General features: G+C 37.4%; 40 protein-coding genes and 2 tRNA genes. 21 read left to right on the top strand and 21 right to left on the bottom strand.

Annotated features, from left to right (window positions below):
- Positions 1–443: 443 nt before the first annotated feature.
- Positions 444–746: a hypothetical protein gene (locus tag ACT29I_RS23495; RefSeq protein WP_444794583.1), complete on the top strand. Its 303-nt coding sequence runs from the start codon at positions 444–446 to the stop codon at positions 744–746.
- 97 nt (positions 747–843) lie between these two features.
- Here ACT29I_RS23495 and ACT29I_RS23500 read toward each other — a convergent pair.
- The 4 genes from ACT29I_RS23500 to ACT29I_RS23515 form a co-directional block, all read right to left on the bottom strand.
- Positions 844–920 (bottom strand) — tRNA-Arg (locus ACT29I_RS23500).
- 42 nt (positions 921–962) lie between these two features.
- Positions 963–1036, bottom strand: a tRNA-Arg gene (locus ACT29I_RS23505).
- 188 nt (positions 1037–1224) lie between these two features.
- Positions 1225–1992: a NigD-like protein gene (locus ACT29I_RS23510; RefSeq protein WP_430934612.1), complete on the bottom strand. Its 768-nt coding sequence runs from the start codon at positions 1990–1992 to the stop codon at positions 1225–1227.
- A gap of 82 nt (positions 1993–2074) precedes the next feature.
- Entirely contained in the window at positions 2075–2749 is a 675-nt protein-coding gene (locus tag ACT29I_RS23515) for a Crp/Fnr family transcriptional regulator (RefSeq protein ID WP_430934611.1), read from the bottom strand.
- A gap of 124 nt (positions 2750–2873) precedes the next feature.
- On the opposite strand from ACT29I_RS23515, the gene ACT29I_RS23520 reads away from it, so the two are divergent.
- The 3 genes from ACT29I_RS23520 to ACT29I_RS23530 all read left to right on the top strand — a co-directional run bounded on the left by ACT29I_RS23520 (position 2874) and on the right by ACT29I_RS23530 (position 6241).
- Positions 2874–3755, top strand: coding sequence for an ATP-binding protein (locus ACT29I_RS23520; RefSeq protein ID WP_444794584.1), 882 nt, complete (start codon positions 2874–2876; stop codon positions 3753–3755).
- Positions 3756–3986: 231 nt separating this feature from the next.
- The gene (hcp, locus tag ACT29I_RS23525; protein WP_430934609.1) at positions 3987–5633 is read left to right on the top strand and encodes a hydroxylamine reductase; all 1647 of its coding nucleotides are present in this window, start codon (positions 3987–3989) and stop codon (positions 5631–5633) included.
- An 86-nt stretch (positions 5634–5719) separates the two neighbouring features.
- Complete coding sequence (locus ACT29I_RS23530) at positions 5720–6241, top strand: GNAT family N-acetyltransferase (protein ID WP_444794585.1); 522 nt, start codon at positions 5720–5722, stop codon at positions 6239–6241.
- 122 nt (positions 6242–6363) lie between these two features.
- On the opposite strand, the gene sucD is transcribed toward ACT29I_RS23530, so the two are convergent.
- Positions 6364–7233 (bottom strand): succinate--CoA ligase subunit alpha, encoded by an 870-nt coding sequence (sucD, locus tag ACT29I_RS23535; protein WP_430934607.1) that lies wholly within the window; start codon positions 7231–7233, stop codon positions 6364–6366.
- A gap of 364 nt (positions 7234–7597) precedes the next feature.
- On the opposite strand from sucD, the gene mnmE reads away from it, so the two are divergent.
- The gene (gene mnmE / locus ACT29I_RS23540) at positions 7598–9013 is read left to right on the top strand and encodes a tRNA uridine-5-carboxymethylaminomethyl(34) synthesis GTPase MnmE (RefSeq protein ID WP_430934606.1); all 1416 of its coding nucleotides are present in this window, start codon (positions 7598–7600) and stop codon (positions 9011–9013) included.
- A 189-nt stretch (positions 9014–9202) separates the two neighbouring features.
- Here mnmE and ACT29I_RS23545 read toward each other — a convergent pair whose 3' ends face one another.
- The 3 genes from ACT29I_RS23545 to ACT29I_RS23555 form a co-directional block, all read right to left on the bottom strand.
- Positions 9203–9862: a nucleotidyl transferase AbiEii/AbiGii toxin family protein gene (locus ACT29I_RS23545; RefSeq protein WP_430934605.1), complete on the bottom strand. Its 660-nt coding sequence runs from the start codon at positions 9860–9862 to the stop codon at positions 9203–9205.
- 2 nt (positions 9863–9864) lie between these two features.
- On the bottom strand, positions 9865–10374 hold the full coding sequence (locus tag ACT29I_RS23550) for a HigA family addiction module antitoxin (protein ID WP_430934604.1): 510 nt from the start codon (positions 10372–10374) through the stop codon (positions 9865–9867).
- 634 nt (positions 10375–11008) lie between these two features.
- The gene (locus ACT29I_RS23555) at positions 11009–11977 is read right to left on the bottom strand and encodes an endonuclease/exonuclease/phosphatase family protein (RefSeq protein ID WP_444794586.1); all 969 of its coding nucleotides are present in this window, start codon (positions 11975–11977) and stop codon (positions 11009–11011) included.
- A 363-nt stretch (positions 11978–12340) separates the two neighbouring features.
- On the opposite strand from ACT29I_RS23555, the gene ACT29I_RS23560 reads away from it, so the two are divergent.
- From ACT29I_RS23560 to ACT29I_RS23580, 5 genes are all read left to right on the top strand, one after another.
- A complete protein-coding gene (locus ACT29I_RS23560) occupies positions 12341–12601 on the top strand; it encodes a transcriptional regulator (RefSeq protein WP_430934602.1) in 261 nt (86 codons plus the stop codon).
- 60 nt (positions 12602–12661) lie between these two features.
- On the top strand, positions 12662–12925 hold the full coding sequence (locus tag ACT29I_RS23565; protein WP_430934601.1) for a thioredoxin family protein: 264 nt from the start codon (positions 12662–12664) through the stop codon (positions 12923–12925).
- 306 nt (positions 12926–13231) lie between these two features.
- Complete coding sequence (locus tag ACT29I_RS23570; protein ID WP_430934600.1) at positions 13232–14308, top strand: hypothetical protein; 1077 nt, start codon at positions 13232–13234, stop codon at positions 14306–14308.
- An 11-nt stretch (positions 14309–14319) separates the two neighbouring features.
- Positions 14320–14682 (top strand): putative zinc-binding protein, encoded by a 363-nt coding sequence (locus tag ACT29I_RS23575; protein WP_430934599.1) that lies wholly within the window; start codon positions 14320–14322, stop codon positions 14680–14682.
- 72 nt (positions 14683–14754) lie between these two features.
- Positions 14755–16251: a potassium/proton antiporter gene (locus tag ACT29I_RS23580; protein WP_430934598.1), complete on the top strand. Its 1497-nt coding sequence runs from the start codon at positions 14755–14757 to the stop codon at positions 16249–16251.
- A gap of 243 nt (positions 16252–16494) precedes the next feature.
- Here the strand turns inward: ACT29I_RS23580 and ACT29I_RS23585 are convergent, their stop codons facing one another.
- On the bottom strand, positions 16495–16680 hold the full coding sequence (locus tag ACT29I_RS23585) for a hypothetical protein (RefSeq protein WP_430934597.1): 186 nt from the start codon (positions 16678–16680) through the stop codon (positions 16495–16497).
- A 124-nt stretch (positions 16681–16804) separates the two neighbouring features.
- Here ACT29I_RS23585 and ACT29I_RS23590 point away from each other — a divergent pair, with 124 nt between their 5' ends.
- Complete coding sequence (locus ACT29I_RS23590) at positions 16805–17284, top strand: hypothetical protein (protein ID WP_430934596.1); 480 nt, start codon at positions 16805–16807, stop codon at positions 17282–17284.
- 270 nt (positions 17285–17554) lie between these two features.
- Here ACT29I_RS23590 and ACT29I_RS23595 read toward each other — a convergent pair whose 3' ends face one another.
- The 4 genes from ACT29I_RS23595 to ACT29I_RS23610 all read right to left on the bottom strand — a co-directional run bounded on the left by ACT29I_RS23595 (position 17555) and on the right by ACT29I_RS23610 (position 21449).
- The gene (locus ACT29I_RS23595; protein ID WP_430934595.1) at positions 17555–17731 is read right to left on the bottom strand and encodes a hypothetical protein; all 177 of its coding nucleotides are present in this window, start codon (positions 17729–17731) and stop codon (positions 17555–17557) included.
- 106 nt (positions 17732–17837) lie between these two features.
- A complete protein-coding gene (locus ACT29I_RS23600; protein ID WP_430934594.1) occupies positions 17838–18974 on the bottom strand; it encodes an alpha-amylase family glycosyl hydrolase in 1137 nt (378 codons plus the stop codon).
- An 8-nt stretch (positions 18975–18982) separates the two neighbouring features.
- On the bottom strand, positions 18983–19588 hold the full coding sequence (locus tag ACT29I_RS23605) for a DUF2270 domain-containing protein (RefSeq protein WP_444794587.1): 606 nt from the start codon (positions 19586–19588) through the stop codon (positions 18983–18985).
- A gap of 853 nt (positions 19589–20441) precedes the next feature.
- Entirely contained in the window at positions 20442–21449 is a 1008-nt protein-coding gene (locus tag ACT29I_RS23610; protein ID WP_444794588.1) for an NAD(P)-dependent alcohol dehydrogenase, read from the bottom strand.
- 482 nt (positions 21450–21931) lie between these two features.
- On the opposite strand from ACT29I_RS23610, the gene mbhE reads away from it, so the two are divergent.
- From mbhE to ACT29I_RS23650, 8 genes are read left to right on the top strand one after another with little or no spacing between them, the layout of a single operon-like run.
- Positions 21932–24235 (top strand): hydrogen gas-evolving membrane-bound hydrogenase subunit E, encoded by a 2304-nt coding sequence (gene mbhE / locus ACT29I_RS23615; RefSeq protein WP_444794589.1) that lies wholly within the window; start codon positions 21932–21934, stop codon positions 24233–24235.
- On the top strand, positions 24232–24648 hold the full coding sequence (locus tag ACT29I_RS23620; protein ID WP_430934590.1) for an MnhB domain-containing protein: 417 nt from the start codon (positions 24232–24234) through the stop codon (positions 24646–24648). The genes mbhE and ACT29I_RS23620 overlap by 4 nt, the downstream gene beginning before the upstream one ends.
- Positions 24648–24992, top strand: coding sequence for an NADH-quinone oxidoreductase subunit K (locus ACT29I_RS23625; RefSeq protein ID WP_430934589.1), 345 nt, complete (start codon positions 24648–24650; stop codon positions 24990–24992). Before ACT29I_RS23620 ends, ACT29I_RS23625 begins: the two co-directional genes overlap by 1 nt.
- Positions 24993–24995: 3 nt before the next feature.
- Positions 24996–26483: a proton-conducting transporter transmembrane domain-containing protein gene (locus ACT29I_RS23630; protein ID WP_444794590.1), complete on the top strand. Its 1488-nt coding sequence runs from the start codon at positions 24996–24998 to the stop codon at positions 26481–26483.
- Positions 26480–26812, top strand: a complete 333-nt coding sequence (locus ACT29I_RS23635; protein WP_430934587.1) for a Na+/H+ antiporter subunit E — start codon at positions 26480–26482, stop codon at positions 26810–26812. Before ACT29I_RS23630 ends, ACT29I_RS23635 begins: the two co-directional genes overlap by 4 nt.
- Positions 26813–26815: 3 nt before the next feature.
- Positions 26816–27097 (top strand): monovalent cation/H+ antiporter complex subunit F, encoded by a 282-nt coding sequence (locus ACT29I_RS23640; protein WP_430934586.1) that lies wholly within the window; start codon positions 26816–26818, stop codon positions 27095–27097.
- On the top strand, positions 27094–27387 hold the full coding sequence (gene mnhG, locus ACT29I_RS23645) for a monovalent cation/H(+) antiporter subunit G (RefSeq protein ID WP_430934585.1): 294 nt from the start codon (positions 27094–27096) through the stop codon (positions 27385–27387). Before ACT29I_RS23640 ends, mnhG begins: the two co-directional genes overlap by 4 nt.
- Before the next feature lie 58 nt (positions 27388–27445).
- Positions 27446–28576, top strand: coding sequence for a universal stress protein (locus ACT29I_RS23650; RefSeq protein WP_430934584.1), 1131 nt, complete (start codon positions 27446–27448; stop codon positions 28574–28576).
- A 61-nt stretch (positions 28577–28637) separates the two neighbouring features.
- Here ACT29I_RS23650 and ACT29I_RS23655 read toward each other — a convergent pair whose 3' ends face one another.
- The 7 genes from ACT29I_RS23655 to ACT29I_RS23685 form a co-directional block, all read right to left on the bottom strand.
- Complete coding sequence (locus tag ACT29I_RS23655; RefSeq protein WP_444794591.1) at positions 28638–29306, bottom strand: CatB-related O-acetyltransferase; 669 nt, start codon at positions 29304–29306, stop codon at positions 28638–28640.
- Positions 29307–29422: 116 nt separating this feature from the next.
- Entirely contained in the window at positions 29423–30976 is a 1554-nt protein-coding gene (locus ACT29I_RS23660; protein WP_444794592.1) for a serine hydrolase, read from the bottom strand.
- A 196-nt stretch (positions 30977–31172) separates the two neighbouring features.
- Positions 31173–32213 carry a serine hydrolase domain-containing protein gene (locus tag ACT29I_RS23665; RefSeq protein ID WP_444794593.1) on the bottom strand — a complete coding sequence of 347 codons (1041 nt, stop codon included), beginning with the start codon at positions 32211–32213 and terminating at the stop codon, positions 31173–31175.
- 159 nt (positions 32214–32372) lie between these two features.
- The gene (locus ACT29I_RS23670; RefSeq protein ID WP_444794594.1) at positions 32373–32735 is read right to left on the bottom strand and encodes a hypothetical protein; all 363 of its coding nucleotides are present in this window, start codon (positions 32733–32735) and stop codon (positions 32373–32375) included.
- Positions 32736–33080: 345 nt separating this feature from the next.
- Positions 33081–33467 carry a hypothetical protein gene (locus ACT29I_RS23675; RefSeq protein ID WP_430934579.1) on the bottom strand — a complete coding sequence of 129 codons (387 nt, stop codon included), beginning with the start codon at positions 33465–33467 and terminating at the stop codon, positions 33081–33083.
- A gap of 1216 nt (positions 33468–34683) precedes the next feature.
- Complete coding sequence (locus tag ACT29I_RS23680; RefSeq protein ID WP_444794595.1) at positions 34684–36516, bottom strand: tetratricopeptide repeat protein; 1833 nt, start codon at positions 36514–36516, stop codon at positions 34684–34686.
- A gap of 80 nt (positions 36517–36596) precedes the next feature.
- Entirely contained in the window at positions 36597–36797 is a 201-nt protein-coding gene (locus tag ACT29I_RS23685) for a hypothetical protein (protein ID WP_430934577.1), read from the bottom strand.
- A 285-nt stretch (positions 36798–37082) separates the two neighbouring features.
- On the opposite strand from ACT29I_RS23685, the gene ACT29I_RS23690 reads away from it, so the two are divergent.
- Complete coding sequence (locus ACT29I_RS23690) at positions 37083–38321, top strand: hypothetical protein (RefSeq protein WP_444794596.1); 1239 nt, start codon at positions 37083–37085, stop codon at positions 38319–38321.
- Positions 38322–38758: 437 nt separating this feature from the next.
- Positions 38759–40267 (top strand): alpha-L-fucosidase, encoded by a 1509-nt coding sequence (locus tag ACT29I_RS23695; RefSeq protein ID WP_444794597.1) that lies wholly within the window; start codon positions 38759–38761, stop codon positions 40265–40267.
- Between the two features lie 324 nt (positions 40268–40591).
- Here the strand turns inward: ACT29I_RS23695 and ACT29I_RS23700 are convergent, their stop codons facing one another.
- Entirely contained in the window at positions 40592–40921 is a 330-nt protein-coding gene (locus ACT29I_RS23700; RefSeq protein ID WP_444794598.1) for a hypothetical protein, read from the bottom strand.
- Between the last annotated feature and the right edge of the window lie 178 nt (positions 40922–41099).

Below are 41099 nucleotides of genomic sequence, written 5' to 3' on the forward strand. Positions count from 1 at the left end.
ACACCCAAGTTAAAAAAGAAAGTCAGCAATAGCAAGGGATACGGAGGGTGTCCCACAAAAAGTGCGGAAGTCAAGAGAGAGACTCAGTAACCCCCATCCCCGCAACTTTGATCGGTACTTCCCCCTAGCATCGTCGCTAAGGGGAAGAGCCATTCGTGCGGCACTTACAAATCGTAAGTTTAAAATTTTCATCAACTTAATTTCGGACACCCGCTTTTTTTGATCAGTATAAAAATATAGGTTTTACGCTTCATATTTCACGCTTCACATTTTATGAATTAAACGTATCCTTGTTAAACAATTACTTCGATGAATCCTTTTTGTACCGTATATAATCCACAATACTTTTGTGACAGAAGAAAAAGCTGATCCTTATAGAGAACAATATCGACAATGGATTAAATTCATGGATACATAGTCCAAGTCGCCAGGGCAAAACCGCCATGATATTTTATTTATTCCACGAATCGGAAAAAAGCGAAAAGGTCGACACACGTTATATTGACCTGTTTGCTTCAGGTTCGATGAAAGATTTAATAAAAATTATAGCTGACAGAATACTTGACAAATTTTACAAGCTCAATATATTGACTGGTTTAAAACCAGTGCTAAAAGGTCACTTTCCTTCTATTTCAACAAATAATGATGGTACTTCTCAACTCAGCTTGAATTTAAACCCGAGCCAATACAAGCAAAGTCTGGAACAACTATTTAATTATCTCGATCGCAAAAAAAGACAGTTTTAAACGCATGGGATGAGTTTCCGGAAGTTCATGACATATCACAAAAAAAGCGCTTAAAACTTTCGTTTTAAGCGCTTTTGATATGATTTAGACTTTCATCTGGTGAACCTGAAGGGATTCGAACCCCTAACCTCTGCGGCCGTAACGCAGTGCACTATCCAGTTATGCTACAGGTCCATTATTAAGCATTAACTCTTCAGAAAATCTTTCAAGTTATTGTGAATCTGAAGGGATTCGAACCCCTAACCTCTGCGGCCGTAACGCAGTGCACTATCCAGTTATGCTACAGATCCATTGTTGTTTTGAGAATCATTTTCCTCAAATGCGGTGCAAATATAAGGAATTTATTCCAATCAAACCAAGGGAAAAAGCTATAAACTTGATATTACCCGAACGCTGGATTGGCAAACACATAATAACAAAAAGGGTATCAGAATATTAAACGCATAAAAAAAAGGAGTTTAAAAACTCCTTTTTTTGGTTATTTAATCGAATTCAAAAAACTCACATTATCTGGCGGGTATTGTTTGTTGCGCAAACCGGATTCCGCATCTATACCATAGGAATAGGTAATTAGCTGGTTGTACTCAAATTCACCATCCTTCCCTTTACTCCTGATAAAAAAATCAACCGATGTTTCACCTTCCTCTTTAAAATTAGAGACATCGAAAGAAGCGATACCCCACTGACGGTAATTATAAGGATCACTATTTGTATTATGCTTGAGTTCCAATATAATCTCACCATTATCAGTGGTGGCATTTTCAGCATCAAAAACCAAGTTAATAAAATGTACCGTTGCACCGCCTCCATACTCAAATTCAACGTTTAAATAATCGTCGGTAAACCAGGTATCCACAATTGTTACGGCATCATTACCAATTGAATCTATAATATCCGAACTTGTTTCGGCAGTAAATTCAAATACCGGCTTGGTTAGAATCTGCGAAATGTCATTTACTCTCACATAATAATCATAAGTGTCGCTATCCGTGGCATCAGCCAAAATAGTATAATTGACCAACACACGCATACCGTCCTCCAACAAACTAATGCTAACATGCGATTTTGACGGCCATAGCACTTTACCTTCATCCGTTGTTACAAAATAAGAACCAACATCCTTAGTTATCGTTCCTGATGAAAGCCAATAATTACCTAAAGAATAATCGTCGTCATCATCAAAGAGGTCACAAGACGTAACCGAGAACATAACCATCACCCCAATAATAAATAATAACTTTTTCATTTTACACTTTAATTTTAATCGTTTGTTATTATGACTGAAAAAGCACGCAACGGTTGCGTTTGGGTTCTAAAAAAAATTCCTACTAAACCAGGCAATCTTTTAATTTATTGATATCCAATATTTTTATTTCCTTGCCTTTGGCCTCAACAATACCATCATTATGCAATTCTCTCATTCCTCTGCCAATTGAAGGTCTGGCAACCCCGAACAACTCGGCCATTTGATTTTGCGACAATGGCAGAGTGATTTGATGGGTGTGCCCTTGGCTTATCTGCAATAGATAATTGGCTATTTTTCCACGTACCGTTTGAAACGAGAGAAATTTTATTTTTTGTGACAAAAACTGGGAACGATCGGATATCGTATTTAAATAATTAAGCAAGATGGTTTCGTTTTTACCGAAAAGTTTAAGTACCGACTCTCTCGGAATAATCAGCAATTCCGAGTCGTTATTGGAAATCACATTTACCGGATATCTGTTATTCTTTCCGAATAAAAAGGCAATCGCCACTGGCTTAGGTGCCTCTATATCCTCAATTTTAATGGTCTTCCCCGAAAAATCCATCATCTCACCTTTTACACTTCCCGATAGTATTATTATTAGTCTGTCGACAACATCGCCACCGCAAGCTACCATTTGTCCTTCTGGATATTTTTTAACCTGATAGTGAACCTGACCAAACAGTTCATTAATCTGACGGAATGTTAGACCACTAAAAACAGGACACTTTTCTATTATGGGATAATCGCTTAACATCGATATAAAAGATTTGAAGGTATAAATTACATGAAAAATACAACTTTTTCTCCAATTGTAACAATTGTTACAAGCTTGGTATTGAAAATCGCCTCATATTTGCAGTAAACAAACAAAAAGAGTAATGGAAAGAGACGTTATTAAAATAGATGAAGAATTATGTAACGGATGTGGTGAATGTGTTCCCGGTTGCCACGAAGGTGCACTGCAAATTATAGATGGAAAGGCCAGGTTAATTAGCGACCTTATGTGCGATGGATTAGGTGCTTGTCTGGGACACTGCCCGCAAGGAGCCATGGAAATTGAGAGAAGGGAAGCCGATCCGTATGACGAGACTAAGGTAATGGAAATAATGGTTGATAAAGGAATCAATACCGTTATCGCCCACCTTAAACACCTAAAAGACCACAACGAAATGGAATTCGTTAAAGAGGCCATGACCTTTTTAAAGAATAATCAAGATAAATACGACTTCGATTTACAAGAAGTAATTGACACTATGCACGGAAAAAAAGAAGCACCAGCGATGGGGCATCAGGGAGGAGGATGTCCGGGCTCGCAAAGCAGGGAAATCGAGCGCCCTGCATTTTCATTGGCAGATACAGCACCTGCAACGCCACAAACCTCCCAATTAAAGCAATGGCCGGTGCAAATGCACTTGATAAACCCTGGCGCCAGTTTTTTTAAGGAGGCAGATATGGTGTTGGCAGCAGACTGTGCTCCATTTGCCATGGGTAACTTCCACCAAAAGTTTCTAAAAAATAAAGTTTTGGGAATTGCATGTCCTAAACTTGATGATGGAATGGATATATATCTTAAAAAGTTAATTTCATTGATTGACGATTCCAGAATTAATTCGTTGACCGTGGTCATTATGCAAGTTCCTTGTTGTGGTGGTTTAATGGGAGTTGCTCAACAGGCACTTCAACTGGCATCTCGCAAAATACCACTAAAAAGAGCTATCATATCAGTAGAGGGTGAAGTACTAAGTGAGGAATGGGTATAAGCTCATTTTAAACAAGGCTACTACAAAAACAGCATTTAATATTTAAGTAATTAGTTTAGGGTTAGGTTTGGTTTGGTCACATAGTTCGCTATGCGACTTTTATAAAAGGGAGTTTGGGATGAGTTTGTGAAGTAAGATAAACTCCCTTTTATTTATCTAAATGACCGATAAGTATTACCCCATATTATAATCAAATAATAAGTATACAAACAATTTAAAAAAATTTATATCATGAGTATGTTTTGTTATCAGTGTCAAGAAGCAGCCAAAGGAACAGGTTGTACAATTAAAGGAGTTTGTGGTAAAACCGACGAAGTGGCCGCTCTTCAAGATGTCCTATTATTTGTGACCAAAGGTGTGGCACATGTAAACACTATTGCTGCTAATAATGATTTAGCAAATGATAAAGCATATAAATACATGATTGATGCTTTATTTATCACCATCACCAACGCCAACTTTGACGGTGGTAAAATTGAAGCTAAAATTAATGAAGGTATTGCGCTTAGAGACGCATTAAAAAAGGAACTAGCGGAAAAAGGAATTGAAGTTTCTAACGATGAGCATTCCGTGAAATATGCAGGTACTACACAAGAGGATTTCTTAAAAGTAGCACCCGCCATTGGAATCTTATCCATTGAAAATGAAGACATCCGTTCTTTAAAAGAACTTCTTATTTATGGAGTAAAAGGTATGGCAGCTTACGCAGAACATGCCATGAACTTAGGATACAATAGCAAAGAAGTTTGCGAATTTGTTCAGAAAGCATTAGTTGCCAGTACTGATAACACATTAGGTGTTGACGAACTAGTAGGTTTGGTATTAGAGTGTGGTAAGTTTGGTGTGGATGTAATGGCATTATTAGACAAAGCCAATACTGAAAGCTTTGGTAATCCTGAAATTACTTCTGTAAACATTGGGGTACGCAACAATCCTGCTATCTTAATTTCAGGTCACGACTTGAAAGACATGGAAGAGTTATTAAAGCAGACAGAAGGAACTGGTGTTGATGTTTATACACACAGTGAAATGTTACCTGCTAACTACTATCCTGCATTTAAAAAGTATGAGCATTTTGTGGGTAACTATGGTAATGCATGGTGGAAGCAAAAAGAAGAATTCGAAAGCTTTAATGGTCCTGTCTTATTTACAACAAACTGTATTGTTCCTCCAAAAGAGAATTATATAGATCGTATCTACACTACCGGAGCCAGTGGTTTTGATGGCTGTACCCACATTGCCGACAGACAAAACGGACAACCTAAAGATTTCAGTGTAATTATTGAGCACGCTAAAAAATGTGCTTCTCCAACAGAAATTGAAACAGGTGAAATCGTAGGTGGATTTGCTCACAACCAGGTTCTTCAGTTAGCAGACAAGGTTGTTGATGCAGTGAAAGGTGGAGCCATTAAGAAATTTGTTGTGATGGCCGGATGTGACGGACGTATGAACGACCGTGATTACTATAGCGAATTTGCAACAGAATTACCTCAGGACACTGTTATTCTAACTGCTGGATGTGCTAAATACCGTTATAACAAATTACCACTAGGAGATATTGGCGGTATCCCAAGAGTATTAGATGCTGGTCAGTGTAACGATTCTTATTCATTGGCGGTAACGGCTCTTAAATTGAAAGAGGTATTTGGTTTAGACGATATCAATGACTTGCCAATTGTATATAACATTGCATGGTACGAGCAAAAAGCAGTAATTGTATTATTAGCCCTATTAAGTCTTGGTGTTAAAAACATCAACCTGGGACCAACATTACCTGCATTCTTATCACCAAATGTAGTGAATGTATTGGTTGAAAACTTTGGAATTGGTGGAATTACCAATGTAAAAGATGATATTGAAAGAATGATTTTGGCGTAAGAATTTTCTTAAATGCCTTTTGTTTGTTCCCTTGTCGTTGTAATTACGGCAGGGGATTTTTATTTTTGCCCCAAACAATTCGAATCATGAATTACACCACTGTACCATCTGAGGTTTATTTTCTGAAAATGGAAGAAAAACCGACTCTCCGGGAAAACAATATTGAAAATACATCGCTTATCGAAATTGCAAAACCAATAGACATTTCCTGGTACAGGGAACTATATTCTGAGGTTGGAAAAAACTTTAATTGGCTGGATCGGTTGTTTATGGATGATGCTGAACTTTATAGTAAAATCAATAGTTCTAAAACGCACATCTACACCTTAAATATCAAACAAAAACATGCGGGATATTGCGAACTTGTTGAAGAAGGAGACCATGTAGAAATCCTTTACTTTGGGTTACTTCCTGATTTTATCGGAAAGGGGTATGGAAGATACTTTTTAAACAAAACCATAGAATTAGCCTGGCGTTTCTCTCCTAAACATATTCAGCTTAACACCTGCGATATGGATCATCCTAATGCAATCCACAATTACAAAAAGGCAGGTTTTGTGCTTTATAAGACAGTGACGGAGATGAAGAAAGTGTTAGTAGGCGAATAACTACCAGCCACGTGCAAAAAGTTAAAATAAAAACCCTCTGGCAGACCTGCCAAAGGGTGAATACTTAGTCAATATTATTTTTTGGGTACCATTGTCCAATGACCATTGATCAATGACTATTTCTACGATAGGGCTTGCTTCATGGTAGCTCCTAATGTAGCCGGCGATTCCACCACGTGAATACCGCATTCTTTCATCACCTTCATTTTGGCCGCAGCAGTGTCCTCTGTCCCACCGATTATGGCACCTGCATGCCCCATCCTACGTCCTTTAGGCGCTGTTTGGCCGGCTATAAATCCTACTACCGGTTTAGTAGCATTCTCTTTGATCCACTGGGCCGCTTCCGTTTCCATGCTTCCGCCAATTTCACCAATCATGATAATGCCTTCGGTTCCCGGATCATCCATTAATAACTTTACGGCTTCTTTGGTTGTGGTTCCGATGATAGGATCACCACCAATTCCAATACACGTACTCTGACCTAAACCTTCTTTGGTCAGCTGATCCACCGCTTCGTAGGTCAACGTACCGGAACGCGACACTACTCCGATTTTTCCTTTAGTATGAATAAAACCCGGCATTATACCCACTTTTGCCATTCCCGGTGATATCACTCCGGGACAATTGGGACCGATTAACCTGGTTTCTTTATCTTGTAAATAATCCTTTACCTTTATCATATCAGCTGTAGGAATACCTTCGGTAATTGCTATGGCCACCTTAATGCCGGCATCGGCGGCTTCCATAATGGCATCCGCAGCAAAAGCCGGAGGCACAAAAATTACAGATACATCAGCATTGGCCTTTTCAACTGCTTCTTTAACTGTATTAAACACCGGCAGATTTAAGTGCGTTGTTCCACCTTTCCCAGGTGTTACGCCACCCACCACGTTGGTTCCGTATTCAATCATCTGAGAAGCGTGAAATGTCCCTTCGCTTCCGGTAAATCCCTGAACTATAACATTCGATTTGTCTGTAACTAATACGCTCATATGTAATATATCTAAATATTTGAATAACAAAGTAGGAATATTTTTGGACAAAGCCAATCGGATATTCTAATTATTTTAATGATGATCAACTATTGCATAACAACAGTACATTTTAAAATATGTTTTCGTTCTTTGGGATCATTATCCAGAAAAGGAAAATTAAAAAGTGACCTTACCCGCTCCTGACATTGGAATAGATCACCATAGCTAAAACAGGTAAACTAATAAAACAGCTATTAACCCCAATAAATACGCTTCTTTTAACCGATGGGAATTAATTACCAAAAATAAAGTGGAAATCATTATGGGTTTCCACTTTTTTTATTGCGCGTATTCCGTAAATTTGCAGGAAATTTGAGATTTCATGATTGATTTAAAGGATACCATTGTTGCTGTTTCCACTGCCCAAGGCGCTGGTGCTATAGCCGTCATCCGATTGACAGGTCCCGAAAGCATTACGATTTGTGATAAGGTATTTAAATCGGTTAAGCCCGGAAAAAAATTGACGGAACAACCTCCTAATACGGTGCACTTTGGTTCATTAATGGACCATGACAAAGAATTGGACGAAGTATTGGTGAGTATCTTTAAAGCCCCAAACTCCTTTACGGGAGAAAACACCGTGGAAGTTTCTTGCCACGGAGCACCCTATATTCAGCAAAAAGTATTGGAACTGTTTATAAAAAACGGCGCCAGCCTGGCTGCGCCCGGCGAGTTTACCCAACGCGCTTTCCTGAACGGGAAAATGGACCTTTCGCAAGCGGAAGCTGTTGCCGACCTGATTGCCTCCAGAAGTGAAGCTGCCAGAAGAGTTGCCCTGCAACAGATGAAAGGCGGCTTTTCCAATGAGTTGATACACCTGCGCGAACGCCTGCTCAATTTTATCTCCCTTATTGAGTTGGAGCTCGATTTTAGCGAAGAGGATGTTGAATTTGCAGACCGCAAGCAATTGATTGATCTGGTAGAAGAGATTGAAAAACTGCTGTCGAAACTGATCAATTCATTCTCACTTGGGAATGCGATCAAAAACGGTATTCCCGTGGCTATCGTCGGCCACACCAATGCAGGCAAGTCTACCCTGCTCAACACCATTTTACAGGAAGACAGGGCTATTGTATCCGACATCCATGGCACTACCCGTGACGTCATTGAGGACACTATAAATATCGAAGGCATTACTTTCCGTTTTATCGACACGGCCGGAATACGGAAAACCACCGATACCATCGAAAGCATCGGTATCGACCGTACCTTCAGTAAAATAGGATCGGCCTCTATCGTCATCCTGATGCTCGACATCAACGACCCCAACGAGAAAATTCATGAAGCCATCGCCGATGTCAAGGAAAAGATGAACGAAGACCAACGATTGGTGGTAGCCATAAATAAAATTGATTTGTTGAACAAGGAAGAAATAAAAGCCCGATTTGACAGGAATAAGTTTATAGAATTATCGGGCTCCGATGCCATTGTCCCTCTTTCGGCCAAGCAACAAACCGGTATCGACCAATTAAACGCCGAACTCATCAAAACTATTAATCTGCAAGCTGTCGACAACGACGAGGTCATCGTTACCAATGCCCGCCACTACGAAGCCCTACAACGTGCTCAAAAATCCATATTCCGCGTGATTGGAGGATTGCACGACGGCATCTCAGGCGATTTTCTGGCCCAGGATATACGCGAAGTATTGGTTTATTTAGGTGAAATCACAGGGGGTGAGATTCAAACCAACGAGGTACTGGGTAATATCTTCAAAAACTTTTGTATCGGAAAATAGTCATGCGACGACAGCGGATAGTTGATTAATAAAACATAAAAAACAAATTCCCGAAGCAAATTAATTATCAACTGATTAAGCTTGCTCAATAGATTTGTTGGGAAATATTTAAAAATAGTTTCTTTTTACAATTTGGTTACTCTTTTATTAAAAACAATAAATGTACCGTTTAAATTGAGCAATAATAATTTATGCATTACTAGCTAAATATTCAGCAACCGATTCTTCTATATCCAGTTTAATTAGTTCCCAATATTTTTCTTTTAAACAAATTGGGTCTAAGTCTGTATCTGCCGTACTAAAATCAGTTAGCTTATTAATAATTTCTTCTTTAGAGTGATTATAAGGATATCTTTTTTCATAAAAACTCAACATTTCCTCCCAAGAAAAAGATTCCATTAACTCATGTATATCCCAAAAGTCTTTTTTTCTACCACTATTGCCAATTACTTCCAGTTTCATCGCAATAATCTCTTCTAGTTGAGATAACCTAATACCACCATAGTCTAGAATTGGATATTGAAACGGATCAGTATAAAACAAATCAACTTTTATGGTTTCTTCTTTTTTATCGCCAATAAGATATGATTTTCCCATGCTATCATTACCACCAAAGCAATAATCGACATACTTAAAGTTTGTTTCAAATAGATTGTCAATCTTATCAAAATCAATTGACTTATACTCCGCATCTGTAAATAAATCAATGTCAACAGAAATTCTATGACCAAGAAGCAAACTTAAAGACGTCCCTCCTACCAACCGGAAAGTATCCAGTTCTTTAAACTGCATTAATTTTTTAAGCGTATCCCAAAGTAAAACTGAAACTGTTTCTTTATGGATGGTCATAACTAATGTAAATATTTTGCAACATTCTTGCTAAATGAATCCAAATAACTGCTTCCTATATTACGTATTTCATTTCTTACTTCTTTAGTGCCATAAAAGTTTAATATTTCATTAATTTCAAGCTCATTTCCCCTTTCGAAAATACGTTTTATAATAGCTCTCTTATTTTTCAACCAATCTATCTTATCAAAATCGGTGTCCCAAAAAATAGCCTTTCTAATTGATTTAGGATTAGGGAATAATTTATTGCTCGTTTCCTGGTAAGCCTTTTTAACATCATAACTGGCTTGTAAAAGCATAAAATAATCTTCTTCCACACCTAGTTGTTTTCCCAACCGTATAGATAGTTTAGGGTTTATACTTCTTTTTTCCTTCAATATGGCACTAATTGTTTGCGCATGCTCATCTACCATAAGAGCCAAGTCCTTATTTTTCAAACCTCGCTTTTTAATCTCTCGCTTTAGTATGGCTCCTGGGTGAATACCTTTTATCTTATTTATATCCGGCAACATAGTCAACTTTTTAATCAGTCAAAATTACTAAATCATTCAATTGTAAACAAATTTGTTTATTTTTTATTAATTACGTTTTACTACTTTTACATTGCTCAAGATTTATTCTTGCGGCGCAATAGTACCCACTGGGAAATAAAAGAAGAATGTATAAGAAAAAAATACTCTTTTTATTAAGGTGTGTATCCTTTGATAAAAAGCTTTATATCAGTTCTTTTATCTAAATCTTAAGAAAGTAATATATTTACAGCATCTATACAATACAAACTCCATATCTATCATATTATCAATACTTAGAAACTTTTGTATCGGAAAATAGTCATGCGACGACAGCGGATAGTTGATTAATAAAACATAAAAAACAAATTCCCGAAGCAAACTAATTATCAACTCATTAAGCTTGCACAATAGATTTGTTGGGAACTATTTATTAATAGTTTCTTTTTACAACGTTTTACAATGAATATTGAATTTTCATTACGCAATTACCCTAATGTATAAAAAGAACCGGCTCCTTTAGTACAAGAAGCTTTAATAATTGGCTCCGGTAAACCAACATTCTTTTGTATAACAAAAAGTCACTTTTATGCCTCTGCGCGGCACTTTTATGGCGCTAAGCAGTGCTTTTGCATGACTAAGACGACCGATTCCGGATAATACTATCCAGTCGCTGCAGCTCGTTATTGGTATATATTTGAATCCACATGGGTAAATGATCGCTGAGTTCGTAGGTCCGTTTGGAAGGCTTTACATCAGGAAACAATTTTTCCAATAGACCGTCCCTGGCAAAATCAATGACACCACCATGATCGGAAAAGGAAAATGAATAGTTGTCGGTGGAACGGTGCAGTATCTGGTCGTAACGTTTGTTGCCTGCACTTACTGCCGTATCCTTAATCGTACTTAAAGACCTGGGCATCTTCAGCCTGCTTTTTTCGGTCAGTGCCTTATAATACTTATCTCCGATACGTGGGGTGTTGAAATCGCCTACCACAATTAAATCGTCATCTATTACCACATCCGATTTATCGTCCCATCGGCTCGAAATCCACTCGCTAAAACCGGCCAGTTCTTTAAGCCGACCATTATTACTTCCCCACCGGGCATGTAAGGCCAGAATAATAAAATCGAAACTACCCGCCCTAAACGAGGCCATATATGGAGACCTCCACCACGATTGTTGACTGATATACTCATCGCCCATCTTTTTGCGGTTGGGCTGGGCCTCTGCGGCCAGACCGGTAAAATGAACCATTCTTTGATCGTACAAAAACAGGGTTCGTTCGTAGTTTCCTCCCCCATCGTTTTGCCAATCGCTAACCACATATTTCCAGTCCCCCCCCAAATACTTTAACACCCGCTTAAAGTCACTTAGATCTTCCCTTACCTCCGTAATGGCAATCAAATCGAACTGATAAAGTATTTGTGCGATAAAAACGATACCATCTTCGCTCCTGGACTTTTTACCAAATTCCCGGATATTCCATGTGGCTACATTAATACTTTCATCCAACATAGAGGACGGTATATGGCATTCTTCGATGCGCTCGATAAGTAGTTTCAGCTTTTTTGCGGTTTCGGGAGTAAGACTGGAATAATGCATATTTTAACGTTAAAATGTATTATGTAATTTCAGGACTTATTTCTTAAATGTCAAGTGCCGGCAGGATGGTTTCTCCATTTCACCGGATTTGTATGAGGAAAACTCAACAATCAACCTCACCGATAGAAGTGCTAAAAAAGCGCAAACTTTTGTATATGTATCATTTTCAATACATTAAATTTAGTTACGGTAAAAATTAAAAAGATGAGATTGGGGAAAGCCAGCGGTTAAACGAACAAATTTCCGACTTTCCGAACCAAATTTTAGAAATTAAAGAACAGAAAATAAAAAATCCATTATCTTTGTTCGTAATTTAACGAACAAATGGATGAATAGCGAATTTTTAACTGATCGGCAAAAAAGATGGACAGGTATGTTAAAGCAATTTGGCACCCCATACATATATACGTGTTGGAATTGCTTTCGAAGCAAAGCTGTTGTTATAGCGGCTACTTAAATGATGAGCTGCCCATTGTAAAGTCAACTTATTCCAGTCATTCAAATGAATTAAAAGCTGCCGGATTAATTCAAGGAGAAATTGAAGCTCCCAAAATTAAATATTGTATTCATAAAGAGAACAGGAAAGAAGTAAAAGCACTATTTAAAGGCTTTTTTCAGTTGTAAAAAAATTTAACCTAATTGTTCGTTATTCCCCGAACTGCGAACAACAAAAATTTAGAAATAATGGATTTAACAAATTTAAAACCAATAAAGATGGAAATAAAAGTGTTAGGTACAGGCTGTGCCAAGTGTAAAACATTAGAGAAAGCAACTATTGAAGCGGTGGAAAAAACAGGAATTGATGCTATCGTAACAAAAGAAGAAGACATTATGAAAATAATGGAGTATGGTGTAATGACTACTCCGGCATTGGTTATTGATGAAAAAGTTGTAGTAAAAGGGAAAGTCCCTTCTGTTGAGGAAATCACAGAACTAATAACTAAGTAAGCGATATAAATCGAAGAATGGCAAGATGACAAAATACCATTTATGGACCGTTTACCGTCTATTATTAAAGATGGATGGGATATCGTTAGAAAGGTTCTTTTATACTTGATGTTAGGCATCGCCATAGGGGCAGCCATGCATGCTTTATGTTCCTGAAAATTTCTTTACAGAGTCTTTATCGGCAGATAAATGATATGCGATACCATTAGCAGTGCTACTTGCAGTACCGAGGAAGCCATTGCCACAGGAATTGTTCCGGTGGTGCATATGATTTTGTATGAAAAAAATAGTATAAAACTTTATATAATGAGAACAATACCAAAATATTTATGTATCCTTTTTTTTATGGGGGTAACCATTGCTGCCGGTCTTGCCCAAGATTCCACCAAGATTCATACCTTCGATTTCAACAAACTGAAACCCATAGTGCAGGTATTTGGTAATGCATCTTATTATTTTGAGGATAATTATTATGCCTACAGTTTTACCCGCGCACATCTGGGACTACAGTACCAGTTTAACAAAGACTGGAGTGCCAAAGTTATCATCGACAGAGGCAGGGCGACTACCACTGGCGAGATTACCGTTACAGATTCTTTGGGAAATCAGTTCAATGTGAGAAATACGTCAAAAGAAGGGGCATATTATACCATGTTTCTAAAGTTTGCCAGCCTTCAATGGAGAGTGAATGATCAACTTACACTCCAGGGAGGAGCCATCCTTCAAAATCATTACATTACCCAGGAACGTTTCTGGGGATTGCGATATGTGGCACAAACTTTTCAGGATTTGTATTGGAAAATACCAAGCAGCGACCTGGGTCTGATCGCCTATTACCAGGTAAATGATGTTATTTCTTTTGATGCAGCTGTTACCAATGGTGAAGGAGTTCGCATTGCACAGGATGAATCGGGTAAGGTAAAATTATCGGGGGGCATCAATATCAATCCTACTAAAAAACTACAGCTTAGGGCTTATTATCACAATCGCCAAGCCCATGATGCGGATTTAGAGACAGAGGAAATGTATGCTGCATTTGTAGGTCTTCAACCATCACCCAAGTTTAAGATTGGTGGCGAATTTAATTACATGAAGCATTTGAGTTATACCGATAATTTAAACAGTTATGGTTATTCGCTCTACTCAACATACAAACCAGGCCCAAAGACTGAGCTATTTACCCGTTACGACAAATTATTATATGATGATCCGGATCATGTGATTGCTGAAAATAATAGTGATGGAAACAAAATAATAGCCGGAGTTTCTCACTCCCCTATTAAAGGGGTGAATATAGCATTGAATTATCAGGGATGGATAGCAGACCATAGATATACCGACTCGGAAAATAACATATTAATAAGTATGGAGTTTAAATTTTAAAAAATACTATAATGGAAAATACAGAAGTAAAATGTGAGTGTAGTAGCACAGGAAGTAAAATAGTGATGGCTTGTTCCGGTGCCGCTGATGTCGGAATGATCTCCGATAAGGTTGCACGAGCTATGCAAATTGCCGGAAAAAGAAAGATGAACTGTCTGGCAGTTGTGGGTGCAGGTATTGAAAAATCAATTGCAGGTTTTAAGCAAAAAGATCTATTGGTTATCGATGGTTGTGCCGTTGCCTGTGGAAAAAGAATACTGGATCAGCACGGCATTACCGATTACAAACATATTATAGTCACAGATTATGGATTAAAAAAAGGTTCATCGCCAGCAACTGCTGACAATGTAACAATGGTACTTAATAAGTTATAGTAGCATATTGGTCAGGTAAAAAAGACAATTGCAGGTTTGTTTATTTATTTAATTTTCCTTTCTTGGGCAATCATGAATATCACTATCGAAAACATTATCCTTATTGGTTCTGTACTGCTTTTTATCAGCATCGTTGCAGGGAAAACAACCTATAAATTCGGGATTCCCACCTTATTGCTGTTCCTTTCCATTGGAATGCTGGCAGGTTCCGAGGGCATTGGCGGGATTTACTTCGACGATCCGGCTATTGCTCAATTTATTGGCGTGGTATCACTCAATTTTATTCTTTTCTCAGGAGGTATGGATACCGATTGGAAACATGTCAAACCCATTCTCAAGGAAGGACTGGTATTATCAACTATTGGCGTATTGCTTACCGCAACTACGTTGGGACTTTTTGTTTGGTGGGTAACCGATTTTAGTCTGTTCGAAAGCTTATTGCTTGGTTCTATTGTTTCTTCTACTGATGCCGCTGCCGTATTCTCCATTCTCAGAGGTAGAAAACTCAGGTTAAAAAACAATATTCGCCCTACTCTGGAACTTGAAAGTGGAAGTAACGACCCTATGGCTTACGTACTGACCATTACGTTTTTATCGTTGGTCATGAACCCTGAAAAAAGTTTTTGGTCCATCCTTTTGCTTTTTTTTCAACAAATGAGTTTAGGTGCATTGGCAGGCTATTTATTTGGCCGCTTGAGCAAATTTACGATAAACCGTATTCACCTTGATTTTGAAGGTTTATATCCTGTTTTGGCGATTGCTTTAATGTTTATCACCTTTGCCGCCACCAACTTTGTTGGGGGAAATGGTTTCTTGGCCATATATATCTGTGCGGTATATTTGGGTAACCACAACCTCATTCACAAAACGAATATCATGCGAATGTTTGATGGTTTAGCATGGTTGATGCAGATTGTACTTTTCCTTACGCTTGGTTTGTTAGTCTTCCCCTCTCGGATCATTCCGCTTTTTGGTATTGGTTTATTGATTGCTGCCGTTCTCATTTTTGTGGCTCGCCCTGTAGCAGTTCTTTTGTCATTAATTCCTTTTAAAACCAGATTTCGCAACAAAGCATTTGTTTCCTGGGTAGGTCTAAGAGGTGCGGTCCCCATAGTTTTTGCAACATATCCGCTGCTCGCAGGTATAGAAAAGGCCCAACTAATTTTTGATATCGTATTTTTTATCTCTGTCACGTCAGTGCTTATTCAAGGTACTTCATTATCCCTTATTGCCAAATGGTTAAAAGTAGGCAAGCCGGATACTAAAAAAATAGAATCTGCTGCTGAAGCATTAAATTATGATCATCCCAATAGCATTCTTAAGAAGATCACGATATCTGACAATGCCGATATCATTGGCAAGAAAATTGTTGACTTGAATTTTCCGCAAAATTCAATTATTGCCATGATAGAGCGCGATAAGCAATATTTTACGCCAAATGGTTCATCGGTTATCGAAGCGAATGATGTTTTAAATGTAATAACCGATAAAAAGGAAAACCTGCTAAAGGTTTGTGAGTGTTTGTGTGTAGAGCAAACGGAAAATAAAACAAGCAATCCAAACCAATAAGCAATAATTGTTTATTATTGTTGCCTTCAAAAAAATAGGAAAAGTTGAGTTTATCATACCATATAACAAACCGGTTTATAAATGTACTGGCAATAGGCTGGCTGGTAGTTCTTGCCTTATCTGCAGATATTCAACCTTCCTATGCATCTATAAAAAAAACGGTTTCAGGTACAACTGAGCAAATTTGCTTCTCTCAAAACGCAATTGTGCCTGTTGCTGAAAGCAGCATATCGCTTTCAAATTTTAGTTTTCAGCAGACTTCGAACAAAGACAACAGCAGCCAATTAAATGCCGCATTACTGGGATATAATCTGCTGGTAGATTGCTGCCTTGCGCAGCAACTTCAATGGTTGGGCAAGGTATGTATAAGATATCGGAAGTTGGTTCTTCTGTTTCCATCCCATTACTTTTGGTAATCCATTTCTTCATTTCAAAGGCATTTATACATGCTTCAACCCGGATTTGCTAATGCATATTGCGGGTTTACCTCATCTAATGTATTGACAGTTATTCAATACTGTCTGATTTTATTCAATAAATAAATAATAAGAAAATGGATATAACAGCAGCCATTACCGGGCTTGTTATGCTTGGAATTTTCATTGTTCCAATTGCAATACTGAGCCTTAGAAATAAAAACAAGGCTTTATTAGCTGAATTAAAAGATTTTGCGACACAAAACAATTGTGAAATTTCAGAATACGATATCAACGCCCAATTTGCTATCGGTATGTCAACACCTGGAAACCAAGTGTTTTTTATACGAAAAGAAGAGGCCAATCAGGACTTGTTCAAAAGTAGTATTCCTTTAAATCACTTAATAGATTGTGGGTTAAAAACTCAAAACAGAACCGTTAATTTGCAGAAATCTACGGAAAAAGTGATTGATAAACTGGAAATCAGTTTTCAAAGCAAATCACAAGAAAAGAACACCCTCAGCTGGGTACTATATGATTCTGAAATGACTACCCAACTTGATAACGAATTCCAGGTTGGTAATAAGTGGGTTTCTATCATAAAGAAAGCTATATAGCCTGATCTTTTCATAAAACCCCAAATTGTCATTTGGCTTCACCTAAATGCCAATACGATGAACAAAATCGAAACGCTACGTAAACCCGGCTTATGCCTACTGTCATGAAGGAATTTCTCAAATTCCTTCATGACAGATCTCGGATGATTATATGCACTTGGTGTTATGTCGGTATCCGGATGAAGAACGTAAGGCGCATAGTAAACTTAACGCTAAGTTCATTAAAACGGTATATTCTCAAAGCCTATGCCGCCCCTGGTCACAACAACTTTATCCCCGGTGATAGCCTTTATACTTTAGATCAGGAACATTCTGACCCAGATCGGAGGTATTATCCCTTAAGTCAGGATCATTCACAGCCGGGTCACGATCATTATCCCCAAGGTCATAAACTCCATGTCTTAGGACATAATCATCATCCAAAAGGTCAGCATGGTTATGACCCAAGTTAGAATCATTATCCCAATGATTATAGCATACCGTTCCTTTTTCTTTGAAAAAAATTATACCCTCACAATAACATCTTTCTCTGTAGCTGATTTATGTGTTTTTGTTAATGGTATCTGTATTTTTTAACCAACTTTTTAAATCCTTCCACAAATTCTACCTTAATATTATCCCAATCAAATGGTCCCCTCACCTGTAAGTCTGATTGAGGGTGAGATGGAGAAACGGGTGTTTTATTGTAAGAACAGTTCTCTGTTCCATTATAGATAACAACCGGATGATCTAAGGAAAAGAGTAATTCAAATGCGTTAAGTAATATTTGAATATTTCCATCGCAGTGTCGCAGAAACCTATCCATATCATGATTATCCAGGAAAGTAAGCATTAAGTAGTCTTTGGGAACCTGACTAAAATGTTTTTCAATCTTAGCTTTTAGTTTTTTATCCGTCAGGATATCTCTCTTTTTCTTTACTGCATCAACAATGATTTTATTGAGCGCAAAATCGAGCACTCCTGACAATTCATTGTGATATTCCAATTGAACCTTCTCCTGCGAAACGCCAAAGCATTTTCTTATCGTCTTGTTTTTTAATCCCAAGGTTTTAAAGTGCGACCATTTTAATCCATCTGCCCATGCCTCTCCTATAAAAATAGCCTCTGGATATTTATCTACAATTTCAATTTTAAATTCCTTCCAAAAATCATGGGAAGGGCCAATCACATGATCTATCCTAAACCCATCAATACCGAAGGACATCCAGTAATGCGCTACCGCTATCATGTATTCTCTGGCTGCCGGATGATCCAGGTTTATTTTAGGCAACACTTTAACATCTAAAAAACACAAATAGTTGTTTGGCCAATCCTTAAATATAAACCAATTCCGGTATTTGCTATTTTCATGGATGATAGCGTCTTGAAAAAATGGATGTTGTGCAGAGCAGTGATTTGGCACAAAATCGACAATAATTTTTAGGTTATGTTTTTTAGCCTTTTTTACCAGCTTTTCAAAATCCTTATGGCTGCCAAAGTGAGGATCCACCTTTTTAAAATCCGTGATGTGGTAACCATGATAAGCAATGGTTTCATAAAAAGGGGAAAGCCATATTGTATTTATGCCCAGGTCTATCAGGTAGTCAAGCTTAGCGCAGATACCACTAAGAGTACCCCCTAAAAAATCGGCGCTGTTGCTCTTTATACTTAATTCATTAAAGCGATCGATGAATATTTGATAGACCAGCATGAATTTATTTAGTTTTTAATTCTTAGTATCCAGTTAAATGCAATACAATAAGTGCATACATAATACAACAAGGAAAGAATTGTCATAGTCACCAGAAACAAATAGAATTTATTGAAACCTATCTTCAGGATTATTTTCCGTTTCACCTTATTCTTGGAAACCTCCCCGCCACATATAAAATTAATTATTTTACTTTTATGCAATTGGTTATATTCTTTTCCCGAATAATAGTAATACCTATAATAATAATCCTGATCCTTTTTTAATGTTTTTTCATGTCCTTCTATTTCATCAAGTTCCCTGCCAAGAATACACCTTTCTGTTAACCTTACCCTTTCTTGAAAAACAAAGAAGTATAACATCCAATTTGATCTTTCCCATATGAATAAACCTAATGTAAAGAGCAATACAATATGCGCAATAATAAAGATTGAATGATCTTCCATTTTCCATGAAAATCCAATGATGGCTGCGGTAATACCTATGGCCCAATTTTGCATTTGAAAACACATGTTTTGCTGAAAATTCATTTTATCCGTATTTACTGCTAATAAGCTTGATAGATTTTCTTCCCACAAAGGTTTTTTTTGATTTGATTGTTTTTTTTTGCCCATAACTAAATAGATTTTGAAGTATCATTGCAATTTCATATACATTCAACCCAATGTCAATACTTTCTTAAAATAAAACAGTTATATATCCCGTCCTAAAAAAGTTGATTTGGCGCAGGAGTATTGCTTTTAACATTTGTGTTATATAGCTTTCCCTCACCCTTAAATTCTTTTATGGATACGATATCATTAACATCGTAAATAAGATTTCTTCCGTCCTCTAGCCGTCTTTCAATTGATTTACCCAGAATACATTATTTTTATCGTTTTATTTCAAAGTTTTATTTAAGCCAGGTATTCAAAACTTGACATTCATTTAAAAAGTTACTATATTTGATTCAACTCATAGTTAATAGTTTAAAGTTAGGTTTAGTTAAAAATCAAAAGCCACTGTATAAATTTTATACGGTGGCTTTTTGATTCGAATTCAACACAGAAGAAGAAATGGTTAACCTTGGATTTCTTTTTTTCAGTTCATTATTCTTTCTCTGTGCACTCCGCGGTTAAAAAAGGGAACCGCCAAGTCGCCAAGGTTGCGCCAAGGTCGCTGTGAAAACATCTTTGCGAACCCTGCGGTTAAACTTTGCGCCCTTTCCTCTGCGGTTAATATCCGAGAGCACATTGATGTTGTCCGAGAGAGGGTATGGGGTGTCCGAGCGGAGTTTTAGGATACCCGAGAGATAGTAACACCCGTCCGAGAGAAGTTTTTGTCATCCGAGATGATTTGTTGAGCGTAAGTGTTTGTATACCTCATTATCAACATTACATAAAAAAGCCATGTAGGATTTTCTAAATAGGGATTACCTCGATACGGCTATGCCTGCTACTATGGCTGCTTTTCCTGACTCTATCATGGCTATTGGCTTTCAAGTTGATGAATAATTACAACGTTTCCTTTTTTATGACCTGTGGCTATGTATTTATGTGCTTCTTCTAATTTTTCGAGCGGAAATTGGCGATCGATTATTGTGGTAATTTTACCTTCTTTGAAAATTTCAACCAATTCTGTTAGTAATTGCCTTAATTCAATAGCAGAGCGCAATCCCGTAGCACCAAATTTTGCCTTTTTTGAACCGTATAATGAAGTCCAAAGCATTTGAAGCAAAAGTGAGAATTTCAAAACGGGAGAAATAAACTGTCCATTCTTAGTCAGTGCTTTTTTGCTTTTGTGGTAGGATAGTTTTCCAACTGTATCATATACAATATCATATTGTTTGTTCTTTAATGTAAAGTCTTCTTTCGTGTAATCAATCACAAAATCAGCTCCCAAAGACTTAACCAAACCAACGTTTCGTTTACTGCAAACTCCGGTTACCTCGGCACCGTAATATTTTGCTAACTGAACCGCGGCACTTCCCAGGCTGCCTGAAGCCCCATTTATCAAAACCTTTTGACCCGGTTTAACAAGTGCAATGTTCATTAAAAAATTAACGGACGTCAGGTGTCCATCGCAAACAGTAGTTGCTTCGGTGAAGCGCAGGGTTTCGGGTAGTGGAAGAATAACTCCGTTTTCGGGGACAGCAATATATTCGGCATTGGTACCGAATCCCAGGGTGGTTTCTCCAAAAACTTTATCTCCGGCATGAAAAGTTGTAACGTTTTCCCCTGTGGTCTCCACAATACCGGCAAAACCGGTTCCCGGAATCGGATGCTTGGGTTTTCTAAGGCCGGTAAACATACGGGCAATAAAAGGTTTTCCGGTTCGCATCATGCCATCTGCCGCAGTTGCGGAAGATGCCAATACTTTTACCAGAACCTCATTTGCTTTAGGAACGGGTTTATCCACTTGCCTTAACTTCAGAACCTCCGGGCTACCGTAACCGGTTGCCACTATTGCTTTCATTTTATTATTTGACTTCATCATATCTGCTATTATGGATTATTAAAAAGTACGATGTAAAGGTATGGAGCGGGAGCAGAAGAAATGTTCCGAATAATGATGTTGTGGTTCTGTATTATAATCCCGAACCTAATAGGACAAGTATCTTTTTACTGATCGCAAAGAAATAATTTAGGAAACAAGAAGTAAACCATCTACTCCTTACTCACCCGGGACAGATAAAACCTAACCGTTCTTTTTTAAGCAAACTCTGCCCCGCACTTGTGAGGCGGATAAGTAAAAGATGAACAAGCTTAGGCACTAAAATTCTCTGACAATCGTAAATACCATTCCTTTTAAAACCGATTTCACCAAAAAAGTAGTGAATAAGATGATTAAAATAAAAAATAGCCTTAAATTAGAAAGTATCAATAAAATAATCACAATATATGTGATGAAAAGAATTTGGTTTTAATCTGAAATGATATCTCTTATTGTTAATACAGATAGCGTTAAAATTATGAAGTATGCTTATCATCCTGATTTTATATTTGGTGTTGGCCTTCGGTTTGTTTTTGATACCTAACAAGCTATCAAAATATAAGCCTCTTTTGATCACATGGGTACAATTGGGTATTTTCGGGTACTTTATATTTCAATTGCCAATTATTTCTGCGGGAAAAATTTTAACCATATCTGTGGAATGGATCTCACACCTGGGGCTGGATCTTGAATTCACTCTTGATGGATTGAGTATGATTTTCACTTTGTTGATTACCTTTATAGGTATCCTGATTTTCATATATGCCAGAACCTATATGAAAAACTACACCGGAACAACAAAGTTTTACTTTTATCTGGTTCTTTTTAGTGGTTCCATGGTAGGTTTGGTACTCTCCTCTAATTTTATTCAGCTGTTTATTTTTTGGGAATTAACAAGTATTTTATCCTATCTGTTAATCAGCTTTTTTAATGAGAATGAACAAGCACAGAAGGCTGCCTTCCAATCACTATTCGTAACCGGTTTTGGAGGATTGTGCTTGCTTGCGGGTATCATTCTGATTGGCAGCGTTGCTGAAAGTTATTCGTTGACGGATTGGTTAGACAAAGCCCATCTGATCCGGAACAGTAGTAATTATTTACCAGCTCTGATTTTAGTCCTGATAGGCATTTTCACCAAATCTGCTCAGTTTCCGTTTCACTTTTGGCTACTTGGGGCAATGCAAGCACCTACTCCTGTGAGCGCATACCTTCATTCGGCCACGATGGTAAAAGCCGGGATTTTTTTATTGGCCCGCTTATATCCTATTTTAGGTGCCACTGCGGAGTGGACACAAATTGTGCCTTTAATAGGTGCTTTAACCATGCTGACCGGTGCGTATTTAGCAATTACACAAATCGATATTAAACTAATCTTAGCTTATACTACAATTAGTGCACTCGGTATCCTTACGTTACTGCTGGGCATGGATACTCCATTGTCGGTAAAAGCAGCGTTGGTTTTTCTATTTGTTCACGCTTTTTACAAAGCAGCCCTTTTTATGCTTGCCGGTTTTCTCACAAAACTAACCGGAACAAGGGTAATTGATCATTTTGGTGGGTTAATTAAGGTAACCCCATGGGGATTTATTATTGCGTTGATCGCCTTGTTATCCATGGCTGGTTTGCCCCCGATGCTTGGTTTTATTGGCAAGGAGCTGATTTATGAAGCTAAGATTGATTCGCCATGGATTTCTTCCCTTCTGGTATTTCTAGGTGTATTAACTAATGTTTTTATGGTAGCTGTTTCATTCCTGCTTTTATTCAAAGTGTTTCTAGGTCAATCAAAAACTGATACCAAAATAGCCAAAGGTAACTACAACATGCTTTTGTTTAGCCCCGGTATTCTTGCTTTGCTGAGCTTAGGATTGGGACTGTTTCCTGATGTGCTCACTACAATTATAGAACCGGCAATAAGCACTATCCTTGCTGATAAAATACAGATAGAATTGAAATTATGGCATGGGTTTAATATGATACTATTACTTAGTGTGTTTACCGTTCTGTTGGGCAGCCTTCTTTTTATCCTCATGTATAAGAACAAGCGGATTATTAAGGGCTGGCAACGAATAAACAACCGCTTATTCTCGATCAATTTCACCCGGGTTTTTTCAACTGGAATCAATAAATTCATTGATTTTTCCGCTAAAAACACTCATTTTATTCAGCATGGATACAACCGTTATTACATAATTACCATTATCATTTTCACTTCAGTGCTTCTATCGTTTCAATTGTTTATGACCAGGGGGTGGGAAACAAACTCTTCTTTTACGCTACGTCCTTTTTACATCTCTGGCTTAGTGGTCATCATAACATTTTCGGCCCTGATGAGTGTGTTCTCAAAAAACAGCATTTTCACAGTAACAGCACTGGCGGTAACAGGTTATGGCATTTCACTTATATATCTGTATTACAGCGCAGTTGATTTGGCAATAACTCAAATTATTATAGAAACCCTAATGGTAGTAATGTTTGTGCTTGCATTGAGGAGATTGCCAAAATTCACTAAACTGTCAGGTCTTTCCACCAAAATACGGGATGCCATTATTGCATTAAGTTTTGGTGTTATCATGACCATGCTGGCACTAAAAGCAATTAGCGTAGATATTAGCCCCTCTATCTCAGGCTATTTTGTGGAGAACAGCAACTTAAAAGCCTTTGGTAAAAATGTGGTCAATGTAATTTTAGTGGATTTTAGAGCGTTGGATACGCTTGGTGAAATAACCGTGCTTGTCATTGCCGCACTGGGTGTCCTTACTTTGTTGAACGTGAAAAAATCAAAGAAATGAATTCTATCATATTACAAATAGCATCGAAATACTTAAAGATAATATTTCTGTCGTTCGCGTTTATAGCCTTGTATAGAGGTCACAACTATCCTGGCGGGGGATTTATCGGTGGACTTTTAGCTTCCTTGTATATCGTGTATGACAGCCTGGCGTTTACAAGCCAGCAGATCAAAAAAAAGTTAAGGGTACGGCCGGAATCCTATATGGGTATGGGACTTACATGCGCACTTTTGAGTTTTTTACCCAGTTTACTTACCGGGGCACCACTAATGAAAGGGACTTGGCTATCGCTAAATATCGCAATGCTTGGTGAAATAAAGTTGGGCACACCTCTGTTATTCGACATTGGGGTCTTTTTTACCGTAATGGGGGTCACCCTTATGTTTTTATTCACACTTTCAATTAAGAAATAATGGATATACTATTATCAGCATTAACAGGTTTATTATATGCCGGGGGTGTATACTTGATATTAAGACGAAGCATCCTAAAGTTTATTATCGGAATCATCTTTCTAAGTAATGCTACGAACCTGCTTGTTTTCCTTTCGGCAGGATTAGTTCACGGAAAACCAGCTTTTGTAGATGGACTGGAATCTGACCCACATATCCTAGCAGATCCTTTGCCCCAAGCATTGGTTCTAACAGCAATCGTGATCGGCTTCGGTATTGTTATTTTTACACTGGCATTAGTGGCTAAATTTTTTAGCGTGACTTCCACAGAAGACCTGGATCAATTGAAAAACACAGACGCTTAAGCCATGACTGAAATTGCGCTACCCATATTGCTGCCTTTAACGCTTATAATAATTTTAATTTTTATAAGATCCTCCTCCTATGCCAAAAGGATCGGCATTGCCGGCAGTACCTTGTTACTCATCGTTGCGGTATACCTTTTTATTCAGGTTAAGGAAAATGGTATTCTTGTACTGCAAATAGGAGGATGGGAGGCACCTTACGGTATTTCGTTGGTAATGGATTATTTAAATAGTATCATGTTGGTAACGGCAACACTTATTGTTTTTGCAATATCCATCTACGCGTACCATTATGTTGGAGACAAGCCTAAGTTTTCCAGATTTTTTATTTTCTTTTTTGCCTTGATTATGGGTGTAAACGGCGCTTTTATAACAGGTGATGTTTTTAACCTTTACGTATGGCTGGAAGTTATAATGTTATCCTCGTTTGTGCTTATTACAATGGGTGAGAAAAAAGAACAGCTTGAAGGAGGAATAAAATACATGTCATTAAATCTTATTGCATCACTGTTATTTTTAGCCGGAATTGGGTTGTTGTATGGCAAAACAGGCACCCTGAATATGGCCCACCTTGCCCGGATTTTAAACAATGATCAACAGTCCATATTGTTGAATACATCTGCCATGTTGTTTTTTATTGCCTTGGGAATGAAAGCTGCCATTTTTCCTTTATTCTTTTGGTTACCGGCCTCCTACCACACGGCAAACATAACGGTCACATCACTTTTTGCCGGATTGCTGACTAAAGTCGGTGTATATGCATTAATCCGTTTTTTTACACTCTTTTTTGTTCAAGATGCCTATTTCTGGCATAATCTATTGTTGATATCGGCAGGTTTTACAATGGTAATTGGAGGAATGGCAGCATCAATTCAATACGATACAAGGCGCATCTTGTCGTACCACATAATTAGCCAGATTGGTTATATGGTGATGGGTTTGGGAATATATACGCCCTTGGCGTTGGCAGGAGCTATCTTTTTTATCATACATAATATGATAGCTAAAACCAATACGTTTTTAGTCGCTGGTATTGTTTGTAAATTCAAAGGGACTTATTATTTAAAAGATTTAGGTGGACTTTTAAAGGAAAGACCTTTGCTGGCAATATTATTTATCATCCCGGCGTTTGCATTGGCAGGTATTCCGCCATTATCCGGATTTTTTGCCAAGTTTATACTTATAAAGGCAGGTATCGAAGACAAGCATTACCTAATTACTGCAGTGGCCCTTCTAACAGCGATGCTGACACTTTATTCGATGATCAAAATATGGAACGAGGCCTTTCTGAAGAAACAGCCTGAAAAGACTACTATACCTAAAGATGTCAAAATCACATTTAGTGATATTTTTCCATCTGCAGTTCTGGCATTAACCAGCATTTTACTTGGGGTTTTTGCGGCCTCTATTTACGAATTAACATTATCCGCAGCCAACCAATTGCTGGAACCAAACGTTTATATTGAAGCAGTATTAAACCGAACGAAATGAGAGCATTGAAGAAAATATATTTGTTCATATCCTTCCTGATGTTTTATCTCTTGAAGCTGATACAAGCAAATATCTATATCGCTTATGATATTTTGACACCAAAAATGCACACAAATCCCGGGTTTGTATGGGTACCAATAAAAGTAAGTTCTGACATAGGCATATTGCTTCTTTGTAACCTTGTATCCATGACCCCCGGAACATTGAGTGTGGATATTGACAGGGACAAAAAGAAATTACTCGTTCACTATCTATATAAAACCCTAGATAGCGATGTGGTTGCTGAAATTGAAGAAATGCAAGACAGGATAATTGAACTAACAACTTAAAAAATGACTGACGGAGTTCTGGATATAGCTGTTTTAATTGGCTTTGTATGTATGCTGTTAGCGCTTTTACTGGCTTTTATTCGTTTGGTGAAGGGGCCAAGTATGTACGATCGTATTGCTGCTATGGACCTAATGGCCTCAATTACTATGGGCTTTATTTTTATATACAGTATTGTAATAAACCAAAGCATGTATGTGGATATTGCTATCATTATCTCCCTTGTTTCTTTTATTGGAACCGTGGCCATATCCACCTTTTTAAAGCTAATAAACAAAAAAAAATGAATCAAATATTTATCTCTGTATTAATAGTTTTGGGCGCTTTGTGGATTTTGATTGCGGCGATCGGTCTGATTAGATTTAAAGATGTTTACAGTAGAATTCATGCCACAACCAAAGCGACCTCCCTGGGCATAATGCTGATAGTTGCCGGTGTTGTGTTTTATTTTAGATTATGGGATGTTACTTTAAAATCGATCCTAATAATCGTGTTTGTATATCTGACCTCACCCTTAGCGGCCCATTCAATTGCTAAATCTTCTAAGGATGATACAGATACAAAAAAAAATTTGTAACTTAAGAAGATTCAACGGTTGTAGATCAATTTTCAGCTAATTCATAAAATCTTGGCCTATGAAATTCCTTCAAAATATACTTGTGACAGTTGATTTCAGTGAATCAACAGAATATGTTATTGCAAATTCTATCAGGTTAGCGAAAAAATATAATTCGCAGATTACATTAATGCATGTCATTTCTGATGACCACCTGAGCACTAAATTGGATAATTTTATTGAAGAATCCGTTAGTTCAAAAATAGAAAAACTAATTGCGCAGATTAATGATAATGGAATAGAAGTCAGAGACAGCATCGTTGAACATGGTGTCCCTTTCGAAAAAATAATTAATGAAGCACAAAATAATGACTATAACGTTATTGTGGTTGGTTCAAGAACAAGAACAGAAAAGGATTCCTTTAAATTAGGGATTACTGCAGAGAAGCTCATCAGGAAAAATCAAATACCAGTATGGGTTGTCAAACATGAACACTTAAAAAGCATCAAGAAAATATTATGCCCGGTTGACTTTTCTGATGCTTCACTAAGAGCTGTCACTAATGCTATAACGCTAGCTAAAAGCTTTGAGGCAGAATTGACGATCCTACATACTTATACTTCTTCCAGCAGCTATTCCATCTGGATTGAAGTAGATTATGCTGAAGAAAACGAAAGATTAAAATCTACACAAGAAAAAGAGTTTGATGAGTTTCTGGAACAGGTAAACTTAAATGATGTAACTTATAAAAAGGTTATAATGGAAGGGGTCGCTCATCAGGAGATATTGGATTTCATTAAAGAAAACGACATTGATCTGTTACTGATGGGTACCACAGGAAAAACTGGATTAAGTAGAATACTGACGGGCTCCACTACTGTAAAAGTTACGCGTGAGTTACCATGCAGTTTTATCACAACAAAGGCCAAAGACATTACTGATGATTATTTTGAGAGTAACCTAAAATCAATAGAATCAATTATAAATTCGGCTAAACAATCCTTTCAAAACAAAGACTATGAAAAATGTATCGAGAAATATTCTATTGCATTGAAACAGTATCCCGATAACATTCCCATCCTGATGGGATTAATTGAGTCTTATAATGCTGTTGGCGACACGCATAAAGCAGATTATTATAAAAAATATGGCAGGGAGGTTGTCAAAAGATTATGGGGAAATAAATACATATCTAAATTTAAATTTTAGATAAGGTATATAACGTTCTGGTTATTTGGCAGAGTATATGCAAAACAATGCAATAGTCTAATCATCTGACTTGCCATAATTTTTCAATATCTGGGTTTAGAATACAATCCAGGTTTTGTTCTATTTTTTCTATTTCCCAATCCCACCATTTTAGTTCAAGAAGTGTTTTAATCGTCTTTTCAGAGAAACGTTTCTTAATGGCTTTGGCCGGATTACCGCCAACGAGCGAGTAGGGATCAACATCTTTAACAACCACAGAACGGGCACCAATAATAGCTCCATCGCCAATGGTTACTCCGGGCATAATAATGGCTTCCATTCCTATCCATACGTCGTTGCCAATGATCGTATCGCCTTTGTTCCCGGGAACGTGAAACATAGCTTCAATTTCGGTAGTGGTAGTATTGGGTGTCATCATAAAATTGTGGAACGGAAAAGTTGAAAAGCCATTCATATTGTGGTTGGCAGAACTGGTAATAAACCTTACACCGTGAGCAATCTGACAGAATTTCCCTACTATCAGCTTTTCGGGACTTAACGGAAAGAGGTAGGGGGCTAAATACCCTGCATAATCATCTAATACCTCTAAATGACCGAAATAACTAAAATCACCTATTTCTATCCTGGGATGATGAATCACCCGGTTCAGGTGAACCACTGTTTTTATTTCTGTACCATCCGGCATAACCATTGGGTATTTTTTATGCGGGTTCAGCAATGCAGTATCCATATTGTTTTAAATTAATAGATTAAACCCGGATTATGTATTGGAGGTTCGTCATGAGCATTGCAAGTACAAATTTCAATGTGTAATAGACTTTCTAATGCATATCGCGGGTTATAAAATCATTCAAGCATCTTTAATTTCTCCGTTGCCCAATTATTTTCCGGTTTTAGTTTAAGGGATTTTTCGTAAAATAGTCTGGCGGAATCGTTCTTCCCACTTTTCTGATAAGCTTCAGCCAGGTTGTTATAATTATTCCATGAGTTAGGGTATGTTGCTATATTTAATGCGAATATTTTTTTTGCGTCTAAGATATTTCCTGCATGCAGATAAGCATATCCTTTATCCATTAAAAAACGTTTATCAAAAGGCAAATAATCGGGATGCAATGTCTTTTTTCTACGATATTGTATAACAGCTTCATCTACTCCCTTTTCAGTTATTAACTGATGAAATTCATTGTACTCTATACAGTCTGCAACATGCCATAAATCATATGCACTAAAAAATTGATTGGAATTTCCACAATGTACAATAATGATTTCTTTATCGGGGATAACATAAATAGCTTGCCCGAGATTTCCATTGGCAAAAAACTGTACGGTAGCATCACTATTGGTGTTTCCCCACCACTGATAGTTATAATAAGTGTGCTCGCAATTATCTCCACCAAGCCATGCCGGATAAATTTCACGAGGAATGTCCTTGTTTTCGCGCGTAGATTCCCTGACCCAGTCTTCCGAAATGATCGGTTTCCCGTTCCAATTGCCATCATTTAGCATTAACCGACCAAAACGTGCATAGTCAACCGCACGCGCTATTAACCGGCTGGGCATATACTCAAACCCCGACTTTTTACTGTCTATTGAAAACAAGGCATCGTATTCCATTATCTGAGACCAAAGTTTATCACCAAGGTATTCCGATACTGTTTTATTTGTGGCCCGCTCTACAATCAAACCCAGGTAACTGGTGTTGTAATTGCAGTACTGAAACTTTTTTCCGGGCTCCGATGCTATATCCACTTTTTTCAGCAATAGTTTCCGCACATTGGGATGGTAATATCCTACTGCTTCATCATGCCAGGGAAGATGAATATACGTGCCCGGGAAATGGCCCTCAAAATAATCCAGACCGGAACGCATTTCAAGCAAATTTTTAATCGTGATTTTTTCGAAATCCGGATTACGTGTTTTCAGTTCCGGAATATATTTGGTCATCGGATCATCAACGGATGTAACAAAACCATCATCTATGGCTGCGCCAATTAAAAACGAGATAAACGATTTTGCCATTGATTGGGAATGGAAATAGGATTCCTTAGAAAAACCGTTGAAATATTTCTCATATAGAATGGTATCCTGTCTGATAAAAATCAAGGCAGTGGTTCGTGATTTTTCAGCCCATTCATCAAAGCTTTGAAAACCAGATTGCTGCACCCTATCCTCGAATAATGATTCCACGTAATCCTCTTCCGGTTTTTCGGCAAACCGAAAGGTGTCTTTTGAACCTTCAATTTTCCTGTTTTCGTAATATTGGTAGTCGTAAACATCGGCCACATTCTGACTAACCAACCGATACACATAAGTTGGGGAATATTTAACCGAAAGAATGACCAATATGAATAGTACCATGGTTAAGGGCGTTAGCACGATAATTTTAATTGCTTTTTTCATTTCTTACTTCTTTAAAAGTCGAACCATAAAGCTAAATGAGCTACAAGAAACAATAGTCCGGGACTCTTTTGTTAAGGTTCGGAATTACCTTGTATTGAGTGACTTTTAGATGCTCGTTACATAATTTCAATATTTGACCTTGTAACTTGTTACCCATAGATGAATTAATATATCCCTGATTAAAGTTAACTTACCATTATGAGTTTGTTGTATTCCTCAGTATTTTGACAATACGCCTGTATAGGATTTCCGATAAATGCCAGTTGTATCCATCAAAATTAGTGGTATTCGTAAATTGAATAACAACGGTGTCGATATCTTTGTGATATTTAGCAATACTTTGGTAGCCGGGAATGAGACCTTTATGCTCGTATGCGTAAATGGAGGAATAAATTTCCTTTTCTCCTTCGTCAAACACCGAACCCTTGTTTAATGCCCTTAAAAACACACCTACATCCTCTGCCGTAGCAACCATTGAACCATAATCAGTTGTTTTTATATCCTCTTCAACGCCAACATAATATCCACTCATTAATTCGTCCATGTTTACATCATGAATGGAGCCGAAAGTGTTATTAAGCTTGAGCGGTATCAAAATTTCCTCCTTGATGAATTGAAATTTGTCATAGCCCACCACCTTTTCTATGAGTTCGGAAATCAACAAATAATTGGTATTGCAGTACTGATATTTTTTCCCGGGTTCAAAGTTACCCGGCATATCCAGTACCCGTTCAAGCGCATCCTTACTGTTTATCGGTGGGTCTATCCAAAAGTTTGGGGTGTCGGTAATATTGGGGATACCACTCCTATGCTGAATCATCATTCTTAGGGTGATTTTTTCCGCATGTTCAATTCTGCCCACAAGTTCCGGGAAATAATCGGCAAGTGTTTTATCCAACGACAAAAAATTTTTATTTACCAGCTTGGTAATTGCTACCGCATCATATAACTTGCTGATACTGGCAATTTTGAATAAGGCATGCGGGCGGGCAGGTATTTTACTTTGGCGGTTGTGCCAGCCAGCGGTGTAATAAGCTGGGGGTTTGCCCGCTTTGTCCACATAAACGATTATTCCGTCAAATTCGAATTCCACCGCTTTACTTACCTGTTCCTGAACCGTATCGGGCAGTGGCACTAACATTGCCCTAAGCAAAATCCAAGGCACAAAAAACATAGATATTAGGGTTCCAATAGCCAACACTACCCTGAGTATTTGTTTTGTTTGTTTCTTTGTCATAATGACATTTTTTAGGAAAGATACACTTATAGTAAGCTATTTATGGCTCCGATGTTTATTTGCAGCATTGGCCAATAACATCAGGTTTTAATAAACAATTATGTATAAATATTGTTTGTTTTCTCTGTCAATTGAATAAGAATATCTTGTCGTCCTTGATTATTGGTTTTTCACATCATCCACATTAAATATATCATTTTGTCTTAAACAAGCCATTAATCTCAGATGTAACATTTTCGTTTGGTGAAATGCATAAAATTCAAGAAGTACATCTATAGATGTTGGTTTCTTCGAATACGGATGATTCAACGGAAAATCACTGAGAGCAAGATTCTCTTTATCTTCTCCCATTAACTCACTCAATTCCACCGTAACCATGGCTCCGGCGGAGTAGGAAACCTGTGTATTCCCATTTGTGGCTTTGTAAAGAAGCTGATTCCTATTTACTCCTTGTTCGTTGTCATAAATTTGCTGATGAATTTTTAATGGGTTCATAATAAATGTGCAATTATCTTTTTTCATGTACGTTTCATTATCCGCAAACAAATGTATAGTACGAAAGGCGGATAAGGGTTCCGTATATTTGGAGAAACGTTCGGAATTATAATTGCGAACCTGTTTGGCTTTTTTAATGTATTTGAGCCGCTCGAGGAACGCTTGTGTTTCACGAATAGAAACTAGAATAATTATGCCGGCTAACTTATCCAACCAAAAACTGTTTGGTTAGCCAAGTTCATAATGTGTATAATAAAAAAGAGGTTGCACAAAGGTCTGAATGTTTAATTCCAGACTTGTAGCTCAACCTCCAAATGAATAATTTGTGAAGACTTTTTTTTCTAAACCAAAACGTTTTTAGATCAGAAAAACTTAACCTTTGGTTTTCTCAATCATATGTTCAATAACACGATTATGCTCATGTTGTGGACTGAACATGATGATTTCCGCATCCACATCCACCTTTACATTGTGTCCCGATGGCCAATAAAACATATCATTTTCGTTTACGGTTTCCTGAACACCATTCTTATTTGTTGCGGTAAGTTTACCTTTCAGAACATATCCCCAGTGCGGGCATTGGCATAAGTTGCCCTCAAGTCCAATAAAGAGTGGTGTGGTATCTACTCCTGCAGCAAGGCTGAAATACTCACCACTTATTTTACCTAACCCGGATGCATCACCAAAATTCGTTCTCTGACGTATGGTAGCGCCAGGAATTTCCAGTTTTACTTCAATGTTTTCTTTTGCTACTTTCATGGTTTGTTCCTCCTTATTTTTATTACGTATGCATTAATGAATTTTAATGAATACTTGATTATTACTGATTGTAAAAGTATAGCATTCAACATCCAACGATATGCACATTTAGATATATTAAGTGAACATTTGGTTCATAGACCGTAAAAAAGCAGTAGGGATAATCGCTCAAGTTTTAATGTAATCAGAAGGTAAAAGTTGAAATCTGTGATGGAAACATTTCGTAAAATAAATTTGACTGTTAAACCTTGGTTCATAGCCAATTTACAAAATGGTTTGCATGTTCCTATATCGTCTTTCTCAAGCTTGATTTAAACCTGCAATAGGCATTAGAAATCCTCCTATGCAATTAGACTATTTCATAACAAGGCGTTTCAGTAACTTGTTTCAACTCACCGGAGGGGTGCTATACCCGGTTTCAGCAACCCCTTGTTTTATGTATTTTAGATGCCCGTTAAGTACCTTTAATAGATAATAAACGGTATTCCTTCAGAAAACTGTTTGGTGATTCTCCGGTTAAAAGCATAATTTCGGGTACTTGATATTTACACATACCTACAGGTTGTTCAAAGTTTTTAACTTCTAAATCAGCTTTGTATCGGTCTTTTTCAATAAATTTAATCACTATTGTCCGGTAAAACTATTTTCAATTGAAACATCTCATTTTGTCTCAAGCCGACGGGCTTTTCATTTTTGCCTACAGCAGCAAAAACGAAACAAAAAATGCCGCCACTGCTGATAAAATTACTAAAAATCAAATCTTTTCGCTATAATCAAAGAACTCGCTACGCTCTAACAGCTTTAATTTTTACGCTTCACTCTTCGATTTTCTTAACGCATTTTATCAGAGGTGGAAAAGCAACCCCGCTGTAAGTGAAACTACCCACAAACCTTACAATACAACATTCTCACAAATATTTTGAAAACTTTACCGGACACCAATGAAATTTAATATAGTATTTCATTATTGGTTTTATCAATAAAGCAAAGACTGTCTGTCATTTTTAATTGTATCCTTAAAAATGCTTTATCTGCATCAACAGGCATACCTGTTACCCATCCAATTTTAATGAGAAAATTTGAGTTGTATAATGATACTATTCAATTTTAAACAATTCACATTTTTTTGAGCTATCTGGCCCAAAAAATTGTCTGTAACAGCGCTACAAGGGTAGCTGGATTTGAAGATGTCAGAACGAAGTTATTATCATATATTCTATAATTGGCGCTTTTTAAGAAACTCCTTCGGGGTCATCCCAGTTTCTTTTTTAAAATAAGTATTAAAAACGGTTTTTGAGTTGAAACCACTTTCATACGCCAAACCCAACAGCGAGATGTGTGAATAATCAGGGTTTTGGGCAAGGGTTTTAAAATATTCGATCCGGTAATGATTAATAAACTCATTAAAGTTTTGGCCTAACTGCTCGTTAAGTAACCACGAAAGTTTATTGGGATGGATTTGTACTTGTTCTGCTAAAGACCGAAGCGACAGGTTTGGCACAAGAAAGGGTTCTTCTTCTTCAATAAATTTGAGCAAGAATTCACTATATTTTACAGTTGTGGACTCATCCAATAAAGGTGTTTTTGTTGCTTTTTCTAAATCCTCATATTTCGTAACCGGAAATAGTTTTTGTTGACAACTTAAGTAACGTGCATCCTTTTTTAAAATGTTAACAAATGGATCGGCAAAACTTATTAAAATAATGGGTGAATTTATATTAATCATCTTTTCCAGCCAGTCGAATGCTTCGTCGGGTTTGTTGGCTATGGCATAGGCCAGATAAAGGTACGAATGTGCTTGGAACGAAGTTTTGTTTTGTGCTGCCTCCTGCAGTTTTAAAAAAAGGGTTTCCGCTGATTCGTTGTTGTTACTTATGAACATATTGGCAAGGCAAGCTATTCCTAAATATTCATCGGACGGAAGAAGGTCTTTAGAAATGCTGTCGAGATAGTCTAATGCCTTATCAGGTTGCCCCTGATGAATCAAACAATAACATTTTTGAACAATGCCCGGGATGTTCTTCGGATTAGCTTCCAGCATTTTATTAAATATATCCAGTGCTTTGCCAAATTCTTCCATACGATAGTAATAGTATGCTTTATAGAATAAGGTTTCGTGTGAAAGAGGGTTAATTTTTAACCCTAAATCAATATGACTTCTTCCCTTCTTCAAGTTTCCCGATAGTATATAAAGTAAAGATGTAAATTGTAGAACTTGTACATAATTCGGGTTTAATTCCAATGCTTTCAATGCATACTCCAGCGCAGACTTAAAATCTGCTTCCGTAAAAAAATATAGGTTTGCTAACTGGTAATATACTCCGGCATTGTTAGCATCGAGTGTCTTCGCTTTTTGTATGTATTCCTTAACTTTTGACCAGGCTGCTTCAGAAGGCATCATTTCTGTTACCGCTAAAAAACTATATGCATCGGCCAAACCAACATAAGCTTCGGTAAATTTGGGGTCTATGGATATGGCCATTTCATTCAGATCAATGGATTTCCTTACGTCTTCGGGATTCCATTTGTTAAAGTGAAATCGGGCTTTTAAAGAATAATCGTAAGCGGATATATTAGCGGTTTTCCTGGGCACCAAATGTTCCTGTATTTCAAAGTGACCATACTGTTCCCTGAGTTTATCGGCAATCAGCAAGCTGATTTCATCTTGTACTTCGAAGATGTTTTCGAGTTTCCGGTCCCAGGTTTCCGACCAAAAGTGAAAATCATGCTCCGCTTGAATCAATTGTGCAGTAATACGCACTGTATCTTTTGCCAGCCTCACACTCCCCTCTAAAACCACTTCAACCTTCAGTTCTTTAGCAATTTGTTCGACAGGTTTGTTTGCGTTTTTAAATACAAATGAAGATGTACGGGAAGTTATTTTTAAGGAATCTACTTTTGCGAGGGCATTGATAATTTCTTCGGTTATGCCATCGCTGAAATATTCAAAATCCCTGTTGCCACTCATGTTTACAAATGGCAGAACAGCAATAGTTTTATCTCTTATCGCTTGGTTAACAGTATGTTTTGATCCTGTTTCGCTAGTCATAAAATAACCATCTTTTAGTAAGCACAAAAATATAGATAAACAACAAAAGGCCATACTATAAAATCAACGGATCAGCCACATTAATAATTAGGCCATTTTTTATGGTTTTCAGCCATACCATAAATACCGCCGGGAACACTAATTGACAAAACGAGTGTTAGCAGACCTACGACCCATAAGTATGTACCTTTGGTTCTGTTGTGTGCCATCAGGTGTATAAGAATTACCAATGCAGCAGAAAAATTTATGCATATCAAAATTCTATATACTATTCTGTTCATCACAAACCTTTAAACAAAATATTCTATCTATTTGTTTCGTATGATAATTATCATCAGGAAGCAATTTTAATAAAAACCCATGGTCGCCCATATTTGTGTTTCACCTAAATCACATCATTTTACGAATGTTCCGGACAAAAAAAACCTTTCCATTAACACATATCCTTTTGCTATATTTGAAGGTAAATGGGGAAATGGAATGAAGGTAAAAGCTGTCCGGTTCATGCTATAACCATAATCGGAAATGATGTGAATACACTCAGAAAAATCTTAAATAAGTAAATAATGAAGAAAATTGTTATAACTCTTGGTTTGTTTCTCGTTTCATTAATTTTGTTCTCTCAGGAACTCAGCAAAGCTGCCTGGTTAGAAGATTTAGATGCGTATAAAATGGGGTTGGAACAAAACCACATCAATGTTTACCATACCATCAATAAAGCGGAGTTTGAAAAAGAGTTACAATCAATTGAAACTTTGCTGGAGTCTAGGTCAGATTTGGAGATTGCCATTGAATTAATGCGGCTTACCCGTAAAATTGGCGATGGACATACGGCCATCTCATTCCGTAATCAGCAAACCCATAATTATCCGTTTGAGCTAAAAAACTTTGAAGGAAAATGGAAAGTAATCCGTGTGGATGAAATGTACAGCTATTTATTAGGAAAAGAGTTGGTTAAGATAAATGATTACTCCATAAATAAAGTTGCAAAGAAGGTAGAGCAAGTAGCACAGTTTGTCGAAAACGAATATTCCCGAAAAACGAGAACATCCCAGTATTTAAATTTTTCGGAACTGTTATACGGGCTTGGAATAACTAACAAAAAAACTGCAGCTTCTTTTACCTTTACGGATGAAACGGGCCTGTTACAAACAAAAACACTACATGGGTTAAGCCAGGATGAATACAATAATCATGTATTCAGGGAACTAAAAATTGCTGTTCCCGAAATAAAAACTCCCGGAAACATAAAAACACAAGATTTTTGGTACGCTCCAATTGCAGGTACTGATGGACTATACATTCATTTTGAAAGCTATCCGACATTTGAGGAGATGATGACTATTGGGGAAGAAATCGTAGGTCACATTTTCGAGGCCAACATCCGGCAACTCGTAATTGACATGCGAAATAATGGTGGCGGCGATTTGTACACGGGATTGGTGCTTGCCTATGCCTTAAACCTGGCCGACCCTGTCGATTGGGAATCGGGCGTTTATGTTCTTTCCGACAATGTAACTTTTTCGGCAGCCACAAGCAATACAGCTCTTTACCGGGAACTGCTGAATGCCAAAATCGTCGGCGAACCCAGCGGTTCAAACCCAACGGGTTATCAGGACATGGACAGCTTTGAACTTCCAAATTCCAAACTGGTAGTATGTTATTCCAAGCGATTTTTCAACATTCAGGAAACACGCACTGCTGGCGTTCAACCCGATGTTTTACTGAATTACGATTGGGATAGTTTTTCGCAAAATAACGACAATATATTACGATGGGTAATTGACCGCATCAAAGCAAAGTAAATTGAACTTCATGCACGTTGATGATAAAATACACATCTAATGATTTTTTTTCCTATTAAAGTTAGTTGATGGAAAATATGACTGTTGCCAGGATTGTACTAAGGGCTAATCCTTCATTAACAGTATGGTCAGGTAACAATTGAGTATTATAAGTGCTCAATCCAATTGTAAGTACGTTGGCAAGTCACCTTTGCCTTACTCTAGCCATATTATTCCGATAAGTAGAATGAATGACAGGTTGACATGGACTTTACTTGGAAAAGAGATCTTGAATCGCATAATAAAAAGTTACAAAGTCAACTTGTTTAAGTGAAAAAAAGTCACAAAAAAAGGGGGTATTTTGTTCTGCAACCCTAAAACCCTAAAACCTCCCTTCTACCCTATGGAGATTTCATTACTTTTAACACTTTCAGAGGAATAACAAAAATCAAATAATAATGAGACACCTATTATCACTATTACTCCTTAGTTTGGTATTGGCACCATGTTATACCCAAACTATAAACCAAGAAAAGATAGAAAATGATCAGTACGAAGCAAGCTGGGAATCTCTATCGGCCCACAACGAGGCACCTGAATGGTTTTCGGATGCTAAATTCGGTATATATTTTCACTGGGGTGTATATTCTGTTCCTGCTTTTTATTCAGAATGGTATCCATTCCATATGTACAGAGATGGTAAAGTAAAGCAACATCATATTAAAAAATATGGTGAGTTGGAGAATTTTAACTACCACGATTTTGTTCCTATGTTTAAAGGAAAGAAGTTTGATGCAGAAGAATGGGCGCAGCTATTTCAAGATGCGGGAGCTAAATTTGCTGGTCCGTGCTCGCAGCACCATGATGGATTTGCCATGTGGGACAGTGAGGTAAATCCATGGAACTCGGCAGACAAAGGTCCTAAGAAAGATATCACCGGTCTTTTATCTAAAGCCGTTAAAAAGCGCGATATGAAATTCATCGCAACCTTCCACCATGCCCGTAATTTACAGCGTCACGGAGGAAATCCTGAAAAATTTGCTACTTATCACAGTCATTTTGCTCATGTTCCGGGAACAGCAACCGCTTCAAAAGATGCCGAGATTGCAAAGATGTATGGTAACATTCCGGCGGATGAATTTAATGAGTACTGGTTCGATCAATTAAAAGAGGTAATTGATCAGTATTCTCCCGATATTATCTGGTTTGACGTTTGGTTAAGAATGATTCCATTGGAATATCGCCAGAAATTTGCCGCTTACTATTTAAACGAGGCTAAAAAGAAAAATCAAGAGGTAATTATCGCATATAAGCAAGCCGCTATACCTAAAACTGTTGGAGTATTGGATATTGAGCAAGGGGGTAAAAAAGACTTATCGGAGTCGGTATGGTTAACGGATGTAACGCTTAGTAATAAATCTTGGAGTTATGTTGAAGGACAGACTTATAAAACACCTGAAATGGTGGTGAGAAACATGATCGACGTTTGGAGTAAAAACGGAGTGGTTCTTTTAAATGTGTCTCCAACAGCTGATGGTGTGATCAACCAGGAGCAAAGAGATATTTTAAAGCGTGTTGGAAAATGGATGAAGAAATACAGTGAGGCAGTTTATGAAACACGTCCGTACTCAATCAAAGGATTTGGAAATGCGAAAGCAGAAGAAGGAAAACACGGTGGTCAATCGGCAACCCAAAAATATACTGCAAAGGATGCTCGTTTCCTAAAATCTAAAGATGGCAAATATCTATATCTTTTTGTACTAGGTAAACCGGAACCAGGCTCCGTGATTTCTACCAAAGAATTAGGTTTACACAAATACTATCCTGAAGAAGGAATTAAAAAGATTACCCTTATGGGATCAAACACGGAGTGTAAATGGGGCTTTGGAGATATCAACTTCGAATTAACTGTTCCGGATGCCGAGTTGGATGATATAGCCAATGTCTTCAGAATGGAACTTAATTAAATATGATTGCATCTAGATAACACTTTACCCCGAGGTTCATCTTGATTCTCGGGGTATTTTGTTTTTCAGAACTCGTATAAATCATTACTATCGTAAACCGCCCCTCCTATTAGACCTGGTTTTACAAGGTTTTAGGCATGATAGGCTTCATTGAGTATGCGCACAAAATTAGCATAGTTGGTTTCTTCATTATAAAGTAATGTTTTGATACCCTCGAAGGGTTCATTTATTTTTCCTATCAAAAAACACTAACAAAAGCGCTGGTAGCAATAATAAATCGGCTATTAGTGCAATGCAAACAACGATACTAACCAATAATCCATTTTAATATGTCTCCCTGAATGGAGATGTCAGCAAAATAAGAAATCCAAAAAACAAAATTAAAGATGAAAGTATCATGGCCTTGTCTGTAGAGTTTAATGATAATAATATTGATTGCTTCACATCTCCACTCATTTGTTGTTCATACCTGAACTTACCAAAAAAATGAATCGTGTCATCCACCGCTATCACATAACCTATGGCAAATATAATAGAGATGGAAGCATCAATCTCTATATGCGCATACCCCAGAATGGCTCCAGCAACTAACAGAGGAAAACCATTGGGCACTAAAGCAATCAATACCATTTTAAATGGGTTTGATCGTACCATTCATTATAGTTTGGCTGAACAATAGGATCCCAATGCGGATACTGCCATACTTTATCTGCTCTCTTAAACACACGTTCCGGAATTCCTTATTTCTCTCTTAATAGATAAAACGGAGCTTACCCACCCAAAAAACGGTTTGTCCTCAGGCTCATAAATTGTCAAAAAAGCGTCAAAAAAA

It is taken from the genome of Saccharicrinis sp. GN24d3 (assembly GCF_052400645.1).
GTDB lineage: Bacteria > Bacteroidota > Bacteroidia > Bacteroidales > Marinilabiliaceae > Saccharicrinis.

Excerpts from the sequence above, each read along its gene's own strand:
- ACT29I_RS23495 (WP_444794583.1), top strand. The coding sequence starts at position 444 with ATGATATTTTATTTATTCCACGAATCGGAAAAAAGCGAAAAGGTCGAC.
- ACT29I_RS23510 (WP_430934612.1), bottom strand. The coding sequence starts at position 1,992 with ATGAAAAAGTTATTATTTATTATTGGGGTGATGGTTATGTTCTCGGTT.
- ACT29I_RS23515 (WP_430934611.1), bottom strand. The coding sequence starts at position 2,749 with ATGTTAAGCGATTATCCCATAATAGAAAAGTGTCCTGTTTTTAGTGGT.
- ACT29I_RS23520 (WP_444794584.1), top strand. The coding sequence starts at position 2,874 with ATGGAAAGAGACGTTATTAAAATAGATGAAGAATTATGTAACGGATGT.
- hcp (WP_430934609.1), top strand. The coding sequence starts at position 3,987 with ATGAGTATGTTTTGTTATCAGTGTCAAGAAGCAGCCAAAGGAACAGGT.
- ACT29I_RS23530 (WP_444794585.1), top strand. The coding sequence starts at position 5,720 with ATGAATTACACCACTGTACCATCTGAGGTTTATTTTCTGAAAATGGAA.
- sucD (WP_430934607.1), bottom strand. The coding sequence starts at position 7,233 with ATGAGCGTATTAGTTACAGACAAATCGAATGTTATAGTTCAGGGATTT.
- mnmE (WP_430934606.1), top strand. The coding sequence starts at position 7,598 with ATGATTGATTTAAAGGATACCATTGTTGCTGTTTCCACTGCCCAAGGC.
- ACT29I_RS23545 (WP_430934605.1), bottom strand. The coding sequence starts at position 9,862 with ATGACCATCCATAAAGAAACAGTTTCAGTTTTACTTTGGGATACGCTT.
- ACT29I_RS23550 (WP_430934604.1), bottom strand. The coding sequence starts at position 10,374 with ATGTTGCCGGATATAAATAAGATAAAAGGTATTCACCCAGGAGCCATA.
- ACT29I_RS23555 (WP_444794586.1), bottom strand. The coding sequence starts at position 11,977 with ATGCATTATTCCAGTCTTACTCCCGAAACCGCAAAAAAGCTGAAACTA.
- ACT29I_RS23560 (WP_430934602.1), top strand. The coding sequence starts at position 12,341 with ATGGACAGGTATGTTAAAGCAATTTGGCACCCCATACATATATACGTG.
- ACT29I_RS23565 (WP_430934601.1), top strand. The coding sequence starts at position 12,662 with ATGGATTTAACAAATTTAAAACCAATAAAGATGGAAATAAAAGTGTTA.
- ACT29I_RS23570 (WP_430934600.1), top strand. The coding sequence starts at position 13,232 with ATGAGAACAATACCAAAATATTTATGTATCCTTTTTTTTATGGGGGTA.
- ACT29I_RS23575 (WP_430934599.1), top strand. The coding sequence starts at position 14,320 with ATGGAAAATACAGAAGTAAAATGTGAGTGTAGTAGCACAGGAAGTAAA.
- ACT29I_RS23580 (WP_430934598.1), top strand. The coding sequence starts at position 14,755 with ATGAATATCACTATCGAAAACATTATCCTTATTGGTTCTGTACTGCTT.
- ACT29I_RS23585 (WP_430934597.1), bottom strand. The coding sequence starts at position 16,680 with ATGAAGAAATGGATTACCAAAAGTAATGGGATGGAAACAGAAGAACCA.
- ACT29I_RS23590 (WP_430934596.1), top strand. The coding sequence starts at position 16,805 with ATGGATATAACAGCAGCCATTACCGGGCTTGTTATGCTTGGAATTTTC.
- ACT29I_RS23600 (WP_430934594.1), bottom strand. The coding sequence starts at position 18,974 with ATGCTGGTCTATCAAATATTCATCGATCGCTTTAATGAATTAAGTATA.
- ACT29I_RS23605 (WP_444794587.1), bottom strand. The coding sequence starts at position 19,588 with ATGGGCAAAAAAAAACAATCAAATCAAAAAAAACCTTTGTGGGAAGAA.
- ACT29I_RS23610 (WP_444794588.1), bottom strand. The coding sequence starts at position 21,449 with ATGATGAAGTCAAATAATAAAATGAAAGCAATAGTGGCAACCGGTTAC.
- mbhE (WP_444794589.1), top strand. The coding sequence starts at position 21,932 with ATGCTTATCATCCTGATTTTATATTTGGTGTTGGCCTTCGGTTTGTTT.
- ACT29I_RS23620 (WP_430934590.1), top strand. The coding sequence starts at position 24,232 with ATGAATTCTATCATATTACAAATAGCATCGAAATACTTAAAGATAATA.
- ACT29I_RS23625 (WP_430934589.1), top strand. The coding sequence starts at position 24,648 with ATGGATATACTATTATCAGCATTAACAGGTTTATTATATGCCGGGGGT.
- ACT29I_RS23630 (WP_444794590.1), top strand. The coding sequence starts at position 24,996 with ATGACTGAAATTGCGCTACCCATATTGCTGCCTTTAACGCTTATAATA.
- ACT29I_RS23635 (WP_430934587.1), top strand. The coding sequence starts at position 26,480 with ATGAGAGCATTGAAGAAAATATATTTGTTCATATCCTTCCTGATGTTT.
- ACT29I_RS23640 (WP_430934586.1), top strand. The coding sequence starts at position 26,816 with ATGACTGACGGAGTTCTGGATATAGCTGTTTTAATTGGCTTTGTATGT.
- mnhG (WP_430934585.1), top strand. The coding sequence starts at position 27,094 with ATGAATCAAATATTTATCTCTGTATTAATAGTTTTGGGCGCTTTGTGG.
- ACT29I_RS23650 (WP_430934584.1), top strand. The coding sequence starts at position 27,446 with ATGAAATTCCTTCAAAATATACTTGTGACAGTTGATTTCAGTGAATCA.
- ACT29I_RS23655 (WP_444794591.1), bottom strand. The coding sequence starts at position 29,306 with ATGGATACTGCATTGCTGAACCCGCATAAAAAATACCCAATGGTTATG.
- ACT29I_RS23660 (WP_444794592.1), bottom strand. The coding sequence starts at position 30,976 with ATGAAAAAAGCAATTAAAATTATCGTGCTAACGCCCTTAACCATGGTA.
- ACT29I_RS23665 (WP_444794593.1), bottom strand. The coding sequence starts at position 32,213 with ATGACAAAGAAACAAACAAAACAAATACTCAGGGTAGTGTTGGCTATT.
- ACT29I_RS23670 (WP_444794594.1), bottom strand. The coding sequence starts at position 32,735 with ATGAAAAAAGATAATTGCACATTTATTATGAACCCATTAAAAATTCAT.
- ACT29I_RS23675 (WP_430934579.1), bottom strand. The coding sequence starts at position 33,467 with ATGAAAGTAGCAAAAGAAAACATTGAAGTAAAACTGGAAATTCCTGGC.
- ACT29I_RS23680 (WP_444794595.1), bottom strand. The coding sequence starts at position 36,516 with ATGACTAGCGAAACAGGATCAAAACATACTGTTAACCAAGCGATAAGA.
- ACT29I_RS23685 (WP_430934577.1), bottom strand. The coding sequence starts at position 36,797 with ATGAACAGAATAGTATATAGAATTTTGATATGCATAAATTTTTCTGCT.
- ACT29I_RS23690 (WP_444794596.1), top strand. The coding sequence starts at position 37,083 with ATGAAGAAAATTGTTATAACTCTTGGTTTGTTTCTCGTTTCATTAATT.
- ACT29I_RS23695 (WP_444794597.1), top strand. The coding sequence starts at position 38,759 with ATGAGACACCTATTATCACTATTACTCCTTAGTTTGGTATTGGCACCA.
- ACT29I_RS23700 (WP_444794598.1), bottom strand. The coding sequence starts at position 40,921 with ATGGTACGATCAAACCCATTTAAAATGGTATTGATTGCTTTAGTGCCC.